The 57,671-nt window shown below is 61.6% G+C and carries 48 protein-coding genes, 6 tRNA genes and 1 other RNA gene (1 of these 55 running past the window's edge); 31 read left to right on the forward strand and 24 right to left on the reverse strand.

The genetic code is table 11. The features are described 5' to 3' along the window. The first annotated feature begins 271 nt into the window (after positions 1-271). Positions 272-1,192: an IS3 family transposase gene (locus QP968_RS06795; RefSeq protein WP_102724254.1), complete on the forward strand. Its 921-nt coding sequence runs from the start codon at positions 272-274 to the stop codon at positions 1,190-1,192. A gap of 95 nt (positions 1,193-1,287) precedes the next feature. Here the strand turns inward: QP968_RS06795 and QP968_RS06800 are convergent, their stop codons facing one another. The 3 genes from QP968_RS06800 to QP968_RS06810 form a co-directional block, all read right to left on the reverse strand. Then, positions 1,288-2,793, reverse strand: a complete 1,506-nt coding sequence (locus tag QP968_RS06800; protein WP_284855664.1) for a succinic semialdehyde dehydrogenase — start codon at positions 2,791-2,793, stop codon at positions 1,288-1,290. Between the two features lie 74 nt (positions 2,794-2,867). Beyond that, positions 2,868-4,166 (reverse strand): M20/M25/M40 family metallo-hydrolase, encoded by a 1,299-nt coding sequence (locus QP968_RS06805; protein WP_284855666.1) that lies wholly within the window; start codon positions 4,164-4,166, stop codon positions 2,868-2,870. Next, positions 4,159-4,956 (reverse strand): serine hydrolase, encoded by a 798-nt coding sequence (locus QP968_RS06810; protein ID WP_284855667.1) that lies wholly within the window; start codon positions 4,954-4,956, stop codon positions 4,159-4,161. Before QP968_RS06810 ends, QP968_RS06805 begins: the two co-directional genes overlap by 8 nt. A gap of 27 nt (positions 4,957-4,983) precedes the next feature. On the opposite strand from QP968_RS06810, the gene amn reads away from it, so the two are divergent. Genes amn through QP968_RS06825 form a run of 3 tightly spaced genes read left to right on the forward strand, consistent with a single transcriptional unit; the run spans position 4,984 to position 8,153 of the window. Next, complete coding sequence (gene amn / locus QP968_RS06815; protein ID WP_284855669.1) at positions 4,984-6,393, forward strand: AMP nucleosidase; 1,410 nt, start codon at positions 4,984-4,986, stop codon at positions 6,391-6,393. A gap of 30 nt (positions 6,394-6,423) precedes the next feature. After that, complete coding sequence (locus QP968_RS06820; protein ID WP_284855670.1) at positions 6,424-7,623, forward strand: glycosyltransferase 87 family protein; 1,200 nt, start codon at positions 6,424-6,426, stop codon at positions 7,621-7,623. Between the two features lie 5 nt (positions 7,624-7,628). Continuing rightward, positions 7,629-8,153, forward strand: coding sequence for a gamma carbonic anhydrase family protein (locus QP968_RS06825; protein ID WP_284855671.1), 525 nt, complete (start codon positions 7,629-7,631; stop codon positions 8,151-8,153). On the opposite strand, the gene QP968_RS06830 is transcribed toward QP968_RS06825, so the two are convergent. Both QP968_RS06830 and QP968_RS06835 read right to left on the reverse strand, forming a co-directional pair. Then, complete coding sequence (locus QP968_RS06830) at positions 8,109-9,164, reverse strand: ROK family protein (RefSeq protein ID WP_284855672.1); 1,056 nt, start codon at positions 9,162-9,164, stop codon at positions 8,109-8,111. The two genes, QP968_RS06825 and QP968_RS06830, sit on opposite strands and share 45 nt — an antisense overlap. Positions 9,165-9,185: 21 nt before the next feature. Then, on the reverse strand, positions 9,186-9,923 hold the full coding sequence (locus tag QP968_RS06835; RefSeq protein ID WP_284855674.1) for an NAD-dependent deacylase: 738 nt from the start codon (positions 9,921-9,923) through the stop codon (positions 9,186-9,188). Between the two features lie 44 nt (positions 9,924-9,967). On the opposite strand from QP968_RS06835, the gene QP968_RS06840 reads away from it, so the two are divergent. Further along, on the forward strand, positions 9,968-11,623 hold the full coding sequence (locus tag QP968_RS06840) for a DUF885 domain-containing protein (protein ID WP_284855675.1): 1,656 nt from the start codon (positions 9,968-9,970) through the stop codon (positions 11,621-11,623). A 9-nt stretch (positions 11,624-11,632) separates the two neighbouring features. On the opposite strand, the gene QP968_RS06845 is transcribed toward QP968_RS06840, so the two are convergent. Next, positions 11,633-12,691, reverse strand: a complete 1,059-nt coding sequence (locus tag QP968_RS06845; protein ID WP_502870925.1) for an AbrB family transcriptional regulator — start codon at positions 12,689-12,691, stop codon at positions 11,633-11,635. Between the two features lie 16 nt (positions 12,692-12,707). On the opposite strand from QP968_RS06845, the gene QP968_RS06850 reads away from it, so the two are divergent. Then, complete coding sequence (locus QP968_RS06850; protein WP_284855677.1) at positions 12,708-13,448, forward strand: TSUP family transporter; 741 nt, start codon at positions 12,708-12,710, stop codon at positions 13,446-13,448. 39 nt (positions 13,449-13,487) lie between these two features. On the opposite strand, the gene QP968_RS06855 is transcribed toward QP968_RS06850, so the two are convergent. Both QP968_RS06855 and QP968_RS06860 read right to left on the reverse strand, forming a co-directional pair. Beyond that, positions 13,488-14,993, reverse strand: coding sequence for an amino acid permease (locus QP968_RS06855; protein ID WP_284855678.1), 1,506 nt, complete (start codon positions 14,991-14,993; stop codon positions 13,488-13,490). 42 nt (positions 14,994-15,035) lie between these two features. Next, entirely contained in the window at positions 15,036-17,237 is a 2,202-nt protein-coding gene (locus QP968_RS06860) for an ATP-dependent RNA helicase (RefSeq protein WP_284855766.1), read from the reverse strand. Positions 17,238-17,521: 284 nt separating this feature from the next. Between QP968_RS06860 and QP968_RS06865 the strand changes: the two genes are divergently transcribed. From QP968_RS06865 to QP968_RS06890, 6 genes are read left to right on the forward strand one after another with little or no spacing between them, the layout of a single operon-like run. Then, the gene (locus tag QP968_RS06865) at positions 17,522-18,247 is read left to right on the forward strand and encodes an SDR family oxidoreductase (RefSeq protein WP_284855679.1); all 726 of its coding nucleotides are present in this window, start codon (positions 17,522-17,524) and stop codon (positions 18,245-18,247) included. Between the two features lie 13 nt (positions 18,248-18,260). Continuing rightward, positions 18,261-18,923 carry a LysE family translocator gene (locus tag QP968_RS06870; RefSeq protein ID WP_284855681.1) on the forward strand — a complete coding sequence of 221 codons (663 nt, stop codon included), beginning with the start codon at positions 18,261-18,263 and terminating at the stop codon, positions 18,921-18,923. Continuing rightward, positions 18,920-19,240, forward strand: coding sequence for a heavy metal-binding domain-containing protein (locus QP968_RS06875; protein ID WP_284855682.1), 321 nt, complete (start codon positions 18,920-18,922; stop codon positions 19,238-19,240). The genes QP968_RS06870 and QP968_RS06875 overlap by 4 nt, the downstream gene beginning before the upstream one ends. After that, positions 19,240-19,497 carry an RNA-binding S4 domain-containing protein gene (locus QP968_RS06880; protein ID WP_284855683.1) on the forward strand — a complete coding sequence of 86 codons (258 nt, stop codon included), beginning with the start codon at positions 19,240-19,242 and terminating at the stop codon, positions 19,495-19,497. Before QP968_RS06875 ends, QP968_RS06880 begins: the two co-directional genes overlap by 1 nt. Before the next feature lie 3 nt (positions 19,498-19,500). Then, on the forward strand, positions 19,501-20,304 hold the full coding sequence (locus QP968_RS06885; RefSeq protein WP_284855684.1) for a VOC family protein: 804 nt from the start codon (positions 19,501-19,503) through the stop codon (positions 20,302-20,304). 6 nt (positions 20,305-20,310) lie between these two features. Then, positions 20,311-21,126, forward strand: coding sequence for a hypothetical protein (locus QP968_RS06890; RefSeq protein WP_284855685.1), 816 nt, complete (start codon positions 20,311-20,313; stop codon positions 21,124-21,126). Positions 21,127-21,135: 9 nt separating this feature from the next. Here the strand turns inward: QP968_RS06890 and QP968_RS06895 are convergent, their stop codons facing one another. The 7 genes from QP968_RS06895 to QP968_RS06925 all read right to left on the reverse strand — a co-directional run bounded on the left by QP968_RS06895 (position 21,136) and on the right by QP968_RS06925 (position 32,114). Continuing rightward, positions 21,136-22,125 carry an alpha/beta hydrolase fold domain-containing protein gene (locus QP968_RS06895; protein ID WP_502870038.1) on the reverse strand — a complete coding sequence of 330 codons (990 nt, stop codon included), beginning with the start codon at positions 22,123-22,125 and terminating at the stop codon, positions 21,136-21,138. Positions 22,126-22,163: 38 nt separating this feature from the next. Then, positions 22,164-24,086, reverse strand: coding sequence for a M13 family metallopeptidase (locus QP968_RS06900; protein WP_284855687.1), 1,923 nt, complete (start codon positions 24,084-24,086; stop codon positions 22,164-22,166). 12 nt (positions 24,087-24,098) lie between these two features. Next, positions 24,099-27,446 (reverse strand): arabinosyltransferase domain-containing protein, encoded by a 3,348-nt coding sequence (locus QP968_RS06905; RefSeq protein ID WP_284855688.1) that lies wholly within the window; start codon positions 27,444-27,446, stop codon positions 24,099-24,101. Positions 27,447-27,478: 32 nt separating this feature from the next. After that, positions 27,479-29,542, reverse strand: coding sequence for a galactan 5-O-arabinofuranosyltransferase (locus tag QP968_RS06910; protein ID WP_284855689.1), 2,064 nt, complete (start codon positions 29,540-29,542; stop codon positions 27,479-27,481). A gap of 64 nt (positions 29,543-29,606) precedes the next feature. Next, entirely contained in the window at positions 29,607-30,371 is a 765-nt protein-coding gene (gene dprE2, locus QP968_RS06915) for a decaprenylphospho-beta-D-erythro-pentofuranosid-2-ulose 2-reductase (protein ID WP_284855690.1), read from the reverse strand. Between the two features lie 48 nt (positions 30,372-30,419). After that, positions 30,420-31,835, reverse strand: coding sequence for a decaprenylphosphoryl-beta-D-ribose oxidase (gene dprE1 / locus QP968_RS06920; RefSeq protein ID WP_284855691.1), 1,416 nt, complete (start codon positions 31,833-31,835; stop codon positions 30,420-30,422). 57 nt (positions 31,836-31,892) lie between these two features. Next, the gene (locus QP968_RS06925; RefSeq protein ID WP_034663650.1) at positions 31,893-32,114 is read right to left on the reverse strand and encodes a hypothetical protein; all 222 of its coding nucleotides are present in this window, start codon (positions 32,112-32,114) and stop codon (positions 31,893-31,895) included. Positions 32,115-32,158: 44 nt separating this feature from the next. On the opposite strand from QP968_RS06925, the gene QP968_RS06930 reads away from it, so the two are divergent. From QP968_RS06930 to QP968_RS06940, 3 genes are read left to right on the forward strand one after another with little or no spacing between them, the layout of a single operon-like run. Next, positions 32,159-32,629, forward strand: a complete 471-nt coding sequence (locus QP968_RS06930) for a hypothetical protein (protein WP_284855693.1) — start codon at positions 32,159-32,161, stop codon at positions 32,627-32,629. A gap of 19 nt (positions 32,630-32,648) precedes the next feature. Further along, positions 32,649-33,158: a plasmid pRiA4b ORF-3 family protein gene (locus tag QP968_RS06935; protein WP_284855694.1), complete on the forward strand. Its 510-nt coding sequence runs from the start codon at positions 32,649-32,651 to the stop codon at positions 33,156-33,158. Positions 33,159-33,218: 60 nt separating this feature from the next. Continuing rightward, entirely contained in the window at positions 33,219-33,680 is a 462-nt protein-coding gene (locus tag QP968_RS06940; RefSeq protein ID WP_284855695.1) for a GtrA family protein, read from the forward strand. A 1-nt stretch (position 33,681) separates the two neighbouring features. Here the strand turns inward: QP968_RS06940 and glfT1 are convergent, their stop codons facing one another. The 3 genes from glfT1 to wzm form a co-directional block, all read right to left on the reverse strand. Further along, positions 33,682-34,614: a galactofuranosyltransferase GlfT1 gene (glfT1, locus tag QP968_RS06945; RefSeq protein ID WP_269965673.1), complete on the reverse strand. Its 933-nt coding sequence runs from the start codon at positions 34,612-34,614 to the stop codon at positions 33,682-33,684. A 117-nt stretch (positions 34,615-34,731) separates the two neighbouring features. After that, the gene (gene wzt, locus QP968_RS06950; RefSeq protein ID WP_284855697.1) at positions 34,732-35,550 is read right to left on the reverse strand and encodes a galactan export ABC transporter ATP-binding subunit Wzt/RfbE; all 819 of its coding nucleotides are present in this window, start codon (positions 35,548-35,550) and stop codon (positions 34,732-34,734) included. 30 nt (positions 35,551-35,580) lie between these two features. Next, positions 35,581-36,429, reverse strand: a complete 849-nt coding sequence (gene wzm, locus QP968_RS06955; protein WP_284855767.1) for a galactan export ABC transporter permease subunit Wzm/RfbD — start codon at positions 36,427-36,429, stop codon at positions 35,581-35,583. A gap of 194 nt (positions 36,430-36,623) precedes the next feature. Here wzm and QP968_RS06960 point away from each other — a divergent pair, with 194 nt between their 5' ends. Next, positions 36,624-37,844, forward strand: coding sequence for an aminotransferase class V-fold PLP-dependent enzyme (locus QP968_RS06960; protein WP_284855698.1), 1,221 nt, complete (start codon positions 36,624-36,626; stop codon positions 37,842-37,844). Here QP968_RS06960 and QP968_RS06965 read toward each other — a convergent pair. Next, on the reverse strand, positions 37,841-38,803 hold the full coding sequence (locus QP968_RS06965; RefSeq protein WP_284855699.1) for an NAD(P)H-quinone oxidoreductase: 963 nt from the start codon (positions 38,801-38,803) through the stop codon (positions 37,841-37,843). The genes QP968_RS06960 and QP968_RS06965 overlap by 4 nt on opposite strands. Positions 38,804-38,871: 68 nt before the next feature. Here QP968_RS06965 and QP968_RS06970 point away from each other — a divergent pair. Then, a tRNA-Ser gene (locus QP968_RS06970) sits at positions 38,872-38,956 on the forward strand. A gap of 33 nt (positions 38,957-38,989) precedes the next feature. Here the strand turns inward: QP968_RS06970 and QP968_RS06975 are convergent. Together QP968_RS06975 and QP968_RS06980 are read right to left on the reverse strand one after the other, a co-directional pair. After that, positions 38,990-39,373 carry a phage holin family protein gene (locus QP968_RS06975; protein WP_284855700.1) on the reverse strand — a complete coding sequence of 128 codons (384 nt, stop codon included), beginning with the start codon at positions 39,371-39,373 and terminating at the stop codon, positions 38,990-38,992. A 21-nt stretch (positions 39,374-39,394) separates the two neighbouring features. Further along, positions 39,395-40,435, reverse strand: coding sequence for a histidinol-phosphate transaminase (locus QP968_RS06980; RefSeq protein ID WP_284855701.1), 1,041 nt, complete (start codon positions 40,433-40,435; stop codon positions 39,395-39,397). 68 nt (positions 40,436-40,503) lie between these two features. Between QP968_RS06980 and QP968_RS06985 the strand changes: the two genes are divergently transcribed. From QP968_RS06985 to QP968_RS07000, 4 genes are all read left to right on the forward strand, one after another. Then, positions 40,504-40,593 (forward strand) — tRNA-Ser (locus QP968_RS06985). Between the two features lies 1 nt (position 40,594). Beyond that, positions 40,595-40,670 (forward strand) — tRNA-Arg (locus QP968_RS06990). Between the two features lie 86 nt (positions 40,671-40,756). Continuing rightward, positions 40,757-42,115: a magnesium transporter gene (gene mgtE, locus QP968_RS06995; RefSeq protein ID WP_284855702.1), complete on the forward strand. Its 1,359-nt coding sequence runs from the start codon at positions 40,757-40,759 to the stop codon at positions 42,113-42,115. Between the two features lie 117 nt (positions 42,116-42,232). Beyond that, positions 42,233-42,308 (forward strand) — tRNA-Arg (locus QP968_RS07000). A gap of 275 nt (positions 42,309-42,583) precedes the next feature. Here the strand turns inward: QP968_RS07000 and QP968_RS07005 are convergent. Then, positions 42,584-43,615, reverse strand: coding sequence for a prephenate dehydrogenase (locus tag QP968_RS07005; protein ID WP_284855768.1), 1,032 nt, complete (start codon positions 43,613-43,615; stop codon positions 42,584-42,586). A gap of 66 nt (positions 43,616-43,681) precedes the next feature. Here QP968_RS07005 and QP968_RS07010 point away from each other — a divergent pair, with 66 nt between their 5' ends. The 6 genes from QP968_RS07010 to tgt all read left to right on the forward strand — a co-directional run bounded on the left by QP968_RS07010 (position 43,682) and on the right by tgt (position 48,848). Beyond that, positions 43,682-44,170, forward strand: coding sequence for a tRNA adenosine deaminase-associated protein (locus tag QP968_RS07010; protein ID WP_284855704.1), 489 nt, complete (start codon positions 43,682-43,684; stop codon positions 44,168-44,170). A 29-nt stretch (positions 44,171-44,199) separates the two neighbouring features. After that, a complete protein-coding gene (locus QP968_RS07015; RefSeq protein ID WP_284855769.1) occupies positions 44,200-44,628 on the forward strand; it encodes a nucleoside deaminase in 429 nt (142 codons plus the stop codon). Positions 44,629-44,731: 103 nt separating this feature from the next. Beyond that, the gene (locus QP968_RS07020) at positions 44,732-44,944 is read left to right on the forward strand and encodes a CsbD family protein (RefSeq protein WP_284855705.1); all 213 of its coding nucleotides are present in this window, start codon (positions 44,732-44,734) and stop codon (positions 44,942-44,944) included. A 74-nt stretch (positions 44,945-45,018) separates the two neighbouring features. After that, a tRNA-Ser gene (locus QP968_RS07025) sits at positions 45,019-45,106 on the forward strand. Between the two features lie 92 nt (positions 45,107-45,198). After that, the gene (locus QP968_RS07030; RefSeq protein ID WP_284855706.1) at positions 45,199-47,604 is read left to right on the forward strand and encodes an MMPL family transporter; all 2,406 of its coding nucleotides are present in this window, start codon (positions 45,199-45,201) and stop codon (positions 47,602-47,604) included. Further along, complete coding sequence (gene tgt / locus QP968_RS07035) at positions 47,601-48,848, forward strand: tRNA guanosine(34) transglycosylase Tgt (protein WP_284855707.1); 1,248 nt, start codon at positions 47,601-47,603, stop codon at positions 48,846-48,848. Before QP968_RS07030 ends, tgt begins: the two co-directional genes overlap by 4 nt. Positions 48,849-48,955: 107 nt before the next feature. On the opposite strand, the gene QP968_RS07040 is transcribed toward tgt, so the two are convergent. Next, on the reverse strand, positions 48,956-49,630 hold the full coding sequence (locus QP968_RS07040; RefSeq protein ID WP_284855709.1) for a queuosine precursor transporter: 675 nt from the start codon (positions 49,628-49,630) through the stop codon (positions 48,956-48,958). Positions 49,631-49,847: 217 nt separating this feature from the next. Between QP968_RS07040 and QP968_RS07045 the strand changes: the two genes are divergently transcribed. Then, the gene (locus tag QP968_RS07045) at positions 49,848-55,814 is read left to right on the forward strand and encodes a CLIPPER-2 domain-containing protein (protein WP_284855710.1); all 5,967 of its coding nucleotides are present in this window, start codon (positions 49,848-49,850) and stop codon (positions 55,812-55,814) included. A 225-nt stretch (positions 55,815-56,039) separates the two neighbouring features. Then, positions 56,040-56,963, forward strand: coding sequence for a tRNA glutamyl-Q(34) synthetase GluQRS (gene gluQRS, locus QP968_RS07050; RefSeq protein WP_284855711.1), 924 nt, complete (start codon positions 56,040-56,042; stop codon positions 56,961-56,963). 40 nt (positions 56,964-57,003) lie between these two features. Here the strand turns inward: gluQRS and QP968_RS07055 are convergent. Then, positions 57,004-57,089 (reverse strand) — tRNA-Ser (locus QP968_RS07055). Between the two features lie 139 nt (positions 57,090-57,228). Here QP968_RS07055 and ffs point away from each other — a divergent pair. Together ffs and QP968_RS07065 are read left to right on the forward strand one after the other, a co-directional pair. Further along, an RNA gene (ffs, locus tag QP968_RS07060) (signal recognition particle sRNA small type) lies at positions 57,229-57,327 on the forward strand. 81 nt (positions 57,328-57,408) lie between these two features. Next, positions 57,409-57,671 carry the 5' end (the start) of an aspartate aminotransferase type Ic gene (locus QP968_RS07065; RefSeq protein ID WP_284855712.1) on the forward strand. The gene runs 1,009 nt beyond the window's last position, so 263 of the gene's 1,272 nt are visible here — the first part of the coding sequence; it begins with the start codon at positions 57,409-57,411; its stop codon lies off the right edge, out of view.

Below are 57,671 nucleotides of genomic sequence, written 5' to 3' on the forward strand. Positions count from 1 at the left end.
GAATTCGACGGAATACTTTCTGGGCATAGTGCCAATCCTTCCTTAGCAGAGGTAGGAACTAAACCCAGGACGCTTCAGTTTCATGGCACACGGCTCGCCAATGGACCCAGCAGGCCCGCCGTGCGGGAAACATCCCAGAACCTGTGCCTGAAGACTTGGCCGCCGAAAACGCGAGGCTACGCCGTGAAAATCAAGAGCTACGCGACACTAACGAGCTGCTGAAGGCTGCCTCGGCTTTTTTCGCGTCGGAACTCGACCCGAAACGTCGGAAATGATCCGGTTCATCGATAAATACCGGAATCGTTTCTCTGTCGAGTTCATTTGTAAGACGTTGAAGAATAACCGGGCTGGTGGGTTTATCACCTCGCGTGGTTATCGCCAGTCCAAGGCCCGTGGATTAAGTGCTCGTCGCCTTCGCGATGCTGTGCTGATCGACCGCATTAGAACTGTTCATCGGGATAATTACGGCGTCTACGGCGTGCGGAAAATGTGGCATGCTCTCCGCCGCGACGGAATTGATATCGGGCGTGAACAAACCGCCCGGCTGATGCGCTTGGCCGGTGTTTCTGGCAAAGGCAAAGGCGGATCACCTATCACAACCCGAAAAGCTAACGTGCCTGATCTGCGCCCGGACTTAGTCGAGCGTGAATTCAAAGCTCAGGGCCCGAATAAACTGTGGGTGGCCGACATTACGTATGTGCGCACGAAGAAAGGCTTTGTGTACGCCGCGTTTGTCACCGACGTTTACTCTCGACGGATCGTTGGGTGGGCGTTATCAGATTCCATGCGCACCGAAGCACTGCCGTTGCAAGCTCTCAAGCAGGCGATCGTGTGTGCTGAGGAAACAACAGGTCTCATTCACCATTCGGATCACGGATCGCAGTACGTCAGCGTGGTCTACAACGAGCGACTTACCCAACACGGCATTACAGCTTCCACCGGAACTGTCGGTGACTCCTACGACAATGCTCTTGCTGAAAACGTCAACGGATCCTACAAGAACGAGCTGATCCATACCCGCAGGTGGAATGACGTTGTCGAGGTAGAAATCGCGACGTTCGAGTGGGTGTCATGGTGGAACGAGACAAGGCTTCACCAAAGCTTGGGATACCGAACCCCGGTCGAGGTGGAAACCGAATTTTGGAAGCAGAACCCGCCCCAAGCAAAAATAGAAATCAAGGCAAATGCCTAGGAACAAAACTCGGGGCACTTCACTGCCCACGCGGGCACCTGGTATCCAACACCATCCACCTCTACGGAGCTATGACACTCCTGTATGGGAGTTCATTAGCGCAGGATGTCGCGGCCGTACTTCAGTGCGGCCGTGAGTAGGCCTGCCCATTTCTCGGGAGCCAGGCCTTCCGGGCCACCGATGGGCACGATGCGCTGTTCGGCGACGGTGCGGGACTCGGTGTACTTGAGCAGGCCCCCGTCACCGTGGCGGCGGCCTACGCCGGAGCGCTTCCAGCCGCCCATGGGGGCGCCGATGGAGGACCAACCAGCGGAGTAGCCCTCGTTGATGTTCACGGTGCCGGCTTCGAGGTGACGCGCGATCTCCTGCGCGGTGGAGCTCTTGCCGAAGATGGACGCGTTCAGGCCGTACTCGGTGTCGTTGGCCTTCGCGATTGCCTCCTCATGCGAGTCGACGACCTCGATGTACACCACCGGACCGAACACCTCTTCGCGGTACAGGCGTGCGTCCTCGGGGACGTTCAACAGCACGGTCGGGGCGTAGAAGTTAGGCCCGATGTTCGGCAGGCGCTTGCCACCGGTGGCGACGGTAGCGCCCTTAGCCACGGCATCGTCGACGAATTCGGCGACGGTATCGGCGTGGTCTGCGGAGATGAGGGAGCCCATGTCGATGTCCCAGTCGTGGCCCGCGCCGATCTTCATCTTCTCCACGCACCGCACGAACGCCGGGATAAACCGATCCGCCACGTCACGGTGGACGTACATGCGCTCAATGGAGATGCACAGCTGGCCCGTGTTGGAGAAGCATGCGTGGCGTACGCCAGATACAGCCTTGTCGACGTCCACATCCGCCGTCACAATCAACGGATTCTTCCCACCCAGCTCACCGGAGAAACCGATGAGGCGTTCACCGGCCTGGGCAGCGAGTTTGGCACCGGTGGCGGAGGAACCAGTGAACATGAGGTAATCGACTTGCTCCACGAGAGCTTGGCCCACTTCGCGGCCGGAGCCAGGGATGACGGTGAGGACGTCCTTGGGCAGACCTGCTTCGGCGAGCAGTTCAGCGGCGCGCAGCGAGGTCAGCGGAGTGTTGGAGTCCGGCTTCAGCACCACGGTGTTACCGGCCAGGATCGCGGGGATGGCGTCCGAAATGGCCAGCACCAGCGGGTAGTTCCATGGGGCGATGATGCCTACAACGCCGACGGGGGCGTACTGGACCTGCGTCTTGGTGGCAATCGGCAATGCCACCTTCGCGCGGTCCGGCGACAGGAGTTTCTCCGCGCGGTAGGCGTAGTGGCGGGCAGTCAACGCGTTATCAAGCACCTCTTCGAAGGCGGCGCGACGGTTCTTGCCGTTCTCGTCCTGGATGATGTCCAGGAGTTCGTTCTGGTGCTTGAGCACCAGGTCGTGGTAGCGCAGCATGATCTTCTTGCGCTCTTTGACCGGGGTGGCTGCCCACTCGGGCTGCTTGGCGCGGGCGCGCTCCACGATCTGCGTGGCAGTTTCAGCGCCGTAGTAGTTCGTGGTGCCGACGATGGTGCCGTCGGCAGGGTTCTTGATTGTGATGGTCGTGTCAGAATCATTGTGCAGGCGCGTTGTCATAGTCCCCCAAGATAATGCACTTCTGCCTTTCGGGGCAGGGGGTTCGGGAGAAAACTTTCGCCTTGGAACGCGAATTAGAACACGAACTTGTGCACCAAAGAGCGGTACGCCTTCGCGGTCAGTTCCACATCTTCGATCTCAACGTATTCATCGTGCGAGTGCAGTTGGTCGAGTACTTCACCGAACCCACGACCAGCAGCGTGCAGAGCAAAACCGTAGCCCACTCCACCTTTGCGGCGGCCGAAGCGGAGGTCGGAACCACCGGCGGCAATCGTCGGCACGACGGGCACGCCGGGGAAGAACTCCCCGAAGGTTTCCACGATCGCCTCGTACAGCGGCCCGGAGGCGGGGGATACGGTGGCGTCTTCAGTGATCAAGTGCTCGATTTCCACCCGGTCCGCCAAATCGCCGAGCGCTTCCCGCAGTACCTCGTCGACTTCCTCCTGCGTCTGCCCAGGCAGCGGACGGATGTCCAGTTCAACGTACGCGTTCGACGGCAGCACGTTGATGGCTCCACCGGCACGGATCACGGTCGGCGCCACGGTGAGGTGGCTCATGGCGTGGGAGTAGCGGGCAAGAGGGCCAAGCGCCTCATAGTTTTCCCCGCGGAGCAGCTGCTGCTCCGTCGAGGGGTCGAAGCGGAAGGCACGGACGTAGCCTTGCCACAGGTCATCGGAGACAACAGGGGGCTCGATGCTAGCCAGTCGACGCGCAACTTCGCCCACCAGCCCCACGGTCAGCTCCCGCCCATATGGCGCAGACCCGTGGCCGGCGTCGCCGTGGATAGTGATGCGCCGTTGCGCCGCACCCTTCTCACCCACGACCACAACGAGAGCGTCGGGCAGGTGGGACCCAGAGGTCTCGGAGAGGCAGTTGCGCCAGCTGAACGCGTCCGGCTCGTGTTCGGCGATCCAGCCGGCGCCGAGTCCACCGCGGGCCTCCTCATCAGCGCAGCCCACGAAGGTCAGGGTGCCGCGCGGCCGCTGCGCCGACTGCGCCACTTCGCGCGTGACCGCCGCCATCGCCGCGGTGATGAACAGCATGTCCATCGCGCCCCGCCCGTAGATACGTCCGTTCTCAATTTCCGCGCCGAACGGATCCTTCGTCCATTTTGGCTTATCCACGGGCACCACATCCGTATGCCCCAACAACGTCAACGGCTCCGCCTCAGGGTCCGCCCCTTCGACGGTGAATGCGACGGACACGCGACCGGGGTGCGGCTCAAAACGCTGTACTTTCACATCCGTGCCGGCAAAGAACTCTTCCAGGGTCTCAGCGTTGCGTACCTCCTGGCCGGAATCCGGGGTGAGGTCATTGACGCAGGCGTTGCGGATGAGTTGGCGTAGCAGATCAATGGTGGTTTGTTCAGTCAACCTTTGCCTCCTTGAGATAGTCGGCGACCTGGGTGAGTGCCTCTTGGCAGTCTTCCTCGGAGCCGTCGAGGGAACGGGCAGCGATGGCGATGCCGTACGTGGTCTGGCCAACCGTGATGAAGCCGAATTGGCGGGTGTGCCATGATCCGTCGGGTGCATCGGACCAGCCGCCCTTGAATGGCACATTATCCAGTTGGCCTAGGCCGTAGCGATGTTCGTCCACAATTTTACGCATTTCGACGATCACCGGGTCATCCGCCGGCACCTCCGCCAACTGGTACCCGTACCGCGCCTGACCAGGCAAAGTCCACGATGTGGTGCCCCATGCAGGCTCCGGGGTGACCGTGACACCACTCTTAGCGATCTCCTCTGACACCAGTCGGCCCGCCTCCGCATCCGAACCAATGCAGACCCACAGCTGATCGGTGGCATCATTGTCTGACCACTCGATGGCCGCCTCTGTGAGTCCCTCTAGCGCACTCTCCCCATATGGGCAGTGCTCTTGGGCCACCAACGCAATGGGCACTTTGATGGTGGACCACGCCGGCATGACGCCCACGGAACCTGCGGTGATGTCCTGTGTGCCGTCGAAAAGCGCCACGCCCACCTGGACACCCTGCTGCTTCTCAATCACAGCCACCTTCTTATCCAGGTCGCCCAATTCCAGGTGTGGTCCATCCGGAGCAGCAGACACCGGTCTCAACTCAGGCGACGGCAACTCCTCCAGCCGCGAGCAACCGCCCAGGAGCACCCCAAAGGCGCCCGCCAGTGCCACATACTGCTTCTTCACACCGAGGATCTTATAGGCTTGGACGGCATGGGGCAGTTGGATGTAGTGGGAAGTGTGAGTGAGGCCGTCGATAAGCTAAAAGAGCTGTATGCGGCGTCCTGTGCACGCGCGCGTGAATGCGTCGCTACCGGCGACTATGCGCGCTACAACGAGGTGCTGTACCCGAAAATCGCGGTGCGCATCACTGAATGGAAACCCATCGACCGCTCCCAACCCTTCGGCTATGTCGACGAAGCCGGCACCTACTCAGCGGTGATCTCGCGGCCCGACATGATGGAGGCCTACCTGCGCCACCAGCTCGAATGCCTGGCCACCAACTACCCGTGCGAGATCTCGGTCGGCTACTCCGACGTGGGCATTCCGCCCGAATACATCCGCGGCCACGGCCCCGTCAGCGAAGCACGCCGCACTGACATCCCGCGCCCCACGCTTGACGACGTCCACGATGCCATCATCGACGCCGACTGGGACGCCTTCCACGGCCCCGAAAAACCCCTCTTCCACTTCGGCCCCCAACGTTTCGACATCGCTTGCGAACGGATTGAGCACTACACCGGCATCGAAGTGGACTCGGTGCAGCGCTACATCCTGTTCACCAACTACGACATGCACACCCGCGAATTCGTGCGCTTCGGCTTGAGCGAACTCGCGCGGGAGGGAACCCGGTACACCGCCCTGCTGCTGCCAAATGGGCGACGTATCACGCCCGCTGACGTTGCGTCCGTGGACGAGATGGCTGCTGACGTGACCTCCAGCTACCAGATGCCACGCTACGACCTGGTGGCGGAGAACAATTCCGGCGTCACCATGATCAACATTGGCGTGGGGCCGTCCAACGCGAAGACCATCACGGACTGTTTGGCGGTGCTCCGCCCCGAGTGCTGGATCATGATCGGGCACTGCGCTGGCCTGGACGCCCGCATGCGGATCGGGGACCTCATCCTGGGCAACGCCTATGAGCGGCGCGACCACGTGCTGAACAACCATATTGAGCGGGAGCTGCCCATCCCGGCGATCCCAGAGATTCAGCGGACGCTGGAGAAGACCGTCAAGCGGGTCTATGGGGATGAGGAGCAGTCCCTCATGCGCACGGGCACGGTGCTGTCCACGGATGACCGCAACTGGGAGTGGCAGACCCCGCGCGACCTGTGGGCGTGGCTGCGGGGGTCGACGGCGGTGGCGGTGGACATGGAGTCCTCCACCATCGCGGCGAATGGCTACCGCTACCGCGTGCCGTATGGGACGTTGTTGGCGGTGTCGGATCTGCCGTTGCATGCGGTGCCGAAGTTGCCGGCGGCGGCGCAGGCCTTCTACTCCAATTCGAAGGAGGCGCACGTGATGTGTGCCGTGCGGACGATGGAGAAGTTGGCTAAAAATCCGGAGCGGTTGCGGACACGAAAGTTACGTCGCACACAAGGCGAGGTTCCCTTCCGCTGATTTGCCCATCCAGGGGGTATCTTTTTCACTGTGGAAACCGGTGAGAAGCGCAGTGTAAAACAATTCGCAGGTCAGGCAACGGTGGCGGGTGCGCTGCTTGTTGCGCTCGTGGTGTTTGTGTACCGGTACTGGGCGAATTTTGAAGAGTACAACAGTGTCTTCAAAACAGACATCCCCCTTGACCTGTGGATTTACCTGCGTGGCGGGGAGCGTGTCATCGCGGGAGAGGACCTGTACAGCGGGTTCCTTATTTTTGACCTGCCGTTTACCTACCCGCCGTTTTCGGGGCTGCTGTTCGCGTTCTTGAGCGTGCTCGATGACATCACGGTGACGGTGCTCTGGCACACCATGTCCATCCTGGGGACCCTGCTGGTGCTGTGGTTATGCTTCGTGCGGCTGGGGGTGAAGATGACGCCGGTGTTTGCCGTCATCCTTCCTGCTTTGGCCGCTTTCTTCCTTCTGGGTACGGAGCCGATGCACGCCACCCTGTTCTGGGGCCAGGTAAACATCCTGCTCATGGTGTTGGTGTGTTTGGATTTCCTGACCGGCAAGTACCGGCTGCCCGGTATCGGGGTGGGTTTGGCTGCCGGGATCAAGCTGACACCGGCGTTTTTCGGGCTGCTGTTTTTGGTGCAGCGACGGTGGGTGGCGGCGCTCGGGAGTATTGTCACGTTCCTTGTCACCGTCGTCGTGGGGTGGCTTGCGGTGCCGGACGCGAAGGCCTTCTGGACGGACGCCATGTTCTCCTCCGACCGCGTCGGTGACCACTCGAATCCGGGAGCGCAGTCCATCAAGTCGGTGTTGGTGCGCGACTTCGGCATTGAGTCCGGTGCGGTGTGGCTGGTGCTGGCCCTTGTCACCGTGGCACTGGTGGCGTGGGCTGCGTGGCTGGCGGTGCAGCGCGATAACCTGCCCCTGGCGGTTGGCTTCGTGGGGTTGGGTGCGTGCCTTGTTTCACCGTTTTCTTGGTACCACCACTGGGTATGGATTGTTCCGCTGGGCGTGGCCATCCTCGTCGGTGTGAATCGTGCCGCGGCGCGCGTCATGCCGGCGCAGCTCGCGGGGTTAGTGTCCTGCCTCGCCTTGTTCCTCGTGATGGTGCCGTTCTCGGCGGTGAACATCGAACCCATCGTGGGCCAGCTGCGCTCCTCACTGTACGTATACACAGGTCTGGCGCTGATCATTGGCTACATTATCTACGCCCAGATCGCGCGCATCCGGCTACGCTAGGGCGCATGCTCTACAGCTTCGAAGGTGCGCACCCGGTTATTCACCCGACGGCGTTTGTGGCGAAGGAAGCCACGATCATCGGCAACGTCACCATCGGCCCGGACGCGGCGATCTTCCCTGGCGTGGTCATTCGTGGGGACGTCGGCGCCATCCACATCGGCGCCCGCAGCAATGTCCAGGACGGCAGCGTCATCCACGTCCAAACGGACACGGAGAACGTCATCGGGGAGGACGTGACCATCGGCCACCTCGCCATGGCCCATGGGGAGCGCATCGGCAACGGCACCCTCATCGGCATGGGTGCCACAGTCCTCGCGTACTCCACCATCGGCGCAGGCTGCATCATTGGGGGTGGGGCAGTGGTCCTTGAAGGTCACGACATCCCGGACGGCTCCCTCGCAGCCGGCGTTCCCGCCAAAGTCCGCCGCGAACTCAGCGCAGAGGAGCGCGCCGGGCTGATCACCCACGCAGCGAAGTACGTGGACCTAGGGCGTCGCCACCGCGAGGGGCTCACGGAGTACCAGGTCTAGGGCCACAGCCCGGGCAATATCGCGCACCATTTCGCGGTGCGTGGGAATCATCCGCAGGGACGCGTTCGGCAGGGCGGAGCGGACGGAGCGGGCGAAGAGGGAGGGGGCCAAGGGGTCGTCGATAAGCGCGGAACCTGCGACAACCAACGCGGGAGTCGAGTGCTCTTTCATGAGCTCTGCGGCGAGCTCGCCAAGTTTCTGCGCGCGCGCATCAAGCTTTTTGCGTAACGACGCATCCCCCGACGCCGCCTTAACCGCCTCAACCAGCGCCTGGCCGCCGAGCACCCCACGGGTGGTCAGATCCGGCCGGTCAACCGCGATGGGCAGCACTCCCTTGTCCTGAGTGACGGCCGCACCGATGGAATCGTCCGCGAACAGGGCCATCATCGGCGCACCATCCACCGTCAGTGCGGACTGGATCTCTGAACCGATGATCGCGGACACCGCCGACGTCACCTGCACGGGCACCGAGAACTGCTCTCGCATCTCGGAGCCGAACGGCGCATCTGTCCACCCCAGGTTCGGCGCGTTGACCACGCCGTCGGGGCTGACACTACCGGACGTGGTCACCCCCACCGTGGCCAGCGGGCGCCCCAAGTCCGCCATGAGGCGGTTGAGCCCAGCCATGATGTGCTGGATGAAGTCGTCCTGGCTCATATCGGCGACGTGGATGTCCAGTTCGGAGTCGCGGATGGTGCGGCCTTTGATGTCAAAGAGCGCGATGTAGGTGGAACCAGTACCCACGGCGATGCCGGCGTGGATGGCGGGCGTGTCTGTCAGCTCTAGCGGGATGATGGGGCGACCGCGGCCCTGGGAGCGGGTGAGGTCGGTGCGCTCGGTGACGTACCCGGCCCTCATGAGTGCGGCGATGGCCCGAGTGACGGTGGGCTGTGAGAGGCCGGTTGCGGTGACGAGCTCACTGCGGGAGGTCACCTGGTTGAGCCGCACGAGGTGAAGGCATTTTGCCGTCGGGTTGTGCGGGCGCGAGAAGGCGGACCACTGGGTCTTCATAGCGAATATATTACGGCCTACCTAGTCAAGGTCTGCTATCAGTGCGGGGAGGGCGTTCGCGGCGGTGTCCAGAAGTGTGACGGTGGCAAGCGGCGTGAGGTCGGTTTCCATGGGTGTGACCTCGATGATGGGGGTGCCTTGTTCGTGGGCAAGACGGGGGAGTCCGGCGGCGGGGTAGACCACGCCAGATGTGCCCACAATGACCACGAGGTCAGCCTCCCGCATGCGCCGTTCCGCCTCCTCCCATTCGCGCGCGGGGAGGGGCTCGCTGAACCAGACGACGCCAGGCCGGACGAGGTTGCCACACAGCGGGCACTGCGGAGGCGCAGGCTTTTCCACGTCCCCCTTATACGGCCGCCCACACACCGCACAGCGGTAATGGAAAAGCGAGCCATGCAGGTGCACCACGTCGCGGGAACCGGCACGCTCGTGGAGGTCGTCGATGTTCTGCGTGGTCACGGTTAGGGGGGTATACGTGGCCCATTTCGCCAGTGCCAGGTGCCCCGCGTTGGGCTCCGCCTGGCTGGCGAGGTGGGCGCGCCAGCGATACCAGGCCCACATGGTGTCGGGGTCTTTGGCCCAGGCGTCGATGGACGCCATTGCGGTGGGGTCCACGTTTTCCCAGATGCCGGTGACGGCGTCGCGGTAGGTGGCCAGGCCGGAGTCGGCGCTTATGCCGGCGCCGGTGAACACTTCGACGCGGCGGGCGGTGGCTACGAGTTCGCGGGCGTGATCAAGGGCACGGTCTGATGCGGTCATGGGCCTCACTCTAATGGGGCGGATCATCGGTACACTCTTCTTTTATGTGTTCACCGGAGCGGCAGCCGTCCCTGCTTGATGCCACCTGCGAGGACTTTGTGTATGACCTTGCGGAGCTTTCGCCCACCTTGGCTACCACCTTGGGCATCGACGGGTATGACGACCAGTTGCAGGATTTCTCCCCGGAGCATTGGGGTGCGTTGGCGGATCGGATCAGGGATCTGATCGCGGACGTGGATGCCCTGAATGACGGGACGGATTCGTCGGACGATGATGATGATTTTGATTCCGTGGATTACGTCACCGGCGCCATCCTGCGTGACCGCATGGCGGTGGAGTTGGATCTGCACCACAGTGGTGAGGATCTGCGGATGCTCAATAACGTGACGTCCCCGGTGCAGGTGATCCGTAACTGTTTGACGGTGATGCCGAAGGAGACGCAGGAGGACCTGGATAACCTCACGTCCCGGTTGTTTGCGGTGCGGACGTCGTTGGCGGGCTACCGGGAGTCTTTGGCGGAGGCGGCCAGTCATGGTGATGTGGCGACGCAGCGCCAGATTAATGCGGTGATCAGCCAGTGTGAGGCGCTGGGGGAGCACGGCTCCGTCCTGGAAACTTTGGGGCTTGTCGCTGATGCGGAGTCCGTCGCTGAGGCGAAGGACGCGTTCAGTGAGATGGCGGATTGGCTCTCCACTGAGCTTGCGCCGTTGGCCCACCACGAGGATGCGGTAGGCAGGGAGCGCTACGAGCTGTTTTCGGAGTTCTTCCTCGGCCGTTCGGTGGATTTGGATGATGCGTATGAGTGGGCGTTGGAGGAGTTGAGGGGGGTCGTCGATAAGCAGCAAGCTTTAGCGCGCGAGCTTTACGACGAATGCACACCCCGCAGCGCCTGCAAGCGCCTGGACGCGGACCCGAATTACACGATCACGGACCGCCATGCGCTGGTGGAATGGATGCAGCGGACCACGGACCAGCTGATTGAGAAGCTGGACGGCACGATGTTCACTCTGCCGGAGGAGATCCGCACGCTGGAATGTCGCGTGGAGGAGACTGGCACGGGCGGCATGCTGTACACCCCGCCGTCGGAGGATCTCACGCGCCCTGGTCTGCTGTGCTGGTCTGTGCCGGAGGGCCAAGACGCATTCCACACGTGGCATGAGCTGGCGCGCATTTGCCATGAAGGTGTGCCCGGCCATCACGTGCAGCAAGGCATCGCCATGACGCAGCGCGACACCCTCAACTTGTGGCGCCGCGCCATCAATTGGAACGCCGCGCACGGCGAAGGGTGGGCCGTATACGCCGAGGCCCTCATGGGTGAGCTGGGGCTTTTCGACGACCCCGCCTACCGCATGGGCCTCCTCGACTCCCTGCGTTTGCGCATGGCGCGCGTGGCCGTGGACATCGGTGTGCACCTGCAGAAGAAGACCCCGGACGGCTCCGGCTACTGGGACGCCCCCTACGCCAAGGCTTTCCTGCGGGAGAACACCGCGATGAATGAGCAGAACCTCACCTTTGAGATCGACCGCTACATGGGCTGGCCCGCCCAGGCCACCTCCTATGCCTTGGGGTATCGCGATTGGATGGACCTGCGCTCCAAGGCCCGCGACCGCGGCATGACCCTGCGCGAGTTCCATGACAAGGCCCTGCGTTTGGGGTCCATGCCGATGGACATGTTGGCGCACCAGATCTTGGACGCCTAGCATCGGCTTTTAGTCGCGGCGTTTGTCCATGCGGTGCAGGATCGTGGGCAAGGCTGCTGCGAACACCACGATGCAGATGAGCCGAATCAGCTGCAACGCGACCACCGCTGGACCCCCACCGCCTTCGGCAGACAGCGCCAGCACCGTTTCAATCGCGCCGGGGCTGGTGGCTAGGTAGCCCTCGAAGTAGGTGATACCCAACCACTTGGCCACGCCCCATCCGGTGCCGGCACAGGCCCCCATGACCACGATGATGAAGGTGATGGTGGCGGGCAGCAGGCTGGCAAAGTGCTTCAAAGCAGGCACGCTGAGCCCCCCACCGCAGGCCCAGCCGATGGACAGGAAAGCCATGATGGCGAGTGGTTCGGGCGGGGCGAGGGGGATGGGGAGGAGACTGGCGATAATCGCTGTGAGGATCAGCGGCCCAAAAACCGCCGGTGCGGGGAGGTGGCACCAGGAGGCGATCGGTTTGCCGACCATGGCCACGGCGATGACCAGCAGCCACATCCACCAGGTCACTTCAATGCCCGCGGCGTGGTTGCTTCCTGGTGTGGGTAGGAAGGATGCGACGAGTGGCAGTGTCATGGATACCGCTAATAGCCGCAGGTATTGAGTGAGCGCGACGTAGCGCATGTTGGCGCCGAGTTCAGTGGCTAGCGCTGGCATGATGGAGGACCCGCCGGAGAGCATGGACAGCACACCAGTTTCGCGGCTGACGCCTTCGCCTCGTTTGGTGGAGTAGCGGGCAAGCAGAAGCCCGCCAACAAAGCCGATGCCCACGATCACGGCCGCGGACACGAGGCCCGGCACGAGGTAGCGCGCGAGTTCCCCCACTGGCACCCCCGCCAGGGGTAGTGCGGCGAGGACGCCGATGATGCCACGGCAGAACTGGTAGAAGGTGGCGTTGAGCTTCAGTTCTCGCCCGGTGCCCAGGGCGGAGGCGCCGGAGACGATGATCCCAGCCAGAATCCAGGCTGCCGGCACATGGAGCAGGGTCAACGCGTATCCAAGCAGTACCGACACGGGTGCCACGATCATCCATCGGCTGCGTTGTTCCACGTTTGGCATAGTAGCGTGGGCTTCCATGATTGCCCTATTGCTCGCCGCCGCTGCGCTTGCCGGTTGGGTGGATGCGGTGATTGGGGGTGGCGGCCTCATCCTCATCCCGGTGCTGATGGCGGGTACGCCGTTGCCGGGGGCGGCGGTTCTGGCGACGAATAAGGTGGCGTCGGTCTCAGGCACGGCGTCGGCAGCCTTCACGATGGTCCGTCGCGTGGGTGTGCCCCGCCGCACCTGGGCTTACGCTCTCATTGCGGGTGTGTTGTCTGCGGGTGGTGCGCTCATCGCATCGCTTATTAGCGACGCCCTCATCCGCCCCCTCATCCTCATCCTGCTCGTCGCCGTAGGGATCTTCGTGGCGTTTAAACCGGAGTTCGGCACGGCTGAGTCTGAGCCGGTGGTCACGCGCGCTCGACTCGCCGGCGGGGTATGCCTAGTGGCGGCCATCGGGTTTTATGACGGGACGTTTGGCCCCGGCACCGGCATGTTCCTCATCATGGGGTTCACGGCGCTGTTCGCGCAGAACTTCCTGCAGTCCGCCGCGATGGCGAAGGTGGTGAACACGGCCACGAACTTAGGCGCCCTCGGCGTGTTCATCGCGGCCGGATATGTTGATTGGGCTTTAGCATTGTCCCTGGCAGCGGCAAATATTGTGGGCGCGCAGATCGGCGCCCGGACGGTGCTCGGTGGCGGGGCGAAGCTAGTGCGCTATGCCATGCTCACCCTGGTGGTCGTACTGACGGTCTACCTGGCGCTCGACCTTTAAGCTTGCCTTGGTGCCGGATGTGTGCTTGTCGCTCGATTTTTAATCGAGTGACAAGGAGCCGTTCAGCAGTCCCACGACGGCAAAGATCGAGCCCACCACAACCACGAGGACCACGGCCCATTCGAAGGTGTTGAAGGGCTTCTCGCGCTGCGCCAGGCGGGTCCACACGTAGGCGATGAGGCCCGGGATCACAGCCAAAGCGCCGAAGAGGACGTACACCAGGTCCGCCGCGTAGATGAGCCACAGTGAGTAGATGAAACCGATAATGCCGATGACTAGGTGGCGGCGGTTGTCGGGGGTGGAGACGGTGGGGCCGGAGTCGTCGAAACGCGTTCCGGCGTGGGGGTGTGACAGGCCCTTGCCGCGGACGGCGAGGAGCACGAGGTACAGCGACGAGAAGATGTACGGCAACAGGTACATGATGGTGGCCAGCTGCACCATGGCGTTGTAGGACGTCTCGTTGGCGAAGAAGACGATGACGAAGAACTGCACCACACTGGTGGACAGCAACTGGGCCATGAACGGTGCGCCGTTCGCGTTCTTCTGGGCGAGCTTGTTGGGCAGCAGGTTGTCGCTGGCCATCATCACGATGGGTTCTGCGCACAGCATCTGCCAGGAGATATACGCGCCCAGCACGGACAGGCATAGGCCGATGGAGATCAGCGCGCCACCCCACGGGCCGACGGCGGCTTCCAGCACGGCGCCCATGGAGTTGGACGGCAGCGCGGCGAGCTCTTCGCGGGTGAGCACACCATAGGAGAGCGTGGACACGGCAACGAGCAGCGCGAGCACCGACAGGAAGCCGATGACCGTCGCGCGGCCAATATCCTTACGGGAACGTGCCTGCTTGGAGTACACGGAGGCACCCTCAATACCAATGAACACCCACACCGTGAACAGCATGATGCCCTGGATCTGCTCCTGCAGCGGGATGCCGGAGTCCGCGCCCCAGAAGTCCAGGGTGAACTTGTCCCAGCTGAAGCCCACGAAGGCGATGAGCACAATGAACGCGAGGATTGGCACCAACTTCGCAATCGTGGTGACCAGGTTCATCACCGCCGCCTGTTTCACGCCGCGGGTAAGCGCGAAGAAAATGGCCCAAGTCAGGGCCGACACCGCCAAGGCCACGATCCACGGGTTCTCCTCATTGAAGAAGGGCAGGTAGTGCCCCGCAGTGCCAAAGAACAAGGTGGCGTAACCCACCTGCGCCATAACGGAACCCAGCCAGTAGCCCCAACCAGCGGTGAACCCGATGAAATCACCCAAGCCCGCGCGCACGTAGGAGTACACGCCGGAATCCAGGTTCGGCTTGCGCCGCGCGAGGATCTGGAACACGAACGCAATGGACAGCATGCCCACACCGGCGATGACCCAGCCGATGAGCATCGCGCCGGGGCTAGCCACCGACGCAATATTTTGCGGCAAAGCGAAGATGCCGGAACCGACGGTGGAGCCGATGATCAGGGAGACCAGCGTCCAGATGGTCACTGTGTTCGCGCGGCTTGCAGCACTTGGCGCGCTGGGGGCGCTGTGGGCGTTAGTCATAACGCTTAAACATACTGGGTGGCCACCAATTTTTTAAAAGGTTCACATGCGGTTTTTAGTGCGCGCGGTGGCCTGCGCGGTCCAGGGGTCTTCGGGCCAGGGGTGTTTGGGGTAGCGGCCGCGCATCTCTTTGCGCACCTCGGCGTAGGGGCCGTTCCAGAAACTCTCCAGGTCGTCGGTCACCGCGAGTTCGCGCCCCGCGGGGGAGAGGAGGTGGAAAAGTACGGGCATATTGCTTATCGACGCACCCCCCACCATCCCAAAACACTCTTGCAACTTCACCCGCACGATGGGCCGCCCGGTGGAGTAGTCGATGCGCGGGTGGGAGCCGGAGGGCACGGCGAGTTTTTCGGGGGCTAGTTCATCCATCCTTGCTGCTTCGGGCCAGGGCAGCTGGCGGGTCAGCGCGACGTACATGTCCAGGTTTTTGAGTGGCGTGCCGTTGGCCAGCTGCTGGATTTCGGGGGTGTAGTCGCCCTGGGTGACGTCGGGCCAAGGCTCGCCGTGTTGGGCGTGGAGGAAGTCAAGGCGGTGCTTGAGGACGTGGGCTTTCTCAGACAGTGGGAATTGGTCGAAGGTGATGCCCGCCAGGGCCTCGGCGGCGTCGGCGGGGTTGAGGGTGACGGGCGTGGAGGTCAGTTCGATAGCACCGATGGCGGTGGTGCGGCGGGTGCGAACTTTGCCGTCAACGAGTGAGGCTGTTGTCTTTTCTTCGATGCGGTCCGTGGGCAGGCCGATGGGTGCGGCAGCGCGGATGATGGCGCCGCTGCGGGTGAGTTGAACTTCAGCGGCGGCGATCCATTCGGTGGGTGTGATGCTGCTGTCCAGGGTGGCGCGGGTGCCGCTGGCAAGGAGGTATTCGCGGTCGTCGAGGCGTTTGGCCACCCATTCGGGGAAGGCTGTGGCCACGACGTCACCGGCGGGGACGGGGGCGGATCTATCCACGAGCCTTGCCAGCCTCTCCACCACGCGCCTCGGTGCCCGCGCCCGGCTGAGATCCCCGCTGAGCCCTTCCGTGAGAGCCGCAACAGAGTCCGCAGCACCCGAGCCATGGCGCAGCAGCGCGGTGCCCAGGCGGGGGTCCATTGGCAGGGCAGCTAGGCGGCGACCGTGGGCGGTGATGGTGTTAGAAGCATCCAACGCCCCCAGCGCACGCAAGGTCGCGTGCGCTGCGTCCAACGCTGCGGCCGGTGGCGGGGTGAGCAGTGGCAGATCTGGGGACCCCCACGCCGCCATCGTCAGTGCTGCGGAGGTGAGATCCGCGGTGGTGATTTCCGCGGCGATGTCGGCGGCGAAGTGCTGGTAGTCCGACTGGGAATACGCCCGCAGCACCGTGCCGGGACCCAAGCGCCCGGCACGCCCGGCGCGCTGGTCGGCGCTGGTAGCGGCGGCGGAAACGGTGACCAGGCCCGTCATCGCGCGGCTGGCGTCACGCCGGGGCACGCGGGATAAGCCGGCATCTACCACGCGGCGGACACCGGGGACGGTGATGGAGGACTCGGCAATTGCGGTGGCCACCACCACGGGGGCATCCCCATCCAGCGCCGCGTCCTGTTCGCGGGAGCTCAACCGGCCGTGCAATGGTGCGGCATCCGGCAGGTGGCTACACACCAGCTCCACTTCGCGCACGCCGGGCACGAAGACAAGGGTGCGCTCAGAAGGGGGAGCACCACCCGCCAGGCGCGCCACGTGCTCGTAGAACTCCCGGGTGCCCTCCGCGCGGCCTGGGTGCGGGTGGTAGCTCACATCCAGGGGGTGGATGACGGACTCCGTGGACACCACCTGCGCACCCATGTGGTCGGCCAACGCTAGGGCATCCAAGGTGGCAGACATGGCGGCCAGGTAGAGGTCATCGCGCAGGTAGGCCACCTCCATCAGCATGGCCAAGACCAGATCGGTGTCCAGCTGGCGCTCGTGGACTTCGTCGATCACTACCGCACCCACACCAGTCAGTTCCGGGTCCTTGAGTAGCCGGTTGAGCAGCACGCCCGGGGTGAGAAACTCCACCAGTGAGCCGTCTTTGTGTTCGCCGCGGATGGAGTAGCCGATGCGGGTGCCTAAGGGGGAGGCGTCGAGAAGCGAAAGGCGACGTGCAGCCGCGCGAACCGCAACCCGGCGTGGGGCGACAACGAGTGTGGTGCCGTGCACGAGGTTGCTGATCGCGGGCGGCACGAGCGTTGTTTTACCTGTTCCCGGCGGTGCTTCGACCACGACGGGGCCACACGCGGGCAGCGAATCCACCATACCCGCGACCGGTAGGCCCGCCCCGATGACGGCGAGATCGAAGTGTGACACGCAGACAAATCTACATGCACACAAGAGTGGATAATTTTCCCTTTACGTCGCCGCGCGCGTGCTTTTAGGGTGAAAAACGAAGGGGGAAAACATGCTCATCAACACGTACACATTTCATTACCAGCCAGATATCGACGACACCTACTCGTTTCCGGCGGGATCTGTATGCCGACAAACTCGACGAATTCGGCGAAGAGAAAGCGGGCTAGCTCCCGAGGGATAGACTCAGCTGCATGGCTGAGAATAAGGCTGAGAACAAGATCGCAGTAGTCACCGGCGGCTCCGCCGGGATTGGGGAGGCCACGGCCCGAGCCCTGGCCGCCGACGGCTGGACCGTCTACGTCGCCGCCCGCCGCGCGGAGGAGTGCGAGCGTATCGCCGCCGAGATCGGTGGCGTGGGCGTGGAGTTGGACGTGACAGATCAGACCAGCGTGGATGAGCTCGCGGCCCGGCTTGACCGGGTTGACCTGCTGGTCAATAACGCGGGCGGCGCGCGAGGCCTCGACTACCTGCGTGATGCGAACCCGGAGGACTGGGACTGGATGTACCAGACCAACGTCATGGGCACGATGCGCATGATCAAGGCGCTGTACCTGCAGCTCGTGGCGGCGGAGGGCCTGGTGGTCAACGTCGGTTCCATGGCCGGGTGGGACGCCTACCCGGGCGGCAGCGGATACAACGCGGCCAAGTTCGGGTTGCGTGCCATCACGCGTGCTTTTAGGCGTGAAGAGGAGTCCACGCCCATCCGCATCACCGAAATTGACCCGGGCCGGGTGAAAACGGACTTCTCCATCAACCGCTTCGGCGGTGATGCCGAACGTGCGGCGGCAGTCTATGAGGGCAAACTCAACCTCACCGCCGAGGACATCGCGGAGGCGATCCGGTGGGTGGCGTCGCTGCCGAAGCACGTGAACATCGACACGATGAACATCATGCCGACAGACCAGGCCGAGCGCTAGGCCCAGCTCGACCATGACCATTTCCACATACGTGGCGCTGGTGGGCATTTGGGTTGCCGCCATCGCCAGTCTTGGCCCGGACCTGGTGCAGATCATCCGCCTGGGTACTAAGTCCCGCGCGGTCGGTGTGGCCTGCGCCGTGGGCATCATGCTGGGCAATACCGTCTGGATCGCGGCGTCGCTTCTGGGCCTGAGCGCCCTGATCAAGGCGGTGCCAGAGGTGCTGGCGGTGCTGCAGCTCGTCGGCGGCATCTACCTGCTCTTCATGGGGGTGGGGGCCATACGTGCCGGCCTTTCAGCGCGGAAACTCCAGGTCGCCGAACCGGGCACCGAACAGGCCACCGCGCACGCAAACAGCAAAGAACTCACCACCGCCCAAGCCCTGCGCATCGGGGTGTACACCAACCTGTCTAACCCCAAGGCGGTCCTGTTCTTCGGCGCCGTGTTCGCCCAGTTCATCACCCCGGGCATGGGGTGGGAGTGGATGCTGCTCATCCTGATCACGCTGGTGGTCATTGGGTTTGGGTGGTTTGTGGGGTTTGCGGTGCTCGTGGATAAGCTGGCTAGCTTTTTGGCGCGCTGGGGGCACGTGGTGGACCTGGTCACGGGCCTTGTCTTTGTGGCGTTGGCCGTGTGGATGCTTGTCGGCGCTTTCCAAGTAGTGTTAGGGGCATGATTCTTACCACTACTCCGACCGTTGAAGGTCGCACGATTGTTGAGTACATGCGCATCGTCGGCGGTGAAACCATCACCGGCATGAACATGTTTAAGGATATTGGCGCGGGTTTCCGCAACTTGGTTGGTGGCCGTGCAAGCTCGTGGGAGGCGGAGCTTGTCGGCGCCCGCGACAGTGCGCTCAATGAGCTGTGGGAGCGCGCCCGCCAGATCGGCGCGGATGCCGTGGTCAGCGTTGAGTTGGACTACTCGCCGATGGGCGCGGACGGCTCGATGATGCTCGTCGCCGCTACCGGCACCGCTGTCAGGCTGGGTTAATGGAGGTTGAGATCAGCGGCGGGAGCATTAAGCTCGGCCAGTTTCTGAAACTCGTGAACCTGGTGGAATCCGGTGGTCACGCCAAGGAAGTCATCGCCGACGGCCTCATCTATGTCAATGGTGAGCCCGCCTCATCGCGGGGCCAATCGCTTATCGACGGCGACGTCGTCTCCGTCCCCTCCACCGGCGACTCGGTGACCATCGTGGCCGATGGTATTAGCCCTGAAGAACGCTCTGTTGAACGGAGGAACCCCTAAACCATGCCTGCTTTTGAAGCCCAGCCGGGAATGCCCTACTGGATTGAATTGGCAACGACGGAGGCACGGAAGTCCTCCTACTTCTACTCCCGCATTTTTGGGTGGGAGATGGGGGACGCCGGTGACGCTGATGGCCCTGCCAGTGATTACCGCGTTGCCCGCCTGCAGGGGATGCCGGTGGCGGGCATGGTGGAACAGGACTCCATGCCGGATACGTGGATGACGTACTTCTACACCACCGACATCGCCCGGGATTCCGCGCGGGTGGCAGAACTCGGTGGGCGCGTGCTCTCTGAGCCGATGGAGGTATCCCTGGGAACCATGGCGTTGTGCGCGGATGTTGCCGGCGGCTGGTTCGGGTTGTTCCAGCCGGCGGGGGAAGAGGCGTTCGTGGCGGCGGGGGAGCCGGGGACGCCGGTGTGGTTCGAGTATGCGTCGACAAGCAATGTGCGCGCTGTCGCTGACTTTTATGGCGAGCTTTTTAGCTGGGACATTGTGGAAAATGAGGGCTACCTGCTGATCATGCAGGATGGTGCTGCGTTTGCGGGTATGTGGGATGCCTCCGGGCAGATTCCGGCGGACGTGCCCAGTTTTTGGAGCTCCTACCTGGGCGTGACCAACATTGCGGAAGCGCGCATGAAGGTGCAGGAATTCGGTGGGGAGATCCTGCGTGGCCCGGAGAATTCCCCCTTCGGTCTGCTGCTCACCGTGGCTGATCCCAACGGCGCGGTGGTCACGCTGTGTGAGGTCGATGAGCCTGTGGATGAGGAAACTCTCGACGAAGCCGAGTCCATCCTGCACCTGTAGAAAACCATGCGGGTGAAACGTGTGGCGGCGGTGGCCGCGTGTTTGTTGGTGGCGTTGGTGCCAGCACCAGCAGTGGCTCTTGACGTGCTGCCGGGTGATCCTGGCGAGCGCACCGACATGGCCGTGTACCACGATGGTGGTCGCTGGAGCGGCAGCCCCGGCGCCAAAGACCCCCGCCCGGCATTGTCCTTGGCCAAGCTGTACCTCGGCTACTGGATCCTCCACAACGGGAAAACGGAGGACAAGGGCAAGGTGTGGCGGATGGTCCGTGCCTCCTCTGATGGCCTGGCGGTGGAGTTGGACCGCAAGTACCCGAAGGCGATTGATGAGGTAGCTAAGGAGTTTGGTCTCACCTCCACGGTGAGCGCCGGCTACTGGGGGCGGTCGTCCACATCCCCGTACGACATGGCCAAATTCATCAACCTGGTCAAAGATGACCCGGTGGCCGAACCCATGATCCGCGCGATGGCCAACCACACGCTGTATGCGGAGGATGGGTTCGCGCAGGACTTTGGGACGGATCGGTTGAACGGGGTCATCGGTACCAAATTCGGCTGGTCCGATGACCGTTCAGGTGCGGTGGCGTCCGTGTCTTTCGGCCGGGATTTCGCCGTGGCAGCCATGACATACGGGGATGTGGACGACCACACCGAGGACGTCCTGGAGTGGATCGACCAGACGGAACAGAGCCGTCGCGTCTTCGGGCGCGCCGGGCAGGTTGCTGGTACCACTGGTGCCGCAGGGGAGATGCCGTGGTGGCTGGGCCCTCGCGGCCAGAAGCGCCCGGTGCCCACGCTGAGGCCCGTGGGCGCGAGCCGCTAGTCCACCCTGCTAATCCACACTGCGGAGGAATTCCGCGATGTCCCGCACCCGCCGGCGGTTCTCCGCTGGGGTAGCAATGCGGTGGGTGGAGTGGTATTCCGCCACCTGCACGGTGTCGCTGGCGTCGGAGATGTCCGGACGGGCAGCGATTTCGTCTTTGAGGGCGATCTGAAGAAGGGTCTTCGGCCACTCGGTGGGGAAGGGCACGGTGTGGCCCCCACGCAGATCCTCAGGCAGATTAGCCACGGAGTCCAGGTCGGGGAAGGTGAGCACGAGGGCGTCAACGTCCGCGGCAGCCAGCGCCGCTAACGCGCCACCGGAGCTGTAACCCCACAGTGTCACCGAGGCGGGTTCCTGGGCGCGCACGTAGCCGATGGCCTTGCGCACACTGTCCAGGATTTCGTCCAGGTCCGCTTCGGGGGCCAGCGGGTGGTCCAGGTCCAGGATAGTGGTACCGGACAGTTCTGCCGCTGCAGCTACTTCCGGGCGCCACTGCAATTCCAGAGCTTGCCCGGATCCGCGCCACCAGCCACCGGAGTGGAGGGACACCGCCCACCGGCCGGTGGGGGCAGTGGGCACGAAGATGCGCGCCGGGATGTCCACCTGGCCGGGCAGATCCGGCAGATCAGACAAGGCCGGCAGTTCGCGGGTGGTGCGGATGTTCATGCCGTAGGCCACGCCCGGCATCGTGTGGTCCAAGCCGGAGCCCAGCATGAGCATCGCGGCGTGGGTGATGCGGTCTGGCAGGTTAGCCACGTAGCGGTCCGCATCACCAGGATCGCCGCTGCCGCCCTTCCACGGCGGGGTGAAGTCGGGCACCGGGTAGGTGGCATCCATGTAGCTGACTAGCTGCTCCAGCTGCTCCTCGGGCGGCAGAGTGCGTTCCACGCCGCCGACATTGAAGTCTTCATTGCCTTGGTCATTGAGGGGGTAGGCGGTGTTGGAGGGGCCCGCCGGGAGGTCTTCTACCGGTGGGGCCGGTTCCGGGATGTGGCGCATGCGCTCTTGGCTGGCGCGGTAGTCGGGGGTGTTCATGGCTACCAGATCACCACCCTGTCAGCCTCAGGCACGAGGGCTTCAGCCGATGGGAACGCCTCATAGAACTCGGCGATGTTGCCCGCCACGATGTTGCAGCGGAACTCCGCCGGCGAGTGCGGGTCAATGGCCAGGTACTGTGCGGCCATCTCCGGGCGGATGGCGGTGCGCCACACCCGTGCCCAGGCGAGGAAGAGGCGCTGCAGGCCGTCAAATTCCTGGCCGTCGACCTCCGCGGTCGCGCCGGGGGCGTGGAAGGTCTGCACCGGGCCGCGCGGGTCCAGGCCCTGCTCAGCGAGGTAGTTCTTGTACGCGATCACAGCGATGCCCAGCCCACCCAGGTCACCGATGTTCTCACCCAGCGTGAACTCACCATTGACACCACGGGATTCGCCGCGGCCTTCCAGCACGGTGGGCACTAGGCCGTCATACTGCTTGACCAGCTTGGCGGTGAGCTCCTCAAACCGGGTGCGGTCCTCGTCGGTCCACCAGGAGTTGAGGTTCCCGTGGCCGTCGTAACGCGAGCCCTGATCGTCGAAGCCATGTCCGATCTCATGGCCGATAACAGCGCCGATGGCACCGAAGTTCTCCGCCGCATCCGCTGCCGGGTCGAAGAATGGCGGCTGCAGGATCGCGGCCGGGAAAGTGATGTCATTGACCACCGGATTGTAGAAGGCGTTGACGGTTTGCGGGGTGGCCACCCACTCGTTGCGGTCCGCCGGTTTGCCCACCTTGGACACCTGGTAGTCATGCTCAAAAGCAGCACCCGCGCGCACGTTGGCCACCAGGTCACCGCCTTCGCGGGAAAACTCAAGGCCCTCATAGGAACGCCAGGTGTCGGGGTAGCCGATCTTCGCGTCGAACAGGCGCAGCTTCTCCAGTGCGCGCTCGCGCGTCTCCGGTGACATCCACGGCAGGGTGGAAATGCGCTGCTCATAGGCATCCACGAGGTAGTCCACGAGCTCGAGCATCTGCGCCTTGGAGTCAGCCGGGAAGTGCTTGTCCACGTACGCCTTGCCCAGGTCCTCACCCACGAGGGATTCCGCTAGCGCCACGCCACGCTTCCAGCGGTCACGCTGCTCCGTCGCGCCGGAGAGCACGGTGCCATAGAACTCGAAATTCGCCGCACCCACATCCTCCGTCAGCACGCCCGCGCGGGAACGCAGAATGGCCCAGGTGGCCCAGAGTTTCCAATCGGTCAGCGGGACGCTGATAAGCAGCTCTGCAAGCTTTTCCACGAAGGACGGCATCATCACAATCACCCTCCCCTCCGGCAAACCGGAGGCTGTGAGGAGAGTCTGGATGATGTCGGGGAGTTCACCGAGCGTGGTCGGGTTGTAGGTTTTCAGCGAATCGCGCGAGGCGACGACGTCCCAGTGGTGGCTGGCGATCTGCGCCTCAAGGTCAACGATGCGCGACGCGGCATCGGCCGGACTGGCACCAAAGAGGCGGTCTGCGTCGAGGAAACCGAGCATCCGCTCCACGTGCGCGCGGTAGGCGGCGAGCGTCTCAGCGTGGGCGGGCTCACGGTAGTACGCCTCATCCGGCAGGCCCAGGCCCGACTGGATGAGGTAAGGCACCGCGGTGTCCCCGAGGGAATCCTTCTCCACCCAGAAGGACAACGGCGCACCAACACCGGTGCGATCCAGCGCGCCGAAGGCGGCGGCGAGCTCGGTGGGGGAGGAGACGTCGATAAGCGTGAGATCCTCCTCGATGGGGCTCATTCCCGCGATGTTGATCTCGTCGGTGTCCATGAAGGAGGCGTACAGGTCACTGCCACGGTCCGTGCCGTTTTCTAAGAGGGCGTGGACGTCTTCTTCCGCCTTGTCCCGCAGCGCGTGGAAGGTGCCATCCACACCGCGGTCAGACGGGATGACGTGACTGTCCAGCCACGGGCCGTTGACGGTTTGGTAGAGGTCTTTCATACTGTTCTCCTTCTACTCTCTTGTCTTTTCGTACGGGTCGCGGATCTTCATGTCCGACGGGTGCCACACACCGGAGCGTGTCACCGTTTCATAGTCAATCTTCGCCAGCATCGGCTCCTCACCGCGCGAGTTGGTGCGCAGAACGTAGCGGTGCACGGAACCCCAGTCCCGGCCCCAGTCCCGGTCAAGGTAACCCGGGATCTCGTAGGCGGAGTTGACTGCCTCCGATGTTGCCAGAGCGCCGCCACCGAGGAAGTCCATGAAGTCAGACAGTTCCTCCTTACCAGGGGCGTCCGGGCTGATGCGGAACTGCGGGATCTCAGCCACGCCGGCGTAATGGTTGAAGGTGCGGTGGCAGGGGAACTGCAGCGCCACGGTCCAGTCCAGCAGACCGGGGGTGTCTTTGTCGAAGACATCGGTGAGGTGCTCCAGCTTCGGGTTGCGCAGCGGGGTCACGGCCATCCACTCGAACGGGTCGAGGTTGATGTCCTCGCCGACGAGGCGCACCACGTTGGCGGAATCCGGCAAGTCAGCGATGGGGTAGCGCAGGTTACGCCACTTGATGGCTGGGCCCGGATCGAACATCTCCAGCTCACCGATGTCGCTGACAGAACCGTCCTCATTGCGGGTGCCGTACTGCAGGACGAGGGTTTGGCCCTTCTGTTTCACACCATTGATGTCGTGGTGGGAGATGCGGCCGGCGACGGAGGTGACCAGCAGCGGCGCGTCCTCGGTGGCCTCGGGCAGCTCGTACCAGGAGGTCTTGAGTTCCGCGGTAGCCTGCGTGGATGCAGCGAAGCTGCCCAGCACTGGCACGCGGTTGTAGTCCAGGTTGAACGGCAGGCGCACGGTGGAGCCGTTGATGCCCACTTGGTCTTCAGAGCGGTTGCCTTGCGTGGTGGTGCGGGAGGTCGATTGCGCTTGCTCATCGTTCGGATCAGCGTTTGCATCATTGCTTGTCTGCGCTTCCTGCACCACCTGCGTCTGCCCCATCGACCCAATATTCGGCACACCCTTGCGCTCCGAGTTGATGAAGGCGGGGACACCACCCGGATGGAAACCACGGACAGTGCCCGATTCGAGGGAGCGGCCCAGGGGCACGCCATCGACCGGGGTGAGGAAAGAATCATTCGTATTGGTTTCCACCAACACGTCGCCGGAGAGCTGGCACGTGTCGCCCTTGAGGGAACGCAGGTTGCCCATGCCCACGGAGTAGGCCGGCGCCTGGGTAGCAAATGCCTTAACAAAGGTGAGGCAGGAGAACGTGACAACGAGGATGCAGGCCACGGCGATCGGTGCCTTCATTATCTGGCGCATGCGCAGCGAGGCCACTGAATCAGATTCTTTGTCCGACGCCTTCTCGCGCTTGTTGTGTGAGAAGGACTGGTAGATGCCCACCGCCACGATGATGAAAGTGATAGCCAGCAAGACAGAAGCGGCTTCGATCCGCTTGACCTGCACGCTCTTATCCCACCAGGGAACGCTGAAGGAGGAGATGTACCACCAGGCGTTCGCGCCGGCAAAGGACAGCGCCAGGATGAACGTGATTGCAGCCAGCGCGAAGGTCCGCGCACGAGCAGAGCGCGCCGTGATCTCCGACAGCGCCACCGCACCCAGGGCGGCAGCCGCACCGGCCAGGCCGGCGTAAATGCCAAAGTGGTGCGTCCACTTCGTCGGCGTGAACATGAGGAAGAACATGGACATGCCAAAGATGGCCAGCAGGCGCTGCGTGGGGGCCTTATTCGCGCCGGGCACAGCGTCCCAGCGGGTGAGTGCCCACAGCACCAAGCCCAGGCAGAACAGCAAGGTCAGCATGGCAAAGCGGCGGGCCAAAGAACCGTCCGCGCCCGGCTCAAAGAGGTTGGCGTAGCGGACGAACTCGTGGTACCACTCCAGCGCCGGGCCGACGTAGGAGCGCACGGAAGTGGATTCCAGCACCGCGGCCAGAGTTTGGTCGTGGAAGACCGGCACCATTACGGCAAAACCAACGGCCAGGAACGGGGCCACCATGGAGGCCATCGGCGCGTAGACGCGGCGCTCGCTCACGATGCGCAGCACCTGCGGCAAGCACACGAGAAACACGCCCACAGCCGTCAGACCCGTCGGGCCACATGCCAGGGTGAACGCCGCGAAGATCGTACCCATCGCTGCCGGCAGCAGGCGGCGGGAGCTGATCGCCGATTCAAAGGACGCCCACGTAGCAATGGCACCCAGCGCGATAATCGGCTCCGGGCGCAGACCGTTGTCATACGGCAGCCAGAACGCCAGGAACATGAACGCCGCCGTCCAGTAGGCCACGCGGCGGGTAGCAATTTTTTCACCCAGGCGCGGCAGGATCTCGCGGGACAGAATCCACCAGATGCAGATGCCGGCGATGAGCGTTGGCAGACGCATCCACGCCGAGGCTGTACTCACCTTGGCCAGCAGCGACAGCACGTCGTAGAACGGCGAGCCAAACGGCGCTTCCGGCACGCCGTACCAGCGGTAGTAGTTGGCCATGTAGTCCGAGTCATTGGCCACCCGCGCCATGGTGAGCAGGAAGCCATCATCAGACGTATTAGCGCCGAAGATATGCCAGAAACCAAGAACGCCCAGCACAACACCATCGAGTGGCTTGAAGGTCTTCCACTCCGGGCGCAGCAGAGGTAGGCGGCGGCCATCACGCAGATCCAGCTTTGCCAGTGCCCACAGCGCCACCAGGCCAGACAGGCTACCCAGGATCATCGCCGCCCACTTGATGGTGGACGGGGAGGAGGTGAAGCGGGAGTTGATGTCAACGTGGGCGGTCAAGCCAGCGTCGATAAGCTCCCGTGCCTTCTCCCCAGAAAGCTCGGTGTAAATACCGGTGACCTGCGGGCGCATGTCATCTGCAATCTTGGTGTCGTACTTGGTGCCCGGCGCGTCAACGCGCACCATGTCACCATCGACCGTGATGCGCAGCGAGCCATCACGCATCTGCGCAACCTGCCCCGCATCCAGTTCAAAGATCACCTCATTGAGCGTGGACACGTTAATCCCGCCATCCTCCGGGGCGTTTACAAACAAGCCACGGTCCAGCGCTTCCGTGGAATCCTCCGGCAGCGTGGACAACACCGTGGTCTGTCCCGGATTCATCGCCTCTACCGCCGCCAATGGGACGGTGATGTCCAGCTTCTCCGGCGCCAAAGAAATCAACGGCGCATTCACTGACGTGAGATTCTCATCCTGCGGCCAATTGAAAGAAGACTGCACCTGCTTCACCGGTAAAAACGGCAAAGCAAAGAAGAAGAGGAAGGCTAACAACCCCGACACCAGCGCGGTGAGCGGAATCCACTTCTGCGTGGAATGGGGCTGACGGGTTTGGTTCACATTCTTATTCATCTGTGTATGTTTCTGCGTACTGTTTTGCCTACTCATCGGTTACGGACCACCACCACGAACGGACCAAACTGCTCCGTGGTCCAGTCAGCGGAGTCAAAGGCATCCGGATTGAAGAAGAGGCCCTGATAGCGGATATTAGGCTCGCTGGGGAAGATATCGTGTGCGACGTGCGTCTTCCACGGGGCATCTTGGTCCGTTTCGCTGCCGCGGAAGATGAACACATCGGGTGCGCGCCACGGCGACGCATCAATCTCTGCGATCATTGCCTTCGGGTCTTGCAGCTGCTCGTAAGAGTCATGCGCCCACTGCGCCACAAGTTCATTGCGGGCCACAAACTGCCCAAGCGGATTGGCATAGTGGCTGGTGAAGGCGTTGAAACCGTGGTACGGGTGGTAGGCCAAGAAGTTGATCTCATCGGTGAACAGCACCGTCTCAGACGGGTTGTAGCCCTGCTCCTGAATGAACTCGTGCATCTGCCCGTAGTAGCGGCCCACGTCAGATTCGCGGCGGTCAGCGCGCTGCCCATCACCATTCGTGTCGCTGTAGGCCTGATCCAGGAAGACCTGATTCTTATCGGGGATCTGCTGCACGTAACTCAGCATCGCTAGAGCCAGGCCTGCAATAAACACGGTGGTGATCGTGCAGTTAGTGCGCTTGCTCAAACCGGTGGGGTAGAGGCGGTCAACGCCGGTGAGGCGGAGGTCGATGAGGGCGAGGACACCGGACGTCGATAAGAGCAAAGCGATGAGAACCTCAACCCGGAAACCGAGCAGCGTTGTGCCAACAAGAGTGATCACCATCGAGGCAACAACCCACACGTAACACACGGCTGTTGCGATACCTAGCGCTGTGAACGCGGGCTCGCGGTGTCGCACGATGATGTACAGCAAGCCGAAGAAACTGAGCACACCCACCAAGGTGAGGTGGAAGAACGGCAGAGGAACCGTGGTGCCCTGCGACGGCAGGAAGTGCTGTGCCGCCGACGACACATCCTCGGACGCCGTGAACAGCGCGAACAGGTACGGGCCCCACGACAGCAGCGCGATGCAGATCGAGCCCACACCCATCGCTACAAGGTGCACAAACGGCTTCACCGTACGCTTGCCGCGCCCCATCGCGATGAAAGCGATGAACGCCAGCACGATCATGGTCAGCGCCATAATGCCTGTGTACAGCGTGTAAAAACATGCCGACGCCCCCAGATACAACGCCACAGCAATTGTCGACGTCCACGAGCCATGCATCGCCCGATACCCCAACACCGCCGCCGCCGGAACACCCATGGCCACCACTGCGGCATAGGGCTCTTCCGGCACCATGGTGAGAATCACCGCTGTGGTCACCAGCGCGATCGCCGTCGCCGCCGGCAAAGACCCAGTGATCCTGCGCCACAACGGCACCAACGCCGAACCCGTCGCCGCCAGCGACACCAGCGCCCACGGTTGGTACACCTCCCAACCCGGCATGTTCAGCAGGTTGGCCATGCGGCCACCCAGCCAGAACCAGCCGATGGGATAGAAAGACGGCATGTCCACATAGTTCATGTCCTGGTTGGACATCGTCTCCGTCATGCGGGTGAGAAACTGGGTGCGGAAGCCCTGGTCAACCTGGATGCCATCCAAGTACAGCTTGGTAGCGGACAGCGGAATAGCTATCGACGACACCACCAACCCCGCCGGCGCCAGCCCACACACAGCCTCCGTGAGCACCCGGCGCCACGCCGGTCGCTCCTTGCTGCTCGTACGGTCCCGCACCCACAGCCACAGCAACACCGTGACGGCGATGAGGACGAACAGCGAACCCGCCGTGGCCAACGCCCGCGTCACCATAGACACGTTGAACGCCGCCAGGGTCACCTGCTTCAACGCGAAAAACGCCACAAGCGCCAGAAGACCCCCGGCCACGGCGGCGACGACGATGCGCACAATGGCGCTCGACGTGCTCACCTGGTCGGGGGCAAAAGCCTGTAAACGAGGCTTCTCACGGTCCTGAGCTTCCGCTTTCGTGTCAGGCTCAGCCGCATCACTGTCCTCCACAACGACCCCGCCTTCAGCGGAGTCGAGTGGTTCGTTGTTGTCCTCGGGGCTCACTGTCATAGGTGACAGTCTCCCATAGAAGCCCCGTTAAACGGGCATTGAGCAGACGAGATAGCGGGCTTGTTTAGAAACTGAGTTTGCGCATGATCGGCGCCGGAATGTGCTGCAGCACAAGGGAGATCGGGCCGAAGAGCTTGTGTACGAACACGTTCGACTTGCCCGCCAGTGCAGCGGACACAGCAGCCTTGGCTACATCTTCCTTGTTCACCGTCAGCGGTGCCTCGTCGAGACCCTCCGTCATCTTGGTGCGCACCTGGCCTGGACGGACCACGGTCACGGTCACGCCGGAATCACGCAGTGCTTCACCGAGCTGGGTGTAGAAGCCGTCCATGCCGGCCTTGGTGGCGCCGTACACGAAGTTGGAGCGACGCACCTTCATGCCCGCCACCGAACTCATGGCAATGATTTTGCCGTGGCCCTGCTCCTTGAACTTCTGGCCCAGCAGCACACCGACGGACACCGGTGCGGTGAAGTTCGTCTGTGCCGAAGCAACAGCAGCTTCCTGGTTCTGCCAGAGTTCTTCCTGGTCACCCAAGGTGCCAAAGGCGACGATGGCGATATCCACGTCACCCTCCGCAAACGCCGCATCAATCACTGCCGGGTGGGAGGCGGTATCAAATGCGTCAAAGTCCACTAGGCGCACCTCGCCGGCGCCGTGGGCGGTCACTTCCTCCACCGCCGCCTCCAAGCGGGGGGAGTTTTCGCGGGCTGCCAGCGTGACGGTGGGGTTGCCACCGCGGGAGACCAACTCGTCCACGATCGCGAGACCGATCTCGGAGGTACCACCGAGCAGCAAGATGTGTTGTGCTTGTCCTACAGCGTTAAGCATTGTGTTCTTTTACCTTTTCTTGTTGTGGGGCCGAACCGTTCCTGTGAACTAATTCAGCTCCAAGCGGCGGGACATGTCGGAGGCGAAGACCCCGGTCGGGTCGATGGCGCGGCGGGTTTCTAGCCAGTTGCCCATCTCTGGGTACATCTTGTGGAAGTTCTCTGCGGATGTGCGAGACTCCTTGGCCAGGTAGAGGCGGCCACCGAATTCCATGACCTGGTCGTCGAGGCGGTCCAGGAAGGAGTGCAGGCCGTCGCGGATGGGGAAGTCCACGCATACGTTCCAGCCACGCATTGGGTAGGACAGCGGTGCGCGGTTGCCTTCGCCGAACAGCTTGAACACGTTGAGGGCGGTGTAGTGGCCAGAAGCCTGAATGTCGTAGATGATCTGCTTGAACGGCTCCACCGCATCCGTGGGCACCACGAACTGGTATTGCAGGAAGCCGGCCTTGCCGTAGCCACGGTTCCACTCCGCGATCATGTCGAGCGGTTGGTAGAACTGCGTCAGGTTCAAAATGTCATTCGTGCTGGGGGAACCCATGCGGTAGTAGGCCTCACCGATGGCCATGAGGGACAGCTTGTTCATGGTCCAGGATGGGAAGATGTCCGGCACCGTCATGAGCTGGGGTGCGGAGAACTTCAACGGATCCTTAGCCAGCTTTGGTGCGTATTCCTCCAGTTGTGCCAGGGTGGCCAGCGAGCCGCGGGAGATGGTGGAGCGACCGGTCTTCGGCGGTGCGGAGATCGCATCAAACCAGGCAGAGGAGTAGGTGTAGCCCTCTTCCTGGCCATGCGAGTGCTCCTCAATCGTCTCGTCCAAGGTCGTGGTGCGCACCGTGTCGGAGATGAAGTAGGCGGTTTCCGTGCGCGTCATCTTGATGCGTGCGCGCAGGATGATGCCGGTGAGTCCCATGCCGCCGACGGTTGCCCAGAACAGCGTGCCGTCCGGGTCATCGGCAGAGCCTTCTGGCTCAAGGTGCAGCACGCGTCCATCAGCCACGAGCAGTTCCATCGACACCACGTGGTCACCGAAAGACCCCGCGGAGTGGTGGTTTTTGCCGTGAATATCCGGGCCGATTGCGCCACCAATGGTTACCTGGCGGGTACCCGGCAACACCGGAACCCACAGGCCGTAGGGCAGCGCCGCCTTCATCAGCTGATCCAGCGTCACGCCCGCATCCACATCGACGATCGCGGTCTCCGCGTCGATCGAGTGAATCGTGTCGAGCGGTTGCATATCAACGACGAGTCCGCCGCCATTTTGCGCCGGGTCACCATAGGACCGGCCCATACCGCGGGCGATGACGCCGCGGCGCTTGTGTTCAGGCAGCGTGGAGTTCTCATCCGCGATCTGCGCCACGGCCTTCTTAATGACGTCAACGTCAGCCGTGGCAAGAACCTGCGCTGTCGACGGGGCGGTACGGCCCCAGCCATGCAGCGATTGAGTGGTGGTGATCAATTCCATGCGCCCAAGCCTACTCGGGGAATATCCCGTTGCCGGTCAGGCGCGTTGGGGTGGGCCTTAAAGCTCCATGATCTCCCGGATGCGCGCCGGGAGTTCTTCCTGGCTGGTGATCACCGGTTTGCCTGCTTCTTTGTGCGCACGCAATTCGTCATAAACAATGCCTCGGCTTGTGCTGTCCAGGATGGGAAGTTCCTGGGCGATAAGGCGCGCCATGAAATCATCCAGCGGTACGTTGACCAGCTGAGCAGAAATGTGTGGGGTGTCTTCGGAATTGGCCATGTGCACAGCCTACTTGGCGGTGCCACCCCGCTAAGATGGCGCCCATGACGGAGACTATTCAGGAGATTACGGGCGAGACTCGCGTTGATTACAACGCACTGGACAACACCACTGGGGGCCGCCTTCTCCAGGCGGCGTTCGCTGGGGCGTTTACGGCGGTGCCGGACTATGCTCAGTCCACTCCGGCACGCGTGGCGTCGTGGGTGGGCATCGCCGCCGCGTTCACTGGCACGGTGGCGGCGTTCAATGCTTTTGATGAGGATCCGCGTAATGACCTCACCACCACCGTCGATCGCAGTTCTGACACTGGCAGCCCTGCCAAGACCTGGGGGCTTCTCGCCGGTGGCACTGCGCTGCTCATCGGTAGCATTCGCCTGAGCATTGCCGCGGATAAGAAGATGGCAGAAGCGCTGCGTCGTCGCGGTGCGAAGCGCCCGTACACCCTCCTGGGTCTCGGCGGTGCGGTCTTGCTGTTTGCCGCCACTGAAATTGATGCCCGCGTCAACGCTTCCTAAATCTCATTAGGCTGGGGTCATGCCTAGCACGCTGCATCGTCTGCACCGCCACCGTCAGGTGGCGTCTGTCGTCGATCTCGAGGCAGCTCGCGTCTGTCTCCGCGGGGATCAGGCGACCCGGGCACGCACGTTGTTGTTTCGTTGTGCCACCCAGCGGGCGGATGAGGAGGTTATCCGGTACCTCGGTGTGGATGCGGATAACACGCTCGAAGACGTACAGCTGGCTCTGGACATTGCCTTTACGGTTCCCAGCCATAGCTCGGCCCCCGCACGCTTTACCCAGCAGCACGACGACAGTGGCCGCTTGGATCTGACCACCACGATCGGTGATTACCTCACCGAACCCGGGGATATCCTCTTCTTCCACTGGGGTCTGTGGCAGTTCACCCTCGTGCTTAGTGACGTGCTCCCGCGGGACACCGCCAACCCGCGTGCATTGTGTGTGGCGGGCGACGGCGAGTTCGGTGGCCATCCCTTTGATATTGCCGCCATCAATGATCAGCTCCACGCCACCACTGGAAGAGACTGAGAGACATGCCTGTACCCGCCTACTTCTGTGGTGCGCCGGTTACCGGTAAGGTTGTCCGGCGTGTCAACCAAGCCTGAAAACTCGCAACCCACTAGCGCCAAGCAGCAGCTCGTGCGGTTCATCATCGTCGGCATCTTTTGTGCCGTGCTCGACTTCGGGCTGACCTACCTGCTCACGCACGCCGTCGGGCTTGACCGCGTGACCGCGAAGATTTTCGGCTGGTGCCTCGGCACCGCGGCGGCGTACCTGTTGAACTCCAAGTTCACGTTTGAAGCGAAGATCACCGGCAAACGCGCGTTTGCCGTTCTTGTGCTCTACCTGTCCACCCTTGGTGTGCAAACGCTGTTGTACTGGATCACCGATGGCCCGCTCATCGCGTTGGGCTTGGTGGATCCGTGGAAGGATGGCGTGTCCTTCGTTATCGCCCAGGGTGTGGCTACGGTGACCAACTTTGTTCTGCAGCGCGTGCTCATCTTCAACGAGCCTGCGCGCGTGGTTATCGAGGAAGAACCGACCCGCTAATTTAGGCGCCGGGCCGCTGGAAGTCCTCGTTGGCACCCATGCGCAGGAGCTTCAGCCACTCCTTGAATTCCGCCGGGCTGCGGCGCTGAATAAGGAAGAACCAGCCAAAACGCACCAATTCCTGCAGTTTCATCTTCTGCATACCGCGTTGGTTAATGATGTAGCCGCGGTTGCGGTACGTGAAATACCGCTTCGTATCATTGTCCGGCCACTGCGCGTGCGCGCGGCCGCCCATGATCGGGTGGAATTCCGCGGAGCCGTCCGGGTGCAGGTACGCCGTGGTCAGCGCCGTGCCGTAGTTCAGGCCCGATTGCGCTAATCGACGGTGATACTCCACCTCATCCCCCCGAATAAACAGCCGATAATCCGGTACACCAATCCGTTCCATCGCCTTCGCGCTAATCAGCGCGCCGTTGAACAGGCTGGCGTACTGGGGAAGATAATCCCCTTCCAGCTCATCCCGGCGACGGTGCCATGTCAGGCCTTGGCGCAGGGGGAAGGCGAGCTTGTTCGGGTCATCGATGTTGCACACCACCGGCGACACCTCTGACAGCTGCTCGCGTTGCGCGACCCGGTACAGCGTCTCCAGAACATGCTCATCGGCGGGGCGGCCATCATCGTCAGCGCACCAAATGGCGTCCGCGCCCAGCGCCAAAGCGTGCAGGAAGCCATAGGCGAACCCACCAGCACCGCCCAGATTGGTGTGGGAGGCCAGGTAGACCGCTTTATCGCCCGCGAGTTCAGTGAGGAGCTCGCGGACCTCATCCTCGGCGCCGTTATCCACCACGACCACCCAGTCCACCGGGTGCGTTTGCGCCACCACCTGTTCCAGAGAGTGTTTGAGCAGCTCAACCCTCTTGTGGGTGACAATCACCGCCGCCGTTGTGCCGTTGGGGTCCAACACCGGTGATGCCGCTGGCGCTTGGGAGTTCATGGGGTTCATTGTGCCACTACCCGGCAGCCGTTCGAGATATCTGACAAGGGGTCTGTCGTGCGCACTGAAAAAAGGCAGGTAGGGGAGTTAGTGGATAAACCTATGAGAGTTATAGTGTCAGATTTCTCGATTGTTGCCCTCAGACTTCTCTTCCTCATTAAAGCGGACCAGCAGATCCCGGACGTACTGGCCGGCTTCAGGGCCTTCGTAGGCTTCCACCACGTCGTCGACAAGCCCAGCTTTTTTGATCTGGCCTTTGTCTACCCACAGGGCGGTGTTGCATAGCTGTGCCAGGAAGTCGTTGGAGTGGGAGGCGAAAACGAGGATGCCGGAGCGCTCCACCAGTTCAGCAAGGCGGACGCGGGCCTTGGCCATGAACGCGGCGTCGACAGCGCCGATACCTTCATCGAGCAGGAGAATCTCCGGCTCAATGGAGGTGACCACACCTAGCGCGAGGCGCACGCGCATACCGGTGGAGTAGGTGCGCAAGGGCATGTCCAGGTAGTCGCCGAGTTCAGAGAATTCCGCGATCTCATCCATCTTGGCCTTCATCTGCTTGCGGGTCTGCCCGAGGAAGAGGCCACGGATGATGATGTTCTCGTAGCCAGAGATCTCCGGGTCCATGCCCACGCCCAGGTCGAAGACGGGGGCGACGCGGCCACGGACATCGGCGACACCGCGGGTGGGTTCATAGATGCCAGACAGCAGGCGCAGCAGCGTGGACTTGCCGGCGCCGTTGTGGCCGACTAGGCCAACGCGGTCACCTTCACGCAGGTGCAGGTTGATGTCCTTGAGAGCCTCAACGACGACGGTGTTCGAGGCATTCTTGCCAATCGCGCCGCCAGCGGAGCTCATCACGGCTTTCTTGAGGGAGCGGGACTTGGCGTCAAAAATAGGAAAGTCAACGCAGGCGTTGTAGGTGTCAATGGAAACCATCCGAAAATCCTTTCTGTGGCGGTGACGCCGTTACACCCAGTAGGGGACCCGGTAGCGCCATTGGCGCATGACAACGAGTGCGACTAGCAGTCCAACAACAGTGAATGCGAGCACAATCCACCAGTGGTAGGCAGCCACGTCCTTGCCAATGAGGGGGGCGCGGACGATCTCAAGGTAGTGGTACAGCGGGTTGAGCTCAGCGATGCGGGCGCGCTGCGCGACCTCGCCGCCCTGCTGCTTGAGGGTCTCCGTGGTCCACACGATCGGCGTGACATAGAACAGCAGTTGCACCAACGCTTCAAGCAGCGGAGCCACATCACGGAAACGCGTAGCGACGATGCCAAACAGCATGGTCACCCACACCCCGTTCAGCACCAACAACGCAAAACCAGGAACAAACAACAACGCCGACCAGCCCAGATCCAGCCGGAAGGCCAACACCAAGATGAGCCAGATAACCATGTTGTGCGCAAAGAACAGGATCTGGCGCCACACCAGGCGATACACATGCACCGACAGGGCGGAGGGCAGCTGATTGATCAGACCCTCATTCTCAATGAAGACATTGGCACCATCCTTGATGCACCCGGAGATGAACCCCCACACGATGAAGCCCACGGTCACGTGCGGCAGGAACTCCCGCACGGAGATCTGGAACAGCATCGAGTACAGCAAACCCAACGCCAAGGCCATGACGCCGGTGGCGATGGTGATCCACAGCGGACCGAGCGTACTGCGGCGGTAGCGCTGCTTGATGTCCTGCCAACCGAGCTGGAGCCACAGCTCGTACTGGCCCCATCCGCGCGCGAGGTCGCCGGCGGCCGTGCCAAAGGTTTGGGACGTGGAGGCCGGGGTGTTGTCGTTGGGGCCGGACGTCATGCGGGAGACGTCGGCAAGCAATTGCTTCTTGTCGTGCACGAGTATCACCCTAGCGTCAGCTGGTGAAAAACCGGGTAAGGGGGCGAAGGTGCGTAGCGCAACACCGGCAGGCATAATTGTTGCGAATGTGTCGTGTGGTATTGAATAGCCCCCCACACGAAGAACACAAGAGAAGTCGGGGAAGGAGTGCGGCAATGGCATATGACGTTGCCAGTGTGCGTGGCCTGTACACCTCCCTGTCTGATGGGTGGACGTACCTCAACGCGCACGATTGCCCGCAGATCCCGGAGCGCGTCTCCTCAGCGGTGGCACGCTCCTTCCGCCTAGCGCCCTCAGTGCCAATACCTGACGGGCGCGGCGGGTCCCACTCGCGCCAGACTTTGGGGCGACCGGAGGCAGACAACCTGCTGGCGGGCGCGCGCCACGCGGTGGCAGATCTTGTGGGCGCCAGCGCAGACTGTGTGGTGCTCGGTCCTAGTTTGCCGGTACTGTACTCAGCGCTCGTTGCGGCGATGAGCCCGCAGTTCAGGTCCGATTCCTCGCTCATTGTCAGCCCGCTTGACCGCCCCGAGCTCACCGCGGCTTTATGCACCGCCAACGTTCAGGCGCGCGCAGCCCACGCGGACCTGGGTACCGGGGAAGCACCTGCATGGCAGTACAAGGAACTCGTGGACGGCACATCGCGTCTCATCTCCTTGCCCGCGGCGCACCCGCAACTGGGCATCGCCACCGACGTTGCCGGCATCGTGGACATTGCGCGCGAGCGGTCCCGCGCTTGGGTGGTTGTGGACGCCAGCGCATACGCTCCTTATTACTGCATCAACTTTGATGAGTGGGGTGCAGACGTCATCGGTGTGGACCTTGGCCAACTCGGCGGACCGCAGCTGTCAGCCCTGGTGTTCCGCGACAGTGCCATGTTCAACCGCCTCACCGTTGATCCGCTGCGCCTAGCAGGGCTGGGCCTCTCGCCAGGATTGGCTGGTGGCGTGCCGGCATTGGTGGACCACCTAGCCAACTTGGGCCCCGTGCCGGAAGGTCGCAGCACGCGCCGGGCACGGCTCGTGGCATCCATGGAAGAATTGTCCGCCTACCTGCGTAGTCTCCGGGATGACCTGTACACCTTCCTGGGTACATGGCCGGACGTGCACATCCTCGGCGCCTCGGGTGAAGCCGCCGCGGGCGCCACCATGGAGCGCCTGCCGCGCCTCACCTTCGGTGTGCAAGGCGTGCCGGCGGCAACGGTGCATGAGCGGCTCTTTGACAACGGCATCATCACCACGTTGGCCGCCCCCACGCCGCTACTCACGGACATGGGGTTGGAGGAAATGGGCGGCGCCGTCACCGTCGGCCTCGGACCCTTCAACACCTACGCGGACATTGAACAGCTCATCCGCGTGGTGGCCTCCCTGGCCTAGTGGTCGACCACTAGAACGGTTTTGCCCATCGCGTTGCCGGAGTCGAGGTGGTCGTGGGCCAAAGCAGCGTCACTAAGCTGAAAAATCTTGTTCAGCTGGTGTTTGATGGCTCCACTTTCAATGAGTGGCCACACGTGCTCCTCCGTCGAACGGCAAATGTCGGCCTTCATTGGGCGCGGGCGGGCGCGCAACGTGGTCGCGTGGACGGACAGGCGGCGCGGCATCATGCGGCCCAGGCTGAGCTCGCCCTTCGGCCCGCCTTGCACTGCGATGACGATGAGCTTGCCGTCGGTGGCCAGCGATTTAATGTTGTCCTCAAGATACGGCCCGCCGACCACATCAAGGATGACATCGCATGAGCCGTGCAGCTTATCGACGAAATCCTCTTCCCTATAATTCACCAAAATATCCGCCCCAAGCTCCTGGCAGTAGTCGAGCTTCGCGTTGGATCCGGCCGTGACAGCGACCTCGGCACCGAGTGCCTTGCACAGCTGAATGGCAAAGGAACCGATACCGCCCGCACCACCGTGGATGAGCACGCGATCCCCCTCACTGACCCCGGCGAGCATGCCCAAGTTGGACCACACGGTGGTGGCTACCTCCACCACCGCGGCGGCCTCCGTCAAAGTGAGGCCCTCCGGTATGCGCATGAGCTGGCCTTCCGGCACCGCCACATACTCGGCGTAGCCACCCCCAGCCAGCAGGCACGCAACTTCCTCACCCACTTGGCGGCCCGTGTCCCCCGCATCAACGATGGTGCCAGCACATTCAAGCCCAATGATCTCTGATTCACCCTTCGGAGCCGGGTACTTACCTTCCGCCTGCACCAGGTCAGCGCGGTTCACACCAGCTGCTACAACCTTGACCAGGACCTCGCCGGATTGCAGCTCCGGCATCGGGATTTCAGTCAGTTCAAGGGAACGCGGATTATCGGGATTAGTCACCGTGATTGCCTTCATGCCCACCCAGGGTAGTTGGGTGAAGGTCTACGTGCTGTAAAGTTTCTCCTTGCTGCCGTTGGTAGCAAGGAGACGTGGCAGAGCGGCCGAATGCACTGGTCTTGAAAACCAGCGAGGGTCACACCTCCGCGGGTTCAAATCCCGCCGTCTCCGCAAATTTTTGCCCTGGTTGACAGGGCCTTAGGGCTACTTGTCGCTCTTGTCCTTGGAGCGGACTGCGTTGAACACGCCCTCCACAACCCAGGACGCCAGGGCCATCACGATGGCACCGAAGAACGCTGCCCAGAACCCAGAGATGTGCAGGCCGTTGCCCAGGCCGTTGGAGATCCAGCCGGTGAGGGAGAACAGGAAGGTGTTCACAATCAGGGAGAACAGTCCCAGGGTGAGGATCTTCAGCGGAAAGCTGAAAAAGTTCACGACGGGGGAGATGAACGCGTTCACGAACATGAACACCAGCGCCACCCAGACGAACGCCCAGAAGCCGCCGAAGATGTCTACGCCAGGCACGATTTGAACAACCAGCCACAGGGCGATCACGGTGGCTAAAACATCAACGAGAAAACGAGGCATGATGAACCTTTCTAAAAGGGACTAAGACTGTGTACTACTAACAACATCCCATGCGGAAAGAAATTCCGCAGCCTCATCGCGGTTGGTCACGGTGATGCGCAGACCCTCGGGGAAGGCGCGGGTGAGCACGCCGTGCGCAGCCAGTTGGGCGGCAATCCGTGGTGCCCACTCCGGGTCCGGGGCAGGGAGCCACACAAAGTTGGCTTGGGAATGCTGCGCCCCAATATGATCAGCAACCTCATCGCGCACATCCACGGTGTCTTCCACTCGTGCCAAGAGTTCATCGGCGTGCTTCAGGGAGGCCAGTGCCCCTGCCTGAGCCACGGAATTGACCTGGAAAGGTACGCCCACCTTGTTCATTGCGGTGATCAGTTCCGCGTTGCCAAAGGCGTAGCCCACGCGCACACCGGCCAGGCCGTATGCCTTGGAGAATGTCCGCAGACACACAACATTCGGGTACTCGCGCCAGATCTCTTGGCCGTTCACGGCGTTCGAGTCCCGGTTGAACTCGAAGTAAGCCTCATCCAACGCGACCGTCACGTGCGGCGGAACCTGCGCCATGAACTCGGCGAACTCATCGGCCGTCACCACAGCACCCGTTGGGTTATTCGGGGTGCAAATGAACACCAGGGAAGTGGTGTCATCGATGGCGGAGAGGATGGCGGGGAGGTCCAAATGCCCGTCGATAAGCAAAGGAACCGGACGTGGTTCCGCGCCGCAGATGCGCGCGAAGATGGGGTACGCCTCGAAGCTGCGCCACGGAAAGACAATGCTATTTCCGGGCAGTGAGGTGGCTTGCGCGAGTTGCTGGCATAACGCGGACGATCCGCAGCCAAGCGCCACGTTGGAGGGCTCCACCCCAAGGTGGCGCGCAAGCGCATTGATCAGCGTGGATGCGCCCATGTCCGGGTACCTATTCGCCCCGGCAGCAGCTTGTGTCATCGCCTCTACCGCCGTGGGCAACGGCGCCCCCGTGACCTCGTTGGAAGACAACTTCAGGGCCTCTGGATCTGATGTTCCGGGGACATAGGGCGGGATGGCAGCAAGGTCAGCACGGATCATGGTGCGCAAGTCTAGCGTGGCGGGGTTTTGGTTGCTTGCATGATTATGGGTAATCTGTAACCCGGTCTGGAGATGTGCCAGAGTGGCCGATTGGGGCTCCCTGCTAAGGAGTTGACCTTTCACGAGGTCCGCAGGTTCAAATCCTGTCATCTCCGCCATGCGCCCGTAGCTCAACGGATAGAGCATCTGACTACGGATCAGAAGGTTGGGGGTTCGAATCCCTCCGGGCGCACCAATTTTTTTGGGGTGCGTAAGCTGGCCGAGGATCATCCTCTCCGACCTGTCCGGATAAGTTGTCACCTCAAAAAAGGGGGCGCGGCCATGACTGCGGTTGAACAGTTCGATGTGTATGAGCTTGAAAAGCAGGTAGAAAATCTTCTTCGCAGCCATGATGCGGAGAAAGTTTCGGAGCTGCTGGATGCGGCCAAGCTGAACGACATCATCAGTCTGATCGAGCGCACCTCCCTGAAGCGTGGCGCTGTGATTTTCCGCCTTCTGCCGCCGGAGCGTGCCGGCCTGGTTTTCGATGCCCTTGACCCGTACCACCAGGCTGCCATGGTGCACGCGCTGGGTAGTGATGGTGTCGGGTCTTTCTTCGAAGATCTCGGTGCGGAAGACAGGGCCATGCTTATCGACGAGCTTCCGCCCGAAGTCGCCGCTCGCCTCATGCGCGAACTGGACGAGTTGGATCAGGAGCACACCAACGTTGTCCTGGGGTATGAGCGTGGCACCGTTGGCCGCGCGATGTCACCGGAGATCGCTGAGATCTACATGGACATGACTGCCCATGAAGTCCGTGAGCTTCTGCGGGAGCAGCACGAAGACCTGGAGACCTTGTACACTCTCCCGGTCATTGACCGTGGCCGGAACGTGCAAGGCATTGTGAAAATGCGCGACCTCTTCCTTGCGGACGATGGCGTGAAGATGTCTGAGCTCCTCGTGGACACCCCCACCGTGTGCGTCACGGATGACGCGGAGGAGACCGCGCGTTGGTTCCTCCCGCTATCGCTGTTGGCGGTGCCGGTGGTGGACACCAACGGAAAACTCGTGGGTATTTTTACCTTCGACGAGGCCCAAGACATCGTTGAGAGTGAGGACACGGAGGACTCCGCCCGCCAAGGTGGTTCTGAGGCGCTGAAGGCTCCCTACCTGGCTACCCCACTGATCACGCTGGTGAAGTCCCGTATTGTCTGGCTGCTCGTGCTTGCTGTCTCTGCCACGCTGACAGTCCAGGTGCTGGACATCTTCGAGGGCAAACTGGAACAAGCCGTTGTGCTCTCCCTGTTCATCCCGCTTCTCACCGGCACGGGTGGCAACACCGGCAACCAGGCCGCCACCACGGTGACAAGGGCACTCGCGCTCGGCGACGTACACAAGTCCGACATCCTTAAAGTCATGTGGCGCGAAGTCCGCGTGGGCCTCATGCTCGGCGCGGTCCTCGGCTTCCTGGGGTTCCTCGCCGCCTGGCTGTTCTTCGGCCTGGACATCGGCATCATCATTGGCACCACACTGTTGTCCGTGTGCACCATGTCCGCCACCGTCGGTGGGGCTATGCCCATCGTGGCCAAGACCGTTGGTGCTGATCCCGCGGTGTTCTCCAACCCGTTCATCTCCACCTTCTGCGATGCAACGGGTCTGGTGATCTACTTCCTCATCGCAACATCCGTCCTGGGCCTCTAACGCCTGAATCGGTGTTCTGAGCAGGTAATTTTGCCTTCATGTCACCGTGGTGTAACGTTGTGCCTCGTTGCAAACGCTGCCACTGTGTTGAATAGTGTTGATAGCCAAGCAGCGGATGCGCCCGTAGCTCAACGGATAGAGCATCTGACTACGGATCAGAAGGTTGGGGGTTCGAATCCCTCCGGGCGCACCACAGAAAAACCCGCAATGACGTGCGGGTTTTCGTGTTTCCCCTGTGGCCGCTGGGCCCTTGAGTGCTCGCCGCCGCGTACATCTGTGTAAAGTTTTACATTGCGCCGGCAACTATCACTCAATAGAAATTGTCTACCAGGGAGTTCGTCCGAGCCGATTTTTCGCAATGTATCCGTTTACACACACCCAGCGAAGGAAAGCGACCAAGGACAACCCTCGCCCCCTTACCCCTTCATCACGCGCCGCGGTAGCAGTCAGGCTTTTTCTACTTGACCTCTAGAACACGTCGATACGCCCACCGAGCGATTCGGTCTGCTGGAGTGTTTTGACCCAGCCGGGTGCGCCGAGTTGGACGCGCATGACGGGGCGGGAAGAAATCTTGATGGGGGAGACGGACTCGAAGCGGGCGCCGTGGCGGGCGCCCATGCGGGTGGAGGCGCGGTAGCCGGCGCCGGCGAGCTGCTCGATGGAGGGGGTGGGGGCGGCGAGGGATTCGCGGGCGCTCTGCAGCAGTTCCAGCATCTCGTCGAGGGTTTTCACAACGGCATCAGCGTTGGTTTCGCACATGGCGCGGACGAGTTCAGGTTCCGTGCTAGCAACGCGGGTGGCGCCGCGGAAAGAACCGGCGGCGAGGGATTGGGCAAGCGTGCCACCACGGTCGCCGACAATGGAGAGTGCTTCCGCCAGGACGTGTGGCAGGTGGGAGACGCGGGCAACGGCTTCATCGTGTTTGGCCACGGAGACGGGGACGGCTTCGGCGCCGCAGATGCGGGCGAGTTTGCACACGTTGTAGAAGAGGTCGATCCAGTCGCGGGGGACGGAGTAGCCGGCGGCGTCGCATTCCACGGCGTAGTCATAGGTGATGGCCCAGGCGGCCCGTTTGAACATGCCTTGCTTGGAGGCGCCCCAACCAGAGTCCTCGGTGCCCGACATGGGGTGGCCACCGACGTAGCGTGGTTGCATTCCGCGTTCCTGAATAAGTTCGTAGACCCCCTGTTTCACACTGACTACGTCGGTGACACCGCAGTTCGGCGCGTACATGGCAATGGCATCGAGGATGTCAGCCACGGCGTGCATGGGTACGGCGATGATGATCAAGGCGTTGGTGGAGGAGGCACGCGACAATACCGCGGTGAGGTCATTGTGCGCATCAAAACCTTCACGGGTGGCGGCGCGCACACCAGCCTTGGTGTGGGTGTAGCCGAAGACAGTGATGTTTTCGGCCGCGAGGTCGCGCATGATGGATCCGCCGATGAGCCCTAGGCCCACGATGCAAATGGGAGGGAGAGAGCGCTGTGCGCTTGAAATTGAGTCAGGGCGGAGTTGGTCGATCACGCTGACAAGTTTTCCATAACCCGAGTAATCTCACTAGGCATGAGTGAGGCAGGCTTCGAGGATGGCTACGCGGTGACGGTTGCGCGCCGTGATGGCGGTTGGCGTGTGGCGGAGTTTAAGGACTCTTTTGAGACCTTAGATACCTCTGTCCAGGCCGTTCGGAGTTTGCGTAGTGAGGGCGCGGCGTTCGCGCTACTCAACGTGGAGGAGGAGTACCTGGTCATCGTGCGGCCAGGTCCGTCGCGCATTCGGGTGCTTATTTCTGACGCGACGATGGCCGTAGACGATGATTTTGCAGCGGATATCTGTGATCAGGCTGGTCTGGAAGTGCCGGATATTGAGCCGGATGAGCTGGATAACGTCGACGGGTGGGCCGACGGGGACTTTGCCATTTTGGAGGATATTGGCTTGTCGGAGGAGGTCCTCGCGGTGCTCGTGGATGATCCGATGGCGGAGCCGTCCGCCGTCATTGAGGCCATCGCGGAGGAGCTCGGTTTCGCTGATGAACTGGATGACGCGCTCCAGTGAGCCAGCCGCAACGTCGCGCGCAGGAGCGGATGCGCCGTGCTATTGAGGTCGCTCGCACTACGCCACTGGGCGATATTCCGGTCGGCGCGGTCATTTACGGCCCGGATGGGCGCGAGGTAGCTACGGGGACGAATCGGCGCGAGTGTGATCAGGATCCGGCGGGGCATGCGGAGATCGTCGCTATGCGTGCTGCGGCGGCTGCGCTGGGGACCTGGCGGTTGGATGGGTGCGAGCTCGTGGTCACGCTTGAGCCTTGCACGATGTGCGCGGGTGCTGCGCTGGGGGCGCGTGTGAGCTCGCTTGTTTTCGGCGCGTATGAGCCAAAAACGGGAGCAGTCGGATCGCTTATCGACGTGGTGCGGGACCCCACCCATCTTCACACCGTCGAAGTGCGCGGTGGCGTCCTGGAGGCTGAAACAGCAGGTCTGATGACGGAATTCTTTGATCGTTTGCGCTGATGAGAAGCTTCCTGTGCGGATTGACACTGAATTGTTACCCAGTAGGCAGGTGAACGTCCCTACCATGGGGCCCACTGTTACAAACGAGATTAAAGGAGAGATCATGGCTGATTTTGAAGCTACCGCTGACCAGCTCAAGGGCAAGGGCAAGGAAGCTCTGGGCAACCTGACCGAGGATAAGGGTCTAGAGAACGAGGGCAAGGCTGACCAGCTTGCTGGCCAGGTGCGCGAGAAGGTGTCCGAGGTTGGCGAGGCAGCGAAGGACAAGTTCAACGAGGTTGCTGCCAAGATCCAGGACAAGCGCGACGAGGCTTAAACTTCTTCCGCTAACGCGACCGAGGTGCTGGAGAAATTTGGTTCCCCGGTCGCGTTGCCGTTACTCTGTGTGGCGGTAGCGTGTCCGAGCGGCCGAAGGTACTCGCCTCGAAAGCGAGTGAGGGTAAAACCTCCGCGGGTTCAAATCCCGCCGCTACCGCCAGTTTTAAGAAGTTCGTGGTTTGGGTAAAATTCGGTGGATAATCGCCGTTTTTACCGCTAAACCACGAACTTTTTTCGTGTGAAGGGAGCCTTGTGGCGACGATCCTCTACCGACTGGGTAAGTGGTCCTTCCTGAACAAGTGGAAGGTCCTTGTCGCCTGGGTGATTCTGTTTGCGGCTGGCATGGCGGGCGCGTTAAGCCTGATGAAGCCGTTGTCGTCGGACTTTGCTATCTCGGGCACTCCGGCGATTGATGCGTTGGTGTCGCTGCAGAAGAACTTCCCGGATCAGTCCGATCCGGTGCAGGCCCCGGGGGTGAATCTGGTGTTCGCCGCCCCGGAGGGGCAGCGCTTAGATGAGCCGCAGAATATGCAGGCGATTGATGCCACGGTGGGTTACATCCGCGACAATCTGGATGGGCTCACGGGCACCCAACGTTTTGGCAATCCGGTTGAGGTGAACCAGCAACTCTCCGAGCAGATTGTGTCACAGATGACGCAGATGGGCATGCCCGAGGAGCGCGCCCAGGCGGACGCGCACAATGTGCGGTTGCTGTCGGATGATGCTCGTATTGGTTACACCACCTTCGAGTTCGGCGCGGAGACCTCCATGCAGGTCACCGAAGAGGAACGCGAGGTAGTCAACGAAGCGCTGCGCATTGGCCGTGACGCGGGCCTGCAGGTGGAGGCCGGTGGTCCTGGTTTTGGTGATCCGATTGAGATCAAAGCTACCTCTGAGGTGGTGGGTATCGCGGTGGCCTTCGTGGTCATGATTGTCACCTTTGGTTCCCTGGTTGCCGCCGGCATGCCGGTGATCACGGCGGTGCTTGGCGTGGGTCTGGGCACCTTCCTCACCCTTCTGGCTACCCGGTGGGTGGAGCTCAATGAGGTCACCCCGACCATGGCCGTGATGATCGGCCTGGCGGTGGGCATTGACTACGCCTTGTTCATCCTCTCCCGTTACCGGGCAGAACGCCGCCGCTTGCCTGGGCCTGAAGCAGCCGGTTTGGCGGTGGGTACGGCTGGTTCCTCCGTGGTCTTTGCGGGGGCCACGGTGTTCACCGCGCTCGTGGCGCTGGTGCTCGCCCGCATTGAGTTCCTCACTTGGATGGGTTTGTCCGCTGCTGTCACCGTGGTCATCGCGGTGCTGGTGGCCATCACTTTGCTGCCGGCGCTGATGGGGTTGCTCGGGGACAAGATGTTCGCGGCCAAGATTCCTGGCCTCGCCGGCAACCCTGGTCCAGGTAAGCGTCCAGCGAAGGACCTGAATACCCGTTCCCTTGGGCGCACGTGGATCACCACCATCAAGCGTGCCCCGGCACTGGTCATGGTGGTCGTGGTGCTCATCCTCGGCGGCTTGAGTGTCCCGGTTCTGGGTATGGAGATGTCCTTGCCGTCGGATGGGAACAGTGACAAGGACACCACCCAGCGCAAATCTGCTGACCTCATGGCGGAGGGTTTCGGCCCGGGCGTGAACTCGCCGTTCCTGCTCATCGTGGACGGCCACGGCGCTAACCCGGAGGCAGAAGCCCTTAAGCCGTACATGGATTCCATCCCGGATGAGGCTGTGGACAGTGACCAGAAGAAGGCGGCGCTGGCTTCCTTCATCTACACGATGGAGCGTGCTGGCAGCGTCAACGGCATCATCCATGCCCAGCTCGTGGGTGTAAGTGATGACATGATGGCTGCCCAGATCCTGGCTACACCGGCGACTGGTCCGGATGATCAGTACACCGTGGATATGGCTCATGCTCTGCGTGAAACGGACGCGGAGATTGAGGACGCGACGGGGGCCGACATCGGTCTCACCGGTTTCACCGCCGTCCAGATGGACATCACGGAGGAACTTGCCGCCGCGATGCCGCTCTACCTGGCCATCGTGGTGGGTCTGGCCATTGTGTTGTTGGTCTTGGTCTTCCGTTCGCTGCTCGTGCCACTCGTCGCCGGATTGGGCTTCCTGCTCTCCGTGGGCGCGGCATTTGGCGTCACGGTTGAGGTTTTCCAAAACGGTGTCACCGGCTTGGTCAACACCCCCGGCCCGATTCTGTCCTTCCTCCCGATCCTGCTCATCGGCGTCACGTTTGGCTTGGCTATGGACTACCAGGTCTTCTTGGTTACGAGGATGAGGGAGGAGTACACGCGGCGTCGAAACGCTGATGATGACGCTGATGCGATCCTCGCGGCCGTGGAACATTCGACTGTCGAAGGCTTCGTCCGTGGCGCGCGTGTGGTCACGGCTGCGGCAATCATCATGATCTCTGTCTTCGTCGCCTTCATCGATCAGCCGTTGCCGTTCATCCAGATCTTCGGTTTCGCGCTTGGCGCCGCCGTGCTTTTCGACGCATTCTTTGTCCGCATGGCCCTCGTCCCCGCCACTATGTTCCTGCTGGGCACCACTGCCTGGTGGATGCCCGCGTGGCTCGACCGCATCCTGCCCAACTTGGACGTTGAGGGCGAAGCGCTTGAGCGCCAGTTTGAATCCCAAGGAGTTCCCGCATGACCGACACCACGTTTGACGTGAGCACAACGCTTTTCGACGAGCCGGGGCGCCACGGTCGCACCGGCACCATCCACACGCCGCACGGTGATATTCAAACTCCCGCGTTCATCCCGGTGGCCACGAAGGCAACGGTGAAGATGCTCACCCCGGAGCAGGTCCGTTCTGTTGGTGCCCAGGCGATCCTGTCCAATGCCTACCACCTGTATCTTCAGCCCGGGCCCGACATCGTCGATGAGGCTGGTGGTGTCGCTGCTTTTGAAAACTGGCACGGCCCCACCTACACCGATTCCGGTGGCTTTCAGGTGATGAGCTTGGGCGTTGGTTTCAAAAAAGTCCTGGCAATGGATGTTGCTGGACTGACCGATGAGGACATCCGCGCTGCCAACAAGGAACGCATGGCGCGTGTGGACGATGACGGGGTGGACTTCAAATCCTTCATCGACGGCTCCACCCACCGCTTCACCCCGGAAGTGTCGATGCAGATCCAGCACCAGCTGGGCGCGGACATCATGTTTGCTTTCGATGAACTGACCACCCTGGTGGATACCCGCGCCTACCAGGAACACTCCGTGGAGCGCACCCACCAGTGGGCCCGCCGTTGCCTCTTGGAGCACGAACGTCTCACCCAGGCCCGCCCTAACAAACCCCTTCAGTCGCTGTGGGGTGTGGTGCAGGGGGCGCAGTACGAGGATCTGCGCAGACAAGCAACGCGTGGCCTTCTCGCCCTGGATGAGGAAGCCCGCGCTGAGGGCCGTCGTGGCTTCGGTGGTTTTGGCATCGGCGGCGCGCTTGAGAAGGAGAACCTGGGCACCATCGTCGGTTGGGTCACCGACGAGCTGCCTGCGGATAAGCCCCGCCACCTGCTGGGGATCTCTGAACCCGATGATCTGTTCACCGCCATCGAGGCCGGCGCCGACACTTTCGACTGCGTTGCCCCCACCCGCCTTGGCCGCCGCGGTGGTGTGTACACCTTGGACGGCCGTATGAATCTCATGGCCGCCCGCTTCCGCCGCGACTTCACCGGCGTGGACGAAGAATTCGGCGGCTACGTCTCGGAGAACTACTCGCGCGCCTACATCCATCACCTGCTGCGCGCGAAGGAATTCCTCGCCGGCACCCTATGCACCATCCACAACCTTGAATTCATGGTGCGGCTTGTGGACAACATCCGCGCCGCCATCGACGCCGGGGATTACGAGGCCTACCGCGACGAGTTCCTCGGGCGCTATTACGCCGGGCGCTAAAAGTGGGCTCTGTTCCCAGGGTCGAGATATCTGACAGTTTCGGCCTCGCGCCCCCGACATTTCCCCAGGTCGCTCCTGGGGCCATGTTAGATAATGCGAGCCTGGGGCTAAGCCACTACCGCGCTCGCGCGCTCTTCGGCCCGGCGCACGGCGGCGATGGTCGGGTAGGTGATTGGCAGCAGGACGACCTCCATGAGGGTCTTCCACAGAAAGCCAACCACGACGTAGTTAATAAAGGTGCCTGCGGAGTCAATGCCGATGACGCCGGCAGCGATGGAACAGAACAGCAGCGTGTCGGCGAACTCACCAACGATGGTGGAACCGATCAGACGCGCCCAGAGGCGGTCTTTGCCGAAGCGGTCCTTCATCTTCTGCAGCACCCATGCGTTGAGCAGCTGACCCACTACGTAGCCGGTCAGCGACGCCAAGATAATGCGCGGCAGCAGACCCAGGACAGCGGAGAACGTGTCCTGCATGTCGTAGAAGTCAGCGGCGGGCAACCAGATGGCGATGTAGAAGGACGCCACCGCCAGCAGGGCAACGCCAAAACCAGTGAACACAGCACGGCGAGCCACTTTGAAGCCGTATACCTCCGCGATCACATCACCGATGACGTAAGAGATGGGGAACAGGAAGAATGCTCCATCGGTGACGAGGGCTCCCAGTTCAACGCCCTTCTGTGCAGTGATATTGGAAACAAGGAAGACAGCGCAGAACACCGCCAGCAAGTATGGGTACGGGGAGCGCGCGACGGGGTGCGGATGGGGTGCGGGAGTAGGCATGCGCAATATCATTGCACACTTCGCCGAGAAGCGAATTCTTGCCGCGCGCAGGCACTATCACACGGCTACGGTTTTTCGGTTGGCGACATAGTTAGTGTCCATAGTAACCTTTATCGGCTGTAAGTCAGTTTCGTGCCAAGCGTTTCACGGCGCCGCTGGTCGATGTTTTAAGGATCGCCCCATGCCCACACGAAGAAATTCCAATCTATTTAAGAGGATGAGCACGGTCTTCGCGCTCATTTTCACAATGGTTTTGGCACTGCCCACTCCAGGTGTCGCCGAGCCAGTAGCTGAGACCGCGACGGCAGAACAGCCTGCTGGTGAGTCCGTTGTGCCAGCCACAGCTACTGCGACGGTGGAGGAGCCTGCCGACGAGCAAGCGGCAGACACTACAGAATCGGAAGAATCTGTCCTCGAGTTCGACGCACCGATTATTCCCTTTGCAACGACGGACGGATCCGCCGGCGAGCTCGGTGAGCCCGGTGAGACGCAGGCCGTTGAGGTGGGTGGCGGCAACGTCCAGTACGGCCTGCGGCTCGCCCGCGATGGCGGCGCCGGCTGTGTGATCAGAAAAGAAAACGGTTATGAACCAGGGGACAACAACGACAGGGACGGCAACATTTGTGCCGGTGACGTCGCCCATTACAGCATTGACCTCAACGTCAAAACGGTGGGCGAACCGATTACCTTCACCCTTACTCCAACCTGGCTCAGCGCCGAAGCCCGCGCGACTGGCCTGCCGGAACCCACAACTACGCCAACCCTGAAAACAGGGTCCGCTAGCTACGGCGGCGTTTCAGTCACGGTCGATGCCCAGGGCGTGGCCACCGTGACGGCGGACGCTAACGTCAACGCGACAGTTTCTTTGGAACTCACTGCCTCCATCATTAAGACTTTGGAGCTTCGCGACGGCACTAACCCGGAGGGCACCTTCAACCTTGGACTCAAGGCAGTCCAGGATGGCACGCAACTCATTACCGCGGTAGCTGACAAGAAGTTGAACGTGCTTGTTGAGCCGCGCTTTGATCAGCGCATCGTCGAACCGCTGAGCAGCCCAAACACCACAACAGTCGATGGCACAGAATACATCGGTATCAGCGCCCGCTCAGGCCTTCCTGCCTACCCTCGCGATGAGAGGCACAGTCCTGTGCCGGGTAAAGGTATCCCGAATGGGCGTATCCTGCCGATCGACCCTGAAACGATCAGCCGCTACACCCTCGTGATGCCGGACGGTGCACCGTTCAAGGCTGAGGACGTGCTCGTTTCCTATAACGGCAGTGAGTGGAAGAAAGCCAAGGTTGATGCCAACGGGAACCCGTACGTCGACGGTAAGTACGACAAGAGCAATCCGCAGTTCCGTTTCCTGATCCCCACCGAGGGGCTCCCGGGGGGTAAGACGGACTTCACTACGCGCATGGATATCGTCGATAAGCAAGGCAATCCAACGCGGATCAAGGACAGCCGTGGTGTGCCTTCCAACATTCCATCTACGGCGGGCAATCAAGCGCTTGGTAACAACGTTGCTGACCCAGGCGGCATCAGTGAATGCAGCGCTTCCACCGCTGATGAGAAGCAGGGCTTGCTTGCAGGTGAATATGGCTTCCCGAACAATAACTGTGCTAAACAGACTGTCGACCTGACCAGGTGGAAATGTAGCCTCCCCGGCGGTTGCCCTTCCGCTAAGGACGACATTGGTGTCAACTGGGTGGAAACCGAAGACGAGGGTAAGCCGGCCTTCGGAGGTAAGCAGGCACTGACCACAGCAAACGTGCGTATTAACGTCACCCCAGTTGACGTTAAGGACAACCCGACCATCTGTGCTGCATGGCAGCCGGGCACGCAGCGCGTTGTCACGCCTCCATCGAACGTCTACGTACCTACCGTGCAGGTAGGCGGTGACGGGCGGAATGACATCCACGATGCATACCCAAATGCCAAGGTGTACATCACCAAGGAAGACAAGACTAACGGTGGAAAGCCTGACTGCGCCGGCGATGAAGGCTGGGAAGTGTTCTATGACGCTGACGCTGGTGTGAAGGGCAATACCTTCGCTGAGCCTGGCAGTATGAAGCCGAATGAGATTGCCGGTATCAAAATTGTGATTCCGGGTAAGAACGTTATTCAGCGGCCAACTATTTTCCGCTACGTGGCTACAGCCGGTGACCCTCGCGTGGTGTCCACTCTGCCTACGGTGAAGGCCAAGAAGAATGATGTTGAGTACTACAAGACCATCAATTACGCGGCTACTTATCAAGGCAATGAGAAGCGCCGCGATATGCAGGACGTGATTCTTGCAGAGAAGCCAGCTGCAGGTGTCCGTGATATTTGGGGCACCCTCGGCGAGGTCCCTCTGGGGGGAATCGGCGAGCAGAAGCAGACGCTCATTACCGCCGGGCAGGTTGTTGTGAACAACGGCACCCTCGCTGCTGTGAACTCGAAGGATGCGGACGGCAACCCAACACGCGTTCACATGCGCATCTACCTGTCTAAGTGTGTGACTGCGGATGAGGAATCACTGTCTCCCGGTATGACGTATCACCGCGGTGAGATTTCCACCAACCCGAATGATTGTGCTCCATCCGAGGACAATTACATTGAGCGCACTTGGGCGTTATCGGATCAGAAGAATGAGACTGGTGATCCGAAGAATGATCCGTTCTTCCCCATTGATTGGGCCACAAAGAATGCTGATAAGTCCACTGTGTTCTTCCAGCCGTGGGACAACGGGCAGCCAAAGCCCAAGTTCACTGTCGTGACCCCGGCATGGTCTGGACCAAAACAAACCTTCGATGTGGTTCATTCTTACCGCATCACAGGTACCCCGGAGCTCAATCTTTCCAAGGCGCTGCCGGTTCTAAAGAAGGACAAAACAGTCAAGTCTGCATCCAGCCCCGATGCCTTTACGCCGGCGACGGATGCGGCGAAAGAATACACGCCGCTGATGTCCATGGCATCGTTGTCCACGCTGACGGTGCCTAACGTTCTGGCGGCCGGCTTGAGTAAGTCGACTGACGACAAACTCGTTCCGGGTAACACCCCGTTCCAGCACTCGCTTGAATTGAAGAACCTCACTGAGGCGCAGCTGGGTACCACTCAGTTCATCGATGTTTTGCCATTCAACGGTGACTGGCGTGAAACCAAGTTCAATGGCGAGTACTGGCTGAGCAAGGTCCCGGAGAACGTGGGCTCGAATACGTTCGACGGCCAGCAGATCTACTACACGTACGACGACCCGAAGACGGTGTCTGTCTGCCCCACCAACGCTAAGGGCAAGGATGACCTTGATGCATGTGTCAATGCGGCTAAGGCAACCAAGCGCGACATTGATAAGAAGCCGAGCAACACCACGTGGGCGCCGCTGACCCAAGAGGTTATTGACGCACAAGCGAAGCCGGGTGCCAAACACATTACGGCGCTGCGTTTTGAGAGCCCGTTGTTGAGCCAGCAGTCGAATGACAAGTATGTTCTGGACTTCCAACCCCACGGCAATAAGCACGGCGATAAGTACGTTAACTCCACTGGCGTGGCCACGATGCATGCAGTCCGCGGCGATTCCGCAGATGCTACGGGTCTTGGTGCGTTGCCTGTGCCACAGCCGGATCCTGTCAAGACTGAGGTCTATGCCGCGTCAATCTCGGGCACCGTTTACCAGGACGTGAACCGGGACGAGAAGCAGCAGGATAATGAGAAGAAGCTGCCTGGCTATACCGTGACCCTCTACGAGGTCGATGAGAACGGTGAGATCAAGAAGGGCGAGAACGGCGAGCCTGTTGTTAGTCAGACCGCCACATCCGATTCGAACGGTAACTACTCGTTTGAGGCTGTGAAGCCGGGTAAATACCGCGTGGTTGTGAGCCCGCTTAAGGAGACTGATATCAACACTGAGGCAGGCAAGGGCACTGCCGGTTCCTGGAACGGTGAGGTCATCGACGTGACCGCGCCCACCCCTGAGAACTACGACCCCAGCAAGCCTCAGGTCCACCCCGACTATGACTTCGGTGTGTACCAGGCTGAGCCGAAGATCACGCTGAAGAAGACCGTTAACGGTAAAGAGTCGGATCAGCTGGCGCTTGGCGCTGAGGCGAAGTTCGTCCTAGCCGGTGAAAACAACGGCAATGTTGATCTTGAGCAGGTGAAGCTGGTTGACGCGTGGGTTGAAGGCAAGGAACCGCTTGACCTGACGTGTTCCATCACGCCGAAGGCTGGTGGCGAATACGCAGGTAACGCTACCGAGGATCTCCTTGGCGGCACGGCCAAGCTTGCCGTGGGTGACACCTATGAGTGCTCCGGCACCTACACCGTTAGCCAGGAAGATATTGACAACCAGGCAGAGATGCCTAACGACGCCAACGTCGAAGGCAAGTACCCGTACACCTCCGCCACGACCGGCGAGCCAAAGGAAGAGCTCGTCAAGGCCGACAGCAAGGCAACCGTCACGGTGCCTGAAGCTAAGCCGGCGCTTGATGTGACGAAGACGGTTGATGGTCAGAAGTCGGTTGAGAAGAAGGCCGGTGAGACTGCTGCGTGGAAGATTGTTGGTAGGAATACTGGTGATGTCACGCTGCATAATGTGAAGCTGACCGATGAGTGGACCGGTGGTGACATTGAGTTGACGTGCAAGATCGGTGAGGACGTGGTTGATGTTCTGGCCGGTAATGTGACGTTGCCGGTGGGTGCTGAGTTCACCTGTGTGGGTGAAAGTGAGATCACTCAGGATCAGGTTGATGCTGGTGACGCTTTGCCGAATAAGGTCACGTTGACTGGTTCTTCGAAGCCGGAGGGCGGCGAGGAGCTGAAGTCTGAGGACACCGCGACTGTGACGGTGCCTGATGCTAAGCCGGCACTTGAGCTGGTTAAGACTGTTGACGGTCAGAAGTCGGTTCTGAAGAAGGCCGGTGAGAAGGCCGAATGGAAGATCACCGGTAAGAACACCGGCAACGTCACGCTGTACCTCCTGCAGCTGACTGACGAATGGACCGGTGGCGACATTGATCTGACCTGCACCATGGACGGGGAAGAAATCGATGTGCTGGGCGGTAAGGGAACTTTGCCGGTCGGTGCTGAGTTCACCTGTACTGGTGAAAGTGTGATCACTCAGGAGCAGGTTGATGCCGGTAAGGAACTGCCGAACAACGTTACGTTGACGGGCACTTCGAAACCGGAGGGTGGCCAGAAGGTCAGCGCGAAGGACACCGCGACTGTGACGGTGCCGAAGACCGAACCGTCGCTCTCACTGCAGAAGACTGTGACGAACTGGTCTGAGGATGCTGAACCGCTGACTGTTGGTGACACGATTGAGTACAAGTTCATCGTGTCCAACAACGGCAACGTGACCGTTAAGGATGTCAAGGTTGAGGATCCGCAGGTCGATAACCTTGATTGTGGTGACAGCAGTACAACGCTGGCGCCGGGTGAGTCGCTTGAGTGCACTGCGTCGCATGTCCTGACCGATGAGGACGTCAAGGATAAGACCGAGTACGTCAACACGGCTAAGGCCACCGGTTCCACGACGCCGGGTGATCCGGTTGAGTCGAACGAGGACGAGGCCAAGGTCAAGCTTGGTACTCAGAAGCTGGAGCTGAAGAAGGCAGTCCAGGACAAGAAGGACAGCTACAAGGTTGGTGAGAAGGTCACCTACGTCTTCACCGTGACTAACACTGGCAAGCTCACCTTGAGCAACATCAAGGTTGATGATGAAATGCTCAAGGAAGCCAATGTTGACGTCACCTGTGAGGAGACCACCCTCGCACCGGGTGCTTCCACCACCTGCACCTCCGGTGAGTACACCGTGACTGAGGCCGATGGGGTCGCCGGTGAAGTGGTGAACACGGCCGAGGCCACAGGCTCCACGCCAACGGGTAAGCAGGTTAAGTCGAACGAGGATAAGGCAAAGATCAAGGTAGAGAAGCCGAGCAAGCCGAAGCCTCCTACGCCTGGCAGCCCGATCGATCCGACGCCTGGCAACCCGAACCAGCCGGGTGGCCCGACCCCGGGTGAGCCCGGCCAGCCGCCACAGGTGAATGCTCCGGAGGCTGGTGAACCTGGCAAGCCGCAGGATCAGGGCGGTGAGAAGTCGTCCCTGGCTCGTACGGGCGCTAGCGTTATCGGCGCTGTGCTTGCAGGTCTGGCACTGGTAGCCGTTGGCGGAATGCTGGTGTTCGGAAGCCGCAGGCGCCGTAACTAAAGCGCAACTAGTGTGCAGTAGCTAACCAGCTGCGCTAACGCGCAAGGGCCGGTAGCACCCGATGAGGTGCCGCCGGCCCTTTTGCGTCTACCCCGAAGCATGTGTAGTGGCACAGCTCCGATTGATCAACAACGTTGAGCGCTCATTAAAAGTGAGCGCCATCGGGGGGGCTAGTGCAGGCTTTGCTGGGTGGTCTGGTGTGCGCGGCGCAATATCATTGCAGGCATGCAGTACTCACAATCCGCCGGCCGTTATGCCCCGAGTCCGAGTGGGGATCTCCACTGTGGCAATCTTCGTACGGCGCTTCTCGCGTGGCTGTTTGCGCGGCAGTCGGGCCGGGCGTTTTACATGCGGGTGGAGGATATTGATTCGGAGCGTTCCAGCATGGAGTCGGCGCGCCGCCAAATGGAGGACCTCGCGGCGTTGGGTCTTGAGTGGGATGAGCCGGTGGTCTACCAGCATGAGCGGGGTGCCGCGTATGCGGAGGCGCTGGCCACGCTGGACACGTATGAGTGTTACTGCACCCGCCGCGATATCCGGGAGGCTGCGTCCGCGCCGCATGTCCAGCCAGGGATGTATCCAGGCACGTGCAGGGATCTCACAGAAGAGCAGCGTGCTTATCGACGTTCCCAGCTCTCCTCCCAAGGCCGCCTCCCCGCCATCCGCCTGCGCGCACACGTAGGGGAGTGGACCGTCACCGACTATTACAGGGGTGAGTTCACCGGCCCGGTCGATGACGTGATTCTGAAGCGTGGCGGAAACGTGAAACAAGCGCAGGCAGGGGACTGGGCGTACAACCTCGCCGTCGTGGTGGATGACGGTTACCAGAACATCGATCAGATCGTACGGGGCGATGATCTTCTGGGTTCCGCGCCTGCGCAGGCGTATCTAGCGCATGAGCTGGGACTGCCCCAACCGCAGTACGTGCATGTTCCGCTGGTGGTGAACGCGAAGGGGGAGCGGTTGGCCAAGCGCGATGGCGCGGTCACGCTGCGGGAGATCCTGGAGGGTAACCCGGGTTCTACTGTGGCTGACGTACTTGGCCAGCTCGCTGCCTCGCTTGGCATTGAAGGCGTGACCAGTGCTGATGGGCTGCTGGAAAGGTTTGATCCTCGTGCACTGCCCCTTGAGCCCTACGTCTGGGCGTGAAAACAAAAATTCCCCCAGCCGCATGGGCTGAGGGATTTTGCGGAGGATGTGGGATTTGAACCCACGAGGGTCGTGAAACCCGCACGCGTTCCAGGCGTGTGACATAGGCCGCTAGTCGAATCCTCCAAGCGACTACCTGCTTGCGCAGTGTCGAGCTATCACTTTAGCGGATGGGCCGGAGGGGACAAAATTGGTGGTTGGGGTGGGCGTCGATAAGCGAAAAGGGTGATTTTTGAAGACGGTGAGAGGAACTACTACACTCGGGCGCAGGATCTCACGCGGTGCTTATCTTGTGAACTCCCCCAGGGCGGGAACGCAGCAAGGGTCAACGAGCTCTGGCAGGTGCGTGGGGTCCCCTTATTTTGCCCACAGGGGGTAGGGGTGTGGGCGTGGCGCATGTACTCTGGGCGGAGTAAATGAATCCACTCCAAAAGGAAGTGATCCCATGTCCTTGCTTGATTTGGATACCGCTGCGCGCGAAGAGCTCACCACGAAGGTACGGGAAGAGTATGAGGCGCTGAAGGCCCGCAACCTCAACCTTGATTTGACGCGCGGTAAGCCGTCGACGGAGCAGCTGGATCTGAGCGATGATCTGCTGGAACTGCCCGGTAAGGACACGTATGTGGACGCCACGGGCACAGACGTGCGTAATTACGGCAACCTGCAGGGCATTAAGGACATCCGTGAGATCTGGGGTGAGCTCATTGG

The organism is Corynebacterium sp. MSK041 (assembly GCF_030232265.1).
Taxonomy (GTDB): Bacteria; Actinomycetota; Actinomycetes; order Mycobacteriales; family Mycobacteriaceae; genus Corynebacterium.

Bases quoted from the DNA above. Each gene is read 5' to 3' on its own strand.
- QP968_RS06795 (WP_102724254.1), top strand. From the start codon at position 272: ATGATCCGGTTCATCGATAAATACCGGAATCGTTTCTCTGTCGAGTTC.
- QP968_RS06800 (WP_284855664.1), bottom strand. From the start codon at position 2,793: ATGACAACGCGCCTGCACAATGATTCTGACACGACCATCACAATCAAG.
- amn (WP_284855669.1), top strand. From the start codon at position 4,984: ATGGGGCAGTTGGATGTAGTGGGAAGTGTGAGTGAGGCCGTCGATAAG.
- QP968_RS06825 (WP_284855671.1), top strand. From the start codon at position 7,629: ATGCTCTACAGCTTCGAAGGTGCGCACCCGGTTATTCACCCGACGGCG.
- QP968_RS06830 (WP_284855672.1), bottom strand. From the start codon at position 9,164: ATGAAGACCCAGTGGTCCGCCTTCTCGCGCCCGCACAACCCGACGGCA.
- QP968_RS06835 (WP_284855674.1), bottom strand. From the start codon at position 9,923: ATGACCGCATCAGACCGTGCCCTTGATCACGCCCGCGAACTCGTAGCC.
- QP968_RS06840 (WP_284855675.1), top strand. From the start codon at position 9,968: ATGTGTTCACCGGAGCGGCAGCCGTCCCTGCTTGATGCCACCTGCGAG.
- QP968_RS06845 (WP_502870925.1), bottom strand. From the start codon at position 12,691: ATGCCAAACGTGGAACAACGCAGCCGATGGATGATCGTGGCACCCGTG.
- QP968_RS06850 (WP_284855677.1), top strand. From the start codon at position 12,708: ATGATTGCCCTATTGCTCGCCGCCGCTGCGCTTGCCGGTTGGGTGGAT.
- QP968_RS06855 (WP_284855678.1), bottom strand. From the start codon at position 14,993: ATGACTAACGCCCACAGCGCCCCCAGCGCGCCAAGTGCTGCAAGCCGC.
- QP968_RS06860 (WP_284855766.1), bottom strand. From the start codon at position 17,237: ATGGTGGATTCGCTGCCCGCGTGTGGCCCCGTCGTGGTCGAAGCACCG.
- QP968_RS06865 (WP_284855679.1), top strand. From the start codon at position 17,522: ATGGCTGAGAATAAGGCTGAGAACAAGATCGCAGTAGTCACCGGCGGC.
- QP968_RS06870 (WP_284855681.1), top strand. From the start codon at position 18,261: ATGACCATTTCCACATACGTGGCGCTGGTGGGCATTTGGGTTGCCGCC.
- QP968_RS06875 (WP_284855682.1), top strand. From the start codon at position 18,920: ATGATTCTTACCACTACTCCGACCGTTGAAGGTCGCACGATTGTTGAG.
- QP968_RS06880 (WP_284855683.1), top strand. From the start codon at position 19,240: ATGGAGGTTGAGATCAGCGGCGGGAGCATTAAGCTCGGCCAGTTTCTG.
- QP968_RS06885 (WP_284855684.1), top strand. From the start codon at position 19,501: ATGCCTGCTTTTGAAGCCCAGCCGGGAATGCCCTACTGGATTGAATTG.
- QP968_RS06890 (WP_284855685.1), top strand. From the start codon at position 20,311: ATGCGGGTGAAACGTGTGGCGGCGGTGGCCGCGTGTTTGTTGGTGGCG.
- QP968_RS06895 (WP_502870038.1), bottom strand. From the start codon at position 22,125: ATGCGCCACATCCCGGAACCGGCCCCACCGGTAGAAGACCTCCCGGCG.
- QP968_RS06900 (WP_284855687.1), bottom strand. From the start codon at position 24,086: ATGAAAGACCTCTACCAAACCGTCAACGGCCCGTGGCTGGACAGTCAC.
- QP968_RS06905 (WP_284855688.1), bottom strand. From the start codon at position 27,446: ATGAATAAGAATGTGAACCAAACCCGTCAGCCCCATTCCACGCAGAAG.
- QP968_RS06910 (WP_284855689.1), bottom strand. From the start codon at position 29,542: ATGACAGTGAGCCCCGAGGACAACAACGAACCACTCGACTCCGCTGAA.
- dprE2 (WP_284855690.1), bottom strand. From the start codon at position 30,371: ATGCTTAACGCTGTAGGACAAGCACAACACATCTTGCTGCTCGGTGGT.
- dprE1 (WP_284855691.1), bottom strand. From the start codon at position 31,835: ATGGAATTGATCACCACCACTCAATCGCTGCATGGCTGGGGCCGTACC.
- QP968_RS06925 (WP_034663650.1), bottom strand. From the start codon at position 32,114: ATGGCCAATTCCGAAGACACCCCACACATTTCTGCTCAGCTGGTCAAC.
- QP968_RS06930 (WP_284855693.1), top strand. From the start codon at position 32,159: ATGACGGAGACTATTCAGGAGATTACGGGCGAGACTCGCGTTGATTAC.
- QP968_RS06935 (WP_284855694.1), top strand. From the start codon at position 32,649: ATGCCTAGCACGCTGCATCGTCTGCACCGCCACCGTCAGGTGGCGTCT.
- glfT1 (WP_269965673.1), bottom strand. From the start codon at position 34,614: ATGAACTCCCAAGCGCCAGCGGCATCACCGGTGTTGGACCCCAACGGC.
- wzt (WP_284855697.1), bottom strand. From the start codon at position 35,550: ATGGTTTCCATTGACACCTACAACGCCTGCGTTGACTTTCCTATTTTT.
- wzm (WP_284855767.1), bottom strand. From the start codon at position 36,429: ATGACGTCCGGCCCCAACGACAACACCCCGGCCTCCACGTCCCAAACC.
- QP968_RS06960 (WP_284855698.1), top strand. From the start codon at position 36,624: ATGGCATATGACGTTGCCAGTGTGCGTGGCCTGTACACCTCCCTGTCT.
- QP968_RS06965 (WP_284855699.1), bottom strand. From the start codon at position 38,803: ATGAAGGCAATCACGGTGACTAATCCCGATAATCCGCGTTCCCTTGAA.
- QP968_RS06975 (WP_284855700.1), bottom strand. From the start codon at position 39,373: ATGCCTCGTTTTCTCGTTGATGTTTTAGCCACCGTGATCGCCCTGTGG.
- QP968_RS06980 (WP_284855701.1), bottom strand. From the start codon at position 40,435: ATGATCCGTGCTGACCTTGCTGCCATCCCGCCCTATGTCCCCGGAACA.
- mgtE (WP_284855702.1), top strand. From the start codon at position 40,757: ATGACTGCGGTTGAACAGTTCGATGTGTATGAGCTTGAAAAGCAGGTA.
- QP968_RS07010 (WP_284855704.1), top strand. From the start codon at position 43,682: ATGAGTGAGGCAGGCTTCGAGGATGGCTACGCGGTGACGGTTGCGCGC.
- QP968_RS07015 (WP_284855769.1), top strand. From the start codon at position 44,200: ATGCGCCGTGCTATTGAGGTCGCTCGCACTACGCCACTGGGCGATATT.
- QP968_RS07020 (WP_284855705.1), top strand. From the start codon at position 44,732: ATGGCTGATTTTGAAGCTACCGCTGACCAGCTCAAGGGCAAGGGCAAG.
- tgt (WP_284855707.1), top strand. From the start codon at position 47,601: ATGACCGACACCACGTTTGACGTGAGCACAACGCTTTTCGACGAGCCG.
- QP968_RS07040 (WP_284855709.1), bottom strand. From the start codon at position 49,630: ATGCCTACTCCCGCACCCCATCCGCACCCCGTCGCGCGCTCCCCGTAC.
- QP968_RS07045 (WP_284855710.1), top strand. From the start codon at position 49,848: ATGAGCACGGTCTTCGCGCTCATTTTCACAATGGTTTTGGCACTGCCC.
- gluQRS (WP_284855711.1), top strand. From the start codon at position 56,040: ATGCAGTACTCACAATCCGCCGGCCGTTATGCCCCGAGTCCGAGTGGG.